The sequence below is a fragment of the Stenotrophomonas maltophilia group sp. msm1 genome, from assembly GCF_032025805.1.
Lineage (GTDB): Bacteria > Pseudomonadota > Gammaproteobacteria > Xanthomonadales > Xanthomonadaceae > Stenotrophomonas > Stenotrophomonas hibiscicola.
The window spans coordinates 1,362,052-1,419,597 of record NZ_JAVSKH010000002.1; the positions used below are offsets into that span (position 1 = coordinate 1,362,052).

The 57,546-nt window shown below is 66.6% G+C and carries 53 protein-coding genes (2 of these 53 cut by a window edge); 42 read left to right on the forward strand and 11 right to left on the reverse strand.

What is annotated here, in order from left to right:
- From lolA to ROV95_RS13980, 3 genes are all read right to left on the reverse strand, one after another.
- Positions 1-528, reverse strand: partial view of an outer membrane lipoprotein chaperone LolA gene (lolA, locus tag ROV95_RS13970; RefSeq protein WP_312544922.1) — the 5' portion only. Its footprint begins 111 nt before the window's first position; only the first 528 of its 639 coding nucleotides appear in the window; the start codon lies at positions 526-528; the stop codon falls past the left edge of the window.
- 111 nt (positions 529-639) lie between these two features.
- Positions 640-2,583 carry a DUF3857 domain-containing protein gene (locus ROV95_RS13975; RefSeq protein WP_312544923.1) on the reverse strand — a complete coding sequence of 648 codons (1,944 nt, stop codon included), beginning with the start codon at positions 2,581-2,583 and terminating at the stop codon, positions 640-642.
- A 39-nt stretch (positions 2,584-2,622) separates the two neighbouring features.
- Positions 2,623-4,983, reverse strand: a complete 2,361-nt coding sequence (locus ROV95_RS13980) for a DNA translocase FtsK 4TM domain-containing protein (protein WP_312544924.1) — start codon at positions 4,981-4,983, stop codon at positions 2,623-2,625.
- A 233-nt stretch (positions 4,984-5,216) separates the two neighbouring features.
- On the opposite strand from ROV95_RS13980, the gene trxB reads away from it, so the two are divergent.
- Both trxB and ROV95_RS13990 read left to right on the forward strand, forming a co-directional pair.
- Positions 5,217-6,188: a thioredoxin-disulfide reductase gene (gene trxB / locus ROV95_RS13985; protein ID WP_019659647.1), complete on the forward strand. Its 972-nt coding sequence runs from the start codon at positions 5,217-5,219 to the stop codon at positions 6,186-6,188.
- A gap of 102 nt (positions 6,189-6,290) precedes the next feature.
- On the forward strand, positions 6,291-7,415 hold the full coding sequence (locus tag ROV95_RS13990) for a GNAT family N-acetyltransferase (protein WP_312544925.1): 1,125 nt from the start codon (positions 6,291-6,293) through the stop codon (positions 7,413-7,415).
- A 123-nt stretch (positions 7,416-7,538) separates the two neighbouring features.
- Here ROV95_RS13990 and ROV95_RS13995 read toward each other — a convergent pair whose 3' ends face one another.
- Positions 7,539-8,807 carry a hypothetical protein gene (locus ROV95_RS13995; protein ID WP_312544927.1) on the reverse strand — a complete coding sequence of 423 codons (1,269 nt, stop codon included), beginning with the start codon at positions 8,805-8,807 and terminating at the stop codon, positions 7,539-7,541.
- A 72-nt stretch (positions 8,808-8,879) separates the two neighbouring features.
- Between ROV95_RS13995 and aat the strand changes: the two genes are divergently transcribed.
- The 4 genes from aat to ROV95_RS14015 all read left to right on the forward strand — a co-directional run bounded on the left by aat (position 8,880) and on the right by ROV95_RS14015 (position 10,875).
- Positions 8,880-9,620, forward strand: a complete 741-nt coding sequence (aat, locus tag ROV95_RS14000; RefSeq protein WP_312545147.1) for a leucyl/phenylalanyl-tRNA--protein transferase — start codon at positions 8,880-8,882, stop codon at positions 9,618-9,620.
- Between the two features lie 86 nt (positions 9,621-9,706).
- The gene (infA, locus tag ROV95_RS14005; protein WP_005409596.1) at positions 9,707-9,925 is read left to right on the forward strand and encodes a translation initiation factor IF-1; all 219 of its coding nucleotides are present in this window, start codon (positions 9,707-9,709) and stop codon (positions 9,923-9,925) included.
- A gap of 171 nt (positions 9,926-10,096) precedes the next feature.
- Positions 10,097-10,369, forward strand: coding sequence for a hypothetical protein (locus ROV95_RS14010; protein ID WP_058980068.1), 273 nt, complete (start codon positions 10,097-10,099; stop codon positions 10,367-10,369).
- Positions 10,370-10,497: 128 nt separating this feature from the next.
- A complete protein-coding gene (locus ROV95_RS14015) occupies positions 10,498-10,875 on the forward strand; it encodes a hypothetical protein (protein ID WP_227844940.1) in 378 nt (125 codons plus the stop codon).
- 68 nt (positions 10,876-10,943) lie between these two features.
- Here ROV95_RS14015 and clpA read toward each other — a convergent pair whose 3' ends face one another.
- Positions 10,944-13,229, reverse strand: a complete 2,286-nt coding sequence (clpA, locus tag ROV95_RS14020; RefSeq protein ID WP_021201776.1) for an ATP-dependent Clp protease ATP-binding subunit ClpA — start codon at positions 13,227-13,229, stop codon at positions 10,944-10,946.
- Positions 13,230-13,367: 138 nt separating this feature from the next.
- Between clpA and ROV95_RS14025 the strand changes: the two genes are divergently transcribed.
- Positions 13,368-14,180, forward strand: a complete 813-nt coding sequence (locus ROV95_RS14025) for an APH(6) family putative aminoglycoside O-phosphotransferase (protein ID WP_312544928.1) — start codon at positions 13,368-13,370, stop codon at positions 14,178-14,180.
- Between the two features lie 100 nt (positions 14,181-14,280).
- Here ROV95_RS14025 and clpS read toward each other — a convergent pair whose 3' ends face one another.
- Complete coding sequence (gene clpS, locus ROV95_RS14030; protein WP_019659637.1) at positions 14,281-14,607, reverse strand: ATP-dependent Clp protease adapter ClpS; 327 nt, start codon at positions 14,605-14,607, stop codon at positions 14,281-14,283.
- 112 nt (positions 14,608-14,719) lie between these two features.
- On the opposite strand from clpS, the gene ROV95_RS14035 reads away from it, so the two are divergent.
- The 8 genes from ROV95_RS14035 (at position 14,720) to ROV95_RS14070 (ending at position 20,879) form a co-directional block, all read left to right on the forward strand.
- On the forward strand, positions 14,720-15,193 hold the full coding sequence (locus tag ROV95_RS14035) for a hypothetical protein (protein ID WP_180877461.1): 474 nt from the start codon (positions 14,720-14,722) through the stop codon (positions 15,191-15,193).
- A gap of 1 nt (position 15,194) precedes the next feature.
- Positions 15,195-15,656: an NUDIX hydrolase gene (locus ROV95_RS14040; protein WP_312544931.1), complete on the forward strand. Its 462-nt coding sequence runs from the start codon at positions 15,195-15,197 to the stop codon at positions 15,654-15,656.
- A complete protein-coding gene (mnmA, locus tag ROV95_RS14045; protein ID WP_312544932.1) occupies positions 15,653-16,795 on the forward strand; it encodes a tRNA 2-thiouridine(34) synthase MnmA in 1,143 nt (380 codons plus the stop codon). The genes ROV95_RS14040 and mnmA overlap by 4 nt, the downstream gene beginning before the upstream one ends.
- Positions 16,792-17,406 (forward strand): high frequency lysogenization protein HflD, encoded by a 615-nt coding sequence (hflD, locus tag ROV95_RS14050; protein WP_021201771.1) that lies wholly within the window; start codon positions 16,792-16,794, stop codon positions 17,404-17,406. The genes mnmA and hflD overlap by 4 nt, the downstream gene beginning before the upstream one ends.
- Before the next feature lie 164 nt (positions 17,407-17,570).
- Positions 17,571-18,761 carry a methyl-accepting chemotaxis protein gene (locus ROV95_RS14055; RefSeq protein ID WP_019659632.1) on the forward strand — a complete coding sequence of 397 codons (1,191 nt, stop codon included), beginning with the start codon at positions 17,571-17,573 and terminating at the stop codon, positions 18,759-18,761.
- A 98-nt stretch (positions 18,762-18,859) separates the two neighbouring features.
- Positions 18,860-19,075, forward strand: a complete 216-nt coding sequence (locus tag ROV95_RS14060) for a hypothetical protein (protein ID WP_111098325.1) — start codon at positions 18,860-18,862, stop codon at positions 19,073-19,075.
- A 67-nt stretch (positions 19,076-19,142) separates the two neighbouring features.
- A complete protein-coding gene (locus tag ROV95_RS14065) occupies positions 19,143-19,649 on the forward strand; it encodes a hypothetical protein (RefSeq protein WP_312544934.1) in 507 nt (168 codons plus the stop codon).
- A gap of 54 nt (positions 19,650-19,703) precedes the next feature.
- Entirely contained in the window at positions 19,704-20,879 is a 1,176-nt protein-coding gene (locus tag ROV95_RS14070; protein ID WP_312544935.1) for a GAD-like domain-containing protein, read from the forward strand.
- 230 nt (positions 20,880-21,109) lie between these two features.
- Here ROV95_RS14070 and ROV95_RS14075 read toward each other — a convergent pair whose 3' ends face one another.
- Positions 21,110-23,869, reverse strand: coding sequence for a GGDEF domain-containing phosphodiesterase (locus ROV95_RS14075; protein WP_111104354.1), 2,760 nt, complete (start codon positions 23,867-23,869; stop codon positions 21,110-21,112).
- A 130-nt stretch (positions 23,870-23,999) separates the two neighbouring features.
- Between ROV95_RS14075 and ROV95_RS14080 the strand changes: the two genes are divergently transcribed.
- Positions 24,000-26,102, forward strand: a complete 2,103-nt coding sequence (locus tag ROV95_RS14080) for a PAS domain-containing sensor histidine kinase (RefSeq protein ID WP_058980052.1) — start codon at positions 24,000-24,002, stop codon at positions 26,100-26,102.
- Between the two features lie 4 nt (positions 26,103-26,106).
- Positions 26,107-27,879: an EAL domain-containing protein gene (locus ROV95_RS14085; protein ID WP_019659626.1), complete on the forward strand. Its 1,773-nt coding sequence runs from the start codon at positions 26,107-26,109 to the stop codon at positions 27,877-27,879.
- A 195-nt stretch (positions 27,880-28,074) separates the two neighbouring features.
- Here the strand turns inward: ROV95_RS14085 and ROV95_RS14090 are convergent, their stop codons facing one another.
- The 4 genes from ROV95_RS14090 to flgA form a co-directional block, all read right to left on the reverse strand.
- On the reverse strand, positions 28,075-29,295 hold the full coding sequence (locus tag ROV95_RS14090) for an ATP-binding protein (RefSeq protein ID WP_019659625.1): 1,221 nt from the start codon (positions 29,293-29,295) through the stop codon (positions 28,075-28,077).
- Positions 29,296-29,384: 89 nt separating this feature from the next.
- Positions 29,385-29,723 (reverse strand): flagella protein, encoded by a 339-nt coding sequence (locus ROV95_RS14095; RefSeq protein ID WP_010485882.1) that lies wholly within the window; start codon positions 29,721-29,723, stop codon positions 29,385-29,387.
- Positions 29,720-30,025, reverse strand: coding sequence for a flagellar biosynthesis anti-sigma factor FlgM (gene flgM, locus ROV95_RS14100; protein ID WP_019659624.1), 306 nt, complete (start codon positions 30,023-30,025; stop codon positions 29,720-29,722). Before flgM ends, ROV95_RS14095 begins: the two co-directional genes overlap by 4 nt.
- Positions 30,026-30,100: 75 nt before the next feature.
- Positions 30,101-30,757, reverse strand: a complete 657-nt coding sequence (flgA, locus tag ROV95_RS14105) for a flagellar basal body P-ring formation chaperone FlgA (protein ID WP_312544939.1) — start codon at positions 30,755-30,757, stop codon at positions 30,101-30,103.
- 260 nt (positions 30,758-31,017) lie between these two features.
- On the opposite strand from flgA, the gene ROV95_RS14110 reads away from it, so the two are divergent.
- The 25 genes from ROV95_RS14110 to fliF form a co-directional block, all read left to right on the forward strand.
- Positions 31,018-31,962, forward strand: coding sequence for a chemotaxis protein (locus ROV95_RS14110; protein WP_019659622.1), 945 nt, complete (start codon positions 31,018-31,020; stop codon positions 31,960-31,962).
- A gap of 158 nt (positions 31,963-32,120) precedes the next feature.
- A complete protein-coding gene (gene flgB, locus ROV95_RS14115) occupies positions 32,121-32,516 on the forward strand; it encodes a flagellar basal body rod protein FlgB (protein WP_005409576.1) in 396 nt (131 codons plus the stop codon).
- 3 nt (positions 32,517-32,519) lie between these two features.
- A complete protein-coding gene (flgC, locus tag ROV95_RS14120) occupies positions 32,520-32,927 on the forward strand; it encodes a flagellar basal body rod protein FlgC (RefSeq protein WP_033835497.1) in 408 nt (135 codons plus the stop codon).
- A gap of 23 nt (positions 32,928-32,950) precedes the next feature.
- A complete protein-coding gene (locus tag ROV95_RS14125; RefSeq protein WP_019659621.1) occupies positions 32,951-33,634 on the forward strand; it encodes a flagellar hook capping FlgD N-terminal domain-containing protein in 684 nt (227 codons plus the stop codon).
- Positions 33,635-33,666: 32 nt separating this feature from the next.
- Positions 33,667-34,890 (forward strand): flagellar hook protein FlgE, encoded by a 1,224-nt coding sequence (gene flgE, locus ROV95_RS14130; RefSeq protein WP_312544943.1) that lies wholly within the window; start codon positions 33,667-33,669, stop codon positions 34,888-34,890.
- 32 nt (positions 34,891-34,922) lie between these two features.
- On the forward strand, positions 34,923-35,672 hold the full coding sequence (locus tag ROV95_RS14135; protein ID WP_019659619.1) for a flagellar basal body rod protein FlgF: 750 nt from the start codon (positions 34,923-34,925) through the stop codon (positions 35,670-35,672).
- A gap of 102 nt (positions 35,673-35,774) precedes the next feature.
- Positions 35,775-36,560: a flagellar basal-body rod protein FlgG gene (flgG, locus tag ROV95_RS14140; protein WP_005416457.1), complete on the forward strand. Its 786-nt coding sequence runs from the start codon at positions 35,775-35,777 to the stop codon at positions 36,558-36,560.
- Positions 36,561-36,582: 22 nt separating this feature from the next.
- The gene (gene flgH, locus ROV95_RS14145; protein WP_312544944.1) at positions 36,583-37,275 is read left to right on the forward strand and encodes a flagellar basal body L-ring protein FlgH; all 693 of its coding nucleotides are present in this window, start codon (positions 36,583-36,585) and stop codon (positions 37,273-37,275) included.
- A gap of 2 nt (positions 37,276-37,277) precedes the next feature.
- Positions 37,278-38,414: a flagellar basal body P-ring protein FlgI gene (locus tag ROV95_RS14150; RefSeq protein ID WP_019659617.1), complete on the forward strand. Its 1,137-nt coding sequence runs from the start codon at positions 37,278-37,280 to the stop codon at positions 38,412-38,414.
- Position 38,415: 1 nt separating this feature from the next.
- Positions 38,416-39,615: a flagellar assembly peptidoglycan hydrolase FlgJ gene (flgJ, locus tag ROV95_RS14155; RefSeq protein ID WP_312544947.1), complete on the forward strand. Its 1,200-nt coding sequence runs from the start codon at positions 38,416-38,418 to the stop codon at positions 39,613-39,615.
- Between the two features lie 8 nt (positions 39,616-39,623).
- Positions 39,624-41,504, forward strand: a complete 1,881-nt coding sequence (gene flgK, locus ROV95_RS14160) for a flagellar hook-associated protein FlgK (protein ID WP_312544948.1) — start codon at positions 39,624-39,626, stop codon at positions 41,502-41,504.
- A complete protein-coding gene (flgL, locus tag ROV95_RS14165; RefSeq protein ID WP_312544949.1) occupies positions 41,501-42,703 on the forward strand; it encodes a flagellar hook-associated protein FlgL in 1,203 nt (400 codons plus the stop codon). Before flgK ends, flgL begins: the two co-directional genes overlap by 4 nt.
- Positions 42,704-43,099: 396 nt before the next feature.
- Complete coding sequence (locus ROV95_RS14170) at positions 43,100-44,317, forward strand: flagellin (protein WP_312544950.1); 1,218 nt, start codon at positions 43,100-43,102, stop codon at positions 44,315-44,317.
- Positions 44,318-44,389: 72 nt separating this feature from the next.
- Positions 44,390-45,631, forward strand: coding sequence for a flagellin (locus ROV95_RS14175; RefSeq protein WP_180877473.1), 1,242 nt, complete (start codon positions 44,390-44,392; stop codon positions 45,629-45,631).
- A gap of 86 nt (positions 45,632-45,717) precedes the next feature.
- Entirely contained in the window at positions 45,718-46,953 is a 1,236-nt protein-coding gene (locus ROV95_RS14180; RefSeq protein ID WP_312544953.1) for a flagellin, read from the forward strand.
- Between the two features lie 441 nt (positions 46,954-47,394).
- Positions 47,395-48,813, forward strand: a complete 1,419-nt coding sequence (fliD, locus tag ROV95_RS14185; RefSeq protein ID WP_111104208.1) for a flagellar filament capping protein FliD — start codon at positions 47,395-47,397, stop codon at positions 48,811-48,813.
- A gap of 127 nt (positions 48,814-48,940) precedes the next feature.
- Positions 48,941-49,357, forward strand: coding sequence for a flagellar export chaperone FliS (fliS, locus tag ROV95_RS14190; protein WP_021201753.1), 417 nt, complete (start codon positions 48,941-48,943; stop codon positions 49,355-49,357).
- Positions 49,354-49,647, forward strand: coding sequence for a hypothetical protein (locus tag ROV95_RS14195; RefSeq protein ID WP_019659610.1), 294 nt, complete (start codon positions 49,354-49,356; stop codon positions 49,645-49,647). Before fliS ends, ROV95_RS14195 begins: the two co-directional genes overlap by 4 nt.
- Positions 49,644-50,222, forward strand: a complete 579-nt coding sequence (locus ROV95_RS14200; protein WP_019659609.1) for a PilZ domain-containing protein — start codon at positions 49,644-49,646, stop codon at positions 50,220-50,222. Before ROV95_RS14195 ends, ROV95_RS14200 begins: the two co-directional genes overlap by 4 nt.
- A 92-nt stretch (positions 50,223-50,314) precedes the next feature.
- Positions 50,315-50,947 carry a response regulator transcription factor gene (locus tag ROV95_RS14205; RefSeq protein ID WP_005413261.1) on the forward strand — a complete coding sequence of 211 codons (633 nt, stop codon included), beginning with the start codon at positions 50,315-50,317 and terminating at the stop codon, positions 50,945-50,947.
- A 438-nt stretch (positions 50,948-51,385) separates the two neighbouring features.
- Positions 51,386-52,795, forward strand: a complete 1,410-nt coding sequence (rpoN, locus tag ROV95_RS14210) for an RNA polymerase factor sigma-54 (protein WP_312544956.1) — start codon at positions 51,386-51,388, stop codon at positions 52,793-52,795.
- Between the two features lie 14 nt (positions 52,796-52,809).
- A complete protein-coding gene (locus tag ROV95_RS14215) occupies positions 52,810-53,187 on the forward strand; it encodes a response regulator transcription factor (protein WP_005409556.1) in 378 nt (125 codons plus the stop codon).
- The gene (locus ROV95_RS14220) at positions 53,184-54,689 is read left to right on the forward strand and encodes a sigma-54 dependent transcriptional regulator (protein WP_088610805.1); all 1,506 of its coding nucleotides are present in this window, start codon (positions 53,184-53,186) and stop codon (positions 54,687-54,689) included. The genes ROV95_RS14215 and ROV95_RS14220 overlap by 4 nt, the downstream gene beginning before the upstream one ends.
- Before the next feature lie 877 nt (positions 54,690-55,566).
- On the forward strand, positions 55,567-55,932 hold the full coding sequence (gene fliE, locus ROV95_RS14225; protein ID WP_005409552.1) for a flagellar hook-basal body complex protein FliE: 366 nt from the start codon (positions 55,567-55,569) through the stop codon (positions 55,930-55,932).
- Positions 55,933-55,945: 13 nt separating this feature from the next.
- Positions 55,946-57,546 carry the 5' portion of a flagellar basal-body MS-ring/collar protein FliF gene (gene fliF, locus ROV95_RS14230; protein ID WP_021203865.1) on the forward strand. The gene runs 46 nt beyond the window's last position, so the window shows 1,601 of its 1,647 coding nt (coding positions 1-1,601); the start codon lies at positions 55,946-55,948; the stop codon falls past the right edge of the window.

The window sequence follows — 57,546 nt, forward strand, 5'->3', positions numbered from 1 at the left end:
AGCGTCGGTGATCTCCATCTTGGCCAGGCCCTGGGCGTTGAAGCCCAGCGCGGCGTACTGGAAGCTGGCTTCGGTCTCGCGCTTTGGCGACAGCGACAGCCACTGCAGGCCGTCGCGCTGCGCGGCCTCTTCGCTGACGTCGTACTGCTGTTCCAGCAGCGCCGGGTTGATCAGCGCGGTCAGCGGGCTGTTCTGTTCTTCCTTGCCCTGCTCGCGCACGGTGGCCTGCTCCAGGTCCGGCTCGTACATCCAGACCTTCTTGCCATCAGCCACGATCAGCTGTTCGTGCGGGCGCACGTACTCCCAGCGGAACAGGCGCGGCGCCGACAGGGCCACGCGGCCGCTGGTCGATTCCTTAACCTTGCCACGGCTGTCAAACACCTGCTGGCTGAACTGGCCATCCAAGCCCTTCAGGCCGCTGGTGAAGGTCTTCAGGTCGTCGCGGGCACCGGCCCAGGCGCTGCCGGCGGCGGCGCAGGCTACGGCCAGGGCGGTGGTGGCAAGAAAACGGCGGAAGCGGAAGTTCATGCGGAAATCCTGTGGGCGCGGGCGCCAGGAAAGGTGGTTGCAAGTGTGCCCGGGAAAAGATGAATGGGCGATCAGGGCGACATTATGCCGCCCTGAACGTGCATCGGCGATTCAGCCGCCCGAGCCGGGCAGCTTGCCGTACAGCACCTGCCCACGGAAGCCGCGCCGCACTTCGCGATACAGCGCGCGGAACGCCGGATAATCCTGCGGCTGGCACAATGCCTCCGGGCCGCGCACCGCATTCTGCTGCAACCGGTGGTGCACGATCACCTCCTGCCCTTCGCGGCTCCAGTCCACGCGGTACTCGCCGGCGGCGTTGGCGAATCGCTGGCTGGCCGGGATGGCGATGATCGGCGCGTTGGCCGGGAACTGCAGGCGATAGGTTTCCTCGCGCAGGCTGGCATTGCAGTAGAACGGCGTCTCGTTGGCCGGCGCAGAAGCGGTGGCGTACAGGCCACGCACCGACTCGCCACCCGGCGGGTCCGGCACGGCCATGCCGCCGGCCACGCTGAAGTCGGCGTAGTCCTCGGCCTGGAACGCCATGCGATAGCCGAAGGGCCGGGTCAGGTCGACCGGCACGCCCTGGATCTGCAGCTGCCCTCGCCCGTCGAAACCGGACGCGGCCATGATCTGCTCCTCGGCGCGCGCACGGTTCTGCGCGTTGAGCTGGGAGAACTGGGCGCGCATGCCGATCTCGGCGTTCTCGCCCAGCTTCGGAATCGTCTCGCCGCGCAGGTTGCCGTTGGCGTCGAAGGTGAAACGCACTTCCATTGAGGTGGCGTTACGCTCCGGCGTGTTGGCCGGGGTGCGCGCCAGCGTGGCGTCACGGGTACGCATCACCGGTGCACCCAGGTCACCCTCTGGCAGCTGACCGAAGCGCGCCCACGCGGTGGTCGAATCCAGGTACAGATCGAATTCGGGAATGTAGGTGATGGCGTGGTTGAAGCGGCCCAGCACCGGAATCTTCGGCAGCGTCGGGCCACCGCCCGCACCGATCAGCACCGGCGAGCTGGCGATGCCCTTGGCCGCCAGCAGCGCCTCCAGGATCGTCACATGGTCCTTGCAGTCGCCGTAGTGGTTGTCGAGGATGCTCTGCGCGCTGTTCGGCTCCAGGCCGCCGTTGCCCAGGTACACCGCCACATAGCGGATGTTCTGCGCGACCCAGCGATACAGCGCATCAGCCTGCTCGCGGCGGTCACTGATGCCGGCGGTGATTTCATCAGCCAGCGCCTGCAGCGCCGGGGTCACCTCGGCCGCCGGGCCCGCCTTGAGCTGGTAGGCGCGCCCCATCTGCGACCAGTCACGATACGTGCTGGCCATGATGTTCGGGCCGAACTCCCAGCCCGCCGCCGACCAGTTCTGCGCCGGCATCGCCTCACGACGCTGGTAGCGCCAGCGCCATTGCGCCTGGCCGTTCTTCACCGTCGGCCGGTCACTGCCCTGCACGCCGCGGCTGTCGACGAACATCGGCAGGTTGGCCGGCGCACTCAGGGTGACCTCGGCGTCCTCGTACTCGGTGAAGACGTTGAAGGTCTCCCACAGGCCGAAATAGCCCGGGAAGTACGGCGTGGCCTGGGTGCGGCGCACCTGGTAGTACAGGCGCGTGCCCGGGGCCAGGTTCGGGAACACGATCACCCGCACCTTGCGGTCGGCATACATCGCCGCCGAGGCGCTGGAGTAGCTCTCCTGCGTGTAGATGCGGTCGGCCGGCACGTCGCGGCGCTGGCCATCGGCGGTGATGGTGTAGGCACCGAGCACTTCCAGCGTCTCCATCTTTTCGCTGTAGCTCAGCCGCACCTGGCTGAACTGCTCGACGGAGGCCTTGGTCTTGAGAAGGACTTCGTAGGTTTCGGTCTGCACATTGCCCGCGTCCGGCCGGACCTGGTAGTCGGCGCGGTAACGGACAATGCTGAAATTATTGCTGGCTTCGGTATCGCCGCTGGTGGAAGGCGGCGCCGTGGCGGGCGCGGAGGTGGCGGTTTCTGCCAGTGCCGGGCCAGCAGCCAGGAAGGCTGCCAGCGCCAGCGCCAGCGCGCTTGGTACGGGGTGAAGCATGCGTCGGTTCCTTGGACGTCGTGGGGGATACGTCGGGTCTTACTTCGGCGGCGGCGGTGCCAGCACCGTGCGGTCGCCGTTGTGCTCGGGCGGGCTGACCACGCCGGCCGCTTCCATGGCCTCGATCAGTCGCGCTGCACGGTTGTAGCCGATCTTCAGCCGGCGCTGCACGCCGGAAATCGAGGCACGGCGGGTCTCGGTGACCACCCGCAGTGCTTCGTCATACAACGGGTCGGACTCGTCGCCGGCCGCACTGGTCTCGGGCAGGCCGGTGGCACCTACGACCACGCCGTCGCCCATCGTCTGCACCTCGTCCAGCACGCCGTCGACATAGTCGGCCGGGCCCATCGCCTTGAGGTGCTCGACCACGCGGTGCACTTCGTCATCGGACACGAACGCACCATGCACGCGCTCGGGCAGCGCGGTGCCCGGCGGCAGGTACAGCATGTCGCCGTGGCCCAGCAGTGTTTCCGCGCCGGACTGGTCGAGGATGGTGCGCGAGTCGATCTTGGAGCTGACCTGGAAGGCGATACGGGTCGGGATGTTGGCCTTGATCAGGCCGGTGATCACGTCCACCGACGGGCGCTGCGTGGCCAGGATCAGGTGGATGCCGGCCGCACGCGCCTTCTGTGCCAGGCGCGCGATCAGCTCTTCCACCTTCTTGCCGACGATCATCATCATGTCGGCGAATTCGTCGATGAAGATGACGATGAACGGCAGCGTCTCCAGCGGGCGCGGCGCCTCGCCCAGCTCGGGGTTCGGCTTGAACAGCGGGTCCATCAGCGGCTGGCCGGCGTCCTGGGCTTCCTTCACCTTCTTGTTGAAGCCGGCCAGGTTGCGCACGCCCACCGCGCTCATCAGCTTGTAGCGGCGCTCCATCTCGGCCACGCACCAGCGCAGGCCGTTGGCGGCCTCCTTCATGTCGGTGACCACCGGCGCCAGCAGGTGCGGGATGCCCTGGTAGACGCTCAGTTCGAGCATCTTCGGGTCGATCATCAGCATCCGCAGGTCTTTCGGCGAGGCCTTGAACAACAGGCTCAGCACCATCGCATTGACCGCCACCGACTTGCCCGAACCGGTGGTACCGGCCACCAGCAGATGCGGCATGCGTGCCAGGTCGGCCACGGTCGGGCGACCGGCGATGTCCTTGCCCAGCGCCAGGGTCAGTACGCTGGCCGACTTGTCATATTCCTTCGAGCGCAGCAGCTCGGACAGGAAGATCATCTCGCGGGTGACGTTGGGGATTTCCAGGCCGATCACCGACTTGCCCGGAATGACATCGACCACGCGCACCGACTTCACCGACAGGCCACGCGCGATGTCCTTGTCCAGCGAACTGATCTGGCTGACCTTGATACCCGGTGCTGGCTCGATCTCGAAGCGGGTGATGACCGGGCCGGGATTGGCGCCGACCACCTGCGCATCGATGCGGAAGTCCTTCAGCTTGAACTCGATCTGCCGCGACAGGGTCTCCAGCGTCTCTTCGTCGTAGCCCTTGGGCTGCGGCTTGGGATCATCCAGCAGCGCCAGCGGCGGCAGGTCCGAGCCATCACCGTTGACGCCGCGGAACATCGGAATCTGGGTATCGCGCTTGGCCCGATCACTCTTCTCGATCACCGGCTCCGGCCGCGGCTCGATCTTCACCGGCTCGCGCTTGGCGCGCACCTCGGCGTCGGCCTTGCGTACTTCCTGGCGTTCCTCGCGCATCACCCGGGTCTGCTTCCACTCGGTGACTTCTTCCTTCTTGCGTTCCAGCAACGGCGCCAGCGACATCACGCCGCGGCCGATCTTCTCCATCACCGTGAACCAGGACAGCCCGGTGGCCAGGGTGATCGAGGCCAGCAGCAGCACCAGCACGAACAGGTTCGCCCCCAGCGCGCCGAAGCCCACCGTGAGCGAATTGCCGACCAGCTTGCCGAGGATGCCGCCGGCACTGGCGACATCGCCACTGAACAGGCGCACATGCAGGAAGCCAGTGCCGGCGATCAGGAAACCGACCAGACCGACCAGGCGCAGCGCCGGATCCAGGTCGTTCTCGCCCTTGCTCTCGCGCTTGAGGCCGAACATGGCGATCCACGCCAGCGCGCCGAGCACCACCGGCAGCAGGAAGGCGATGTAGCCGAACAGCTGCAGCAGCACGTCGGCGATCCAAGCCCCGGCACGGCCACCCAGGTTGTGCACTGGCGCGACGACGCTGCCGGTATGCGACCAGCCCGGATCAGTCGCTGAATAGGTGAAAAGACTGGCCGCCAGATACAGCAGGGCCGGCGCGATGGCGATCAGGCCCAGGTCGCGCCAGAGGCGCTGGCAGCGTGGATTGTCGGTCGTCGCCGCCGCGGCCGTGCGACGTGACGCCTTGCTGTCGTCGGACTTGGAGCGTTCGGGGACCTGCTTCGCCACCTTAGACCATACCTTTGGAATGCGCTGTTAGTGATTGATAATAAATGAGACGGCGTCAGTTTTCAGTTATGCGACGTCCGACAGGGCAATCCGAGGGCCGAAACCACTGCTGGATGACGGCGTTCCGTTCATCGGCTTGAATCGCCCTGCCCCAGCCGCCACTCTATGACCAGCCACGGATGCTGCGCAAACATCGCCAGCGCCTTGTCCCATCTACCTTTTCGCGAGTCTACATGAGCACCAGCCTGCCCTCCCGCCACCAGCGCCTCGTCATCCTCGGTTCCGGACCGGCCGGTTGGACCGCCGCCGTCTACGCCGCCCGTGCCAACCTGAAGCCGGTCGTCATCACCGGCCTGCAGCAGGGTGGCCAGCTGATGACCACCACCGAGGTGGACAACTGGCCGGGTGACGCCCACGGCCTGATGGGCCCGGACCTGATGGCGCGCATGCAGGCGCACGCCGAGCGCTTCGAGACCGAGGTCATCTTCGACCACATCCACACCGCCGACCTGTCGCAGCGCCCGTTCAAGCTGATCGGCGACAGCCACGAGTACACCTGCGATGCGCTGATCATCGCCACCGGCGCGACCGCCAAATACCTGGGCATCCCGACCGAAGAGACCTTCAAGGGCCGCGGTGTGTCCGCCTGCGCCACCTGTGACGGCTTCTTCTACCGCGACCAGGACGTGGTCGTGGTCGGCGGTGGCAACACCGCCGTGGAAGAGGCCCTTTACCTGTCCAACATCGCCCGCAAGGTCTATCTGGTCCACCGCCGCGACACCCTGAAGGCGGAAAAGATCATGCAGGACAAGCTGTTTGCCAAGGTTGCTGCCGGCAAGATCGAGACCGTCTGGCACCACCAGGTGGAGGAAGTGCTGGGCAACGACGCCGGCGTGACCGGCGTGCGCGTGAAGTCGACGCTGGACGGCAGTACCCGTGACATCGACGCCCACGGCTTCTTCGTGGCCATCGGCCACCATCCGAATACCCAGCTGTTCGACGGCCAGCTGGCGATGAACAACGGCTACCTGGAGATCCGCTCGGGCCTGGGCGGCAACGCCACCCAGACCTCGGTGGAAGGCGTATTTGCTGCCGGCGACGTGGCCGACCAGCACTACCGCCAGGCGATCACTTCGGCCGGCTTCGGCTGCATGGCCGCCTTGGACGCCGAGCGCTACCTGGACGCCCAGGGCAAGGCCAGCTGAGAGGCTGACCCGCTCCTGCAGGGTCGAGCCACGCCCGACTCCGGATGATAGGCCGACGCCAGTGCGTCGGCCTTTCTGTTTCATCTGCCCTATCCTTCTCCCATGCCTTCCCCCCGCTTTCTCCACTCCCTGCAGTCCATTGCCGCGACCGACTGGGATGCCCTGCACGACGGCCGCAACCCATTCGTCAGCCACGCCTTCCTATCCGGGCTTGAACAGCACGGTTGCCTGCGCGAGGACTGGGGCTGGCAGGCCCGGCACTTCACGCTCTGGGAAGGCAACACCCTGGTCGGCGCCATTCCGGGCTACCTGAAGACCAACTCTCACGGCGAGTTCGTGTTCGACCATGCGTGGGCCAACGCGTATGCACGGCATGGCCGCGACTACTATCCGAAGTGGCTGGGCGCAGTACCTTACTCGCCGGTCACTGGCCCGCGGTTGTTGGCACGTCACGATTCAGGGCGCGCCGCCCTGCTTTCGGCATTGCGCGAGGCCCTGCCCGCGCTGGAGGTATCCTCGGCCCATATCAACTTCCACACCGCAGTGGACGAGGCCCTGTTCGGCGATGACTGGCTGCTGCGCGAGGACGTGCAGTTCCAGTGGCAGAACCCGGGTGACTGGGCGACATTCGAGCAGTTCCTCGGTGCGATGAACCACAAGCATCGGAAGAACATCCGCCAGGAACGGGCCAAGGTCACCCGCCAGGGCATCAGCTTCCGCGTGGTACACGGCGATGAAGCCGGCCGCGCCGACCTGCAGGCGATGTACCGCTTCTACTTGCAGACCTTCCTCGAGTACGGCAACGCCCCGGCACTGACCGAGGCCTTTCTGCGCCATCTGGCCATTTCATTGGGGCGCGGACTGGTGCTGTTCCTGGCCGAACAGGACGGCGAGCCGATTGCCGGCGCGCTGTGCCTGCGCGGTGGCGACACGCTGTACGGCCGCTACTGGGGTGGCGCTACCCTGCCCGGCCTGCATTTCGAGGCCTGTTACTACCAGGGCATCGAGTACTGCCTGCGCGAAGGCCTGAGCCGTTTCGAGCCCGGCGCTCAGGGCGAGCACAAGCTGGCGCGTGGCTTCCTGCCGACGCTGGTACGCAGCCGGCACTGGGTGGCCGACGCGGATTTCGCAGAAGCACTGCAGGACTGGTGCCGGCAGGAGCGGCGGGATGTGCGGCGGTACCAGCAGGAGCTGCAGGGGCATGGGCCGTTCCGCGCAGAGCCGTAGCGTCGAGCTTGCTCGACTTGCGCGGTGCGGAAAAGCGTGCCAACCAAGGTTGGCACCTACCGGGGCAATGAGGCGTGCCAACCGACGTTGGCATCTATCAGAGCAATAGCGATGGCGCCGTGCTCATGTGCACTGCCAGAAGTGCCCGCTCACCCTGCACTTCGCACACCAGAACGTGTAGAGCATGCCGCCACTGCCCCATAGCAGCGCGCCTCCACCGGTGGTCGGCAGCGTCGAATCCAGCTGCATCACGAAGGGCATCTCCTCACCGCAATCGATGCACGCCGGATACCAGGCACTCTGCACCCAGCTCGGTGCGCCGCCCACGCGCGACAGGTTCTGCCGATGATTGGACTGTCCCCAGTCCTGCTGCCGCCAGCGCGAGGTATCCATGGCGGCCAGGCCGACCTCGGCCTGCATCAGGTCACCGCTGTCGGTCGGCGTCGCCGGCACCTCCAGACGCTGGCTGGGGTGGCAGCTGGGCAGGCCGCTGGCATCGTGGCGATAGAAACGCACGGGCGGATCTTCCCAGCCGCTGCAGTCCAGGCACAGGCCCAGCGTGATCTCACCCGCCGCGCCCGGCTGCAGCGCGGCAGCGTCGGTTCGCAGCAGGCGCTGCAGCGGTGCATGGCAGCTGCCACACAACGATTCCAGCGGCCCTCCCATCTGCCCGGCGTACTGTACCTGCCCGCCATTCCAGGTCGGGTGCAGGCGCCAGATGCGCTTGCGCCAGCTCGGTTCGTCCGCCTGCTGCGCGCGATGCTGCTCGCGGCCGAAGCGGATGTGCAGCGGCCGCTCCCCATGCAGGCGCCGCGGCTGCGGTCCGTCCGCGACGCCGGCCCAGTGCGCCCAGACCTCAGCATCCAGCGCGCCCCAGTCAGCGAGGTAGCCGCGGGCAACGGCATAGCGCTCGGGCTGCGCCGCCAGCAGCAGCGCCCTGGCCCGCGCCATCTCGCGATCGTCGTCGGCCTCAACCAGAATCTGCGCCCACTGCACGGCAATGACGGAGGGCAGGCCCTGCCATACCTGCGAAGCCAGCTGCAGCTCGTCTTCGGTGGCCAGCGCCAGCAAGGCCTCCCGGTCGTCCTGCAGCACCTGCGGCGCCTGGTAGCTGGTGAATTCGATCACGCTGGCCAGCAGTTCGCCGCGCTCGCCATCCCGATAGCGGCGCCAGGCCTCGGCACAGACCGGCACAATCGCTTCATCGCGCAGCAGATCCAGCGCCATGTCGAGAAAGGCCGAGCTGGGTGAACGCCGGGCAAGGGCCAGCAGCATCAGCGCACCGAGCTGGCCGGGCTGTTCAGTGGCCAGCGCCAGCAGCATGCCCTGGCTGTCGTTGCGCGTGCGCGGGATATCGTGCACATCGAGGATGGCGGTGATCGCGTCACTCATGCGTGGGCTCCTTGCCGTTGGACGCTGATGGTGCCAGACATCAGCGATCGCCACGACGAATACAATGACGGCATGACCCGCCAGCTGCCCTGGCGCCTGGCCGATGCGCCGGACGCTCCCTTCCCTCCGGCCGAGACCGCCCTGCGCCAGCCCGATGGCCTGCTCGCGGTGGGCGGCGACCTGCATCCGGTGCGACTGCTCAACGCCTATGCCGGCGGCATCTTCCCGTGGTTCAGCGAGGGCGAGCCAATCCTGTGGTGGTCGCCAGACCCGCGCATGGTGTTCCGCACCGAGGGCGTGCACCTGTCCAGCCGCTTCCGCCGCCAGTTGCGCGGCAGCACGTGGGAGATCACCGCCGACACCGCTTTCAGTCGTGTGATGCGTGCCTGCGCCGCAGCACCGCGACCGGGCCAGGACGGTACGTGGATCAGCCCGGCGATGGTCGAGGCTTATGGCCAGCTGCACGACCTCGGCTTTGCCCATTCCTTCGAGGTCTGGGACCGGCAGACGCTGGTCGGCGGCATCTATGGGGTGGCGATCGGATCGATGTTTTTCGGCGAAAGCATGTTCAGTGGCGCCAGCGGGGGCTCCAAGGTCGCGCTGGCCGCGTTAGCGGCCACGCTTGGCGGCTGGGGCTGGCCGCTGATCGATGCCCAGGTGGAGAATCCACACCTGCTGCGGATGGGCGCCACGCATCTGCCGCGCGCGGCGTTTCTGGATCACGTGCGCCTGGCGGTGCGCGACAAGGGCCGTGAAGGCCCGTGGACGCAGGCGGTGGGACGACTGCCGGCTCGGCGTTTGGCCCGGGGTTAACACAAACTTTGCAAGCTGGGCCGGTCACGCGTAAAATACCGCGCCTTAGGCCCAGCGTGGCCGTTTTCTGAACCGCACAGGACTACATGTCGAAAGACGATTCCATCGAGTTCGAGGGCACCGTCAGCGAGACGCTGCCGAACACCACTTTCCGCGTTCGCCTGGAGAATGGGCACGAGATCATCGCCCATATCTCCGGCCGCATGCGCAAGAACTACATCCGCATCCTTACCGGTGACCGGGTCAAGGTTGAAATGACCCCGTACGACCTGACCAAGGGTCGTATCACCTACCGCATGAAGTAAGCGGTCGGCGCAGTGCGCCACTCCGACAGGGCCGGCCTCGCTGCTGGCCCTTTGTCGTGCGCGGAATAAAGTCAAAGTCTCCGGGGTCGTTCGATTTTCGTCCTTGTCTGAAATCCAGCAGCGCGCGGGAGCCCTAGGCTCTACGCGTTCTTCACACGAGGCCTTGCGTGCATGACTTACCTGATCGTACTTGACCCGCAGTCCGTCACCAGCCGCTGCTACGCCAGCAAGGGCCCGGACGGCACCTGGTTCGGTCAGCCCTGCCTGGTCTGCACCAGCATGGACGCCTCGCATCCCCTGTACCTGGCCGTGCAGCGCGAGATATCGCACATGGGCAGTACGCTCAAGCAGCGCCTGCACATTCCGCACGAGGCGGTCGCCTTTGTCATCGAAGACGGCGGCGACCAGGGCCGGCAACAGGGGTTCCGCTCGATCGCGGCCTGATGCGCCAAAGGTCATCGTGACCGATCTCACCGTGGCGTCGGTCAGCCCTGCTTGCGGCAGATTCGCATTTGCAGCGGCGGCGGCATCCTGGGATCCGATCCAGTCCGGATCGCCGCCCCTGCCCCGCCATGAACCTGTCTTCCCTGCTGGTCCCCCTGGCTTTGTCTGCCATCACCCTGGTGGCGCCGCCCGCCCATGCCGCTGGCACCCCGCCGGCGCAGTGCGTACCACTGACCGGCGAACAGCAGATCGTTCGCGCCGGCGCTGACAGGAACGTCCTGCTTCGCTCCGGTGAAGACCACTACGTGGTGCATTTCCGCAACAGCTGCCCTTCTGCCGTGCTGGCCACCCGCCTCGGCTTCAAGACCGACGGCAAGGAGGCTGACGAGCTGTGCAGCGAGGGCCGAAGCGCACTGGACACCGGTCGCGGCAGCTGCGAGGTCGCGCGCATCGAGCCGATCGATGCCGGGCGGTTCACGCGCGAAGCGCGCCGCCGAAGCCGGTGACAGCAGACAGGACAAGGGCAGCCGAAGCCGCCCTTGTCATTCCCAGTCTTTCACGCCAAGCCTTCAGCTCACTCCACCGTAACCGGCAGCAGCCGCTCCGGTTCGGCCTGGGTCTCGACCACGAGCTCGTCGTCGCGGACATCGATGCTGACCTTGCCGCCGTTGACCAGCTTGCCGAACAGCAGCTCGTCGGCCAGCGGACGCTTGATCTTGTCCTGGATCACGCGGGCCATCGGGCGCGCACCCATCAGCGGGTCGAAGCCGTGGTGGGCCAGCCAGTCGCGGGCGGTCGGGGTGGCCGACAGGCTCACGTGCTTGTCCTGCAGCAACATCTCCAGCTCGATCAGGAACTTGTCGACCACGCGCAGGATGTGCTCGAAGCCCAGCGCCTGGAACTGCACCACCGCATCGAGGCGGTTGCGGAACTCCGGGGTGAAGCTGCGGCGGATGGTCTCCATCGCATCGGTGGCATGGTCCTGCTTGGTGAAGCCGATCGAGCGCCGCGAGGCCTGTGCCGCGCCGGCATTGGTGGTCATCACCAGCACCACGTTCTTGAAGTTGGCTTCACGACCGTTGGTATCGGTCAGCACGCCGCGGTCCATCACCTGCAGCAGGATGTTGAAGATGTCCGGGTGCGCCTTCTCGATCTCGTCCAGCAGCAGCACGCAGTGCGGTGTCTTGACGATCTTCTCGGTCAGCAGGCCGCCCTGGTCGAAGCCGACATAGCCCGGAGGGGCGCCGATCAGGCGGCTGATCGAATGCGGCTCCATGTACTCGGACATGTCGAAGCGGACCAGCTCGATGCCCAGCTGCAGCGCCAGCTGCTTGGTCACCTCGGTCTTGCCGACGCCGGTCGGGCCGGCGAACAGGAAGTTGCCGATCGGCTTCTCCGGGTTGCCCAGGCCCGAGCGGGCCAGCTTGATCGCCGAGGACAGCGTCTCGATCGCCGGATCCTGCCCGAAGATCACCATCTTCAGGTTGCGCTCCAGATGCTGCAGCACGTCCTTGTCGGTGGCGCTGACCTGCTTGGTCGGGATACGCGCCATCTTGGCCACGATCGCTTCCACTTCCTCGACGTCGATCAGCTCCTTGCGCTGGCCTTCCGGCAGCAGGCGCTGGCGGGCACCGGCCTCGTCGATCACGTCGATGGCCTTGTCCGGCAGCAGGCGGTCGCCGATGTGCTTCACCGACAGGTCCACCGCCGCCTGCAGCGCTTCGTCCGAATAGGTCACGCTGTGGTGCAGCTCGTATTTGGACTTCAGGCCCTGCAGGATCTCGTAGGCCTCGCCCACGGTCGGCTCTACGATATCAATCTTCTGGAAGCGGCGGGCCAGCGCCCGGTCCTTCTCGAAGATGCCGCGATATTCCTGGAAGGTGGTCGAGCCGATGCAGCGCAGCTCGCCGGAGGCCAGCGCCGGCTTGATCAGGTTGGACGCATCCATGGTGCCACCCGACGCCGAGCCGGCGCCGATGATGGTGTGGATCTCGTCGATGAACAGCACCGCGTTGGGCACCTTCTTCAGCGCGGTCAACACACCCTTCAGCCGCTTCTCGAAGTCGCCGCGGTACTTGGTGCCGGCCACCAGCGCGCCCAGGTCGAGCGAGTAGATCACCGCGTCGGCCAGCACGTCGGGCACCGAGCCCTCGACGATGCGGCGGGCCAGGCCCTCGGCGATGGCGGTCTTGCCCACGCCAGCCTCGCCCACGTACAGCGGATTGTTCTTGCGGCGCCGGCACAGGACCTGGATGGTGCGCTCGATCTCATCGCCACGACCGACCAGCGGATCGATGCGGCCGGACCGGGCCTGTTCGTTGAGGTTGCTGGCGAATTCGGTCAGGGCATCGCCCTTCGGCTCGCCATCCCCGCCTTCCATGCGGCCCTCACCCTCGGAGGAAGAGGACGGCTGCTCGCCTTCCTCGCCCAGCTTGGCGATGCCGTGGGACAGGTAATTGACCACATCCAGCCGGGTGACATCCTGCTGGTTGAGGTAGTAGACGGCGTGGGAGTCCTTTTCGCCGAAGATGGCGACCAGCACGTTGGCGCCGGTGACCTCCTTCTTGCCCGAGGACTGCACGTGGTACACGGCCCGCTGCAGCACCCGCTGGAAGCCCAGGGTCGGCTGGGTGTCACGGCCGTCATCTTCGGCCAGGCGGGACACCGAGGCCTCGATGGCCTGCTCCAGCTCCTGGCGCAGGCGTTCGGCGTCGGCACCGCAGGCCTTCAGTACGGCCTGGGCGGACGGGTTGTCGAGCAGTGCCAACAGCAGGTGTTCGACCGTCATGAACTCATGCCGGGCCTCACGGGCGCGCTTGTAGCACTGGCCGATGGTGTGTTCGAGGTCTTTGCTGAACATGGATTACTCCGGCGGCAGATGGGAACAATATGCGGCCTGACTACGCGATTTCCATCACCCTAGCGGATTGCTGCGTTCAGATGGCGTTAGCACTGCAGAACGCTTGATCTTCATTCACTCCAGAAGACCTCAACCGGCATGAGCGAACCCTACCTGAGCCGCTGGCGATTGCGGCGTGATGGCCCGGCCATCTGCACGCCCCACGCCCGGCTCTTGCCGGTGCTGACCGCTGCCGGCGCGCCGGCGATGCTGAAGATCAGCAGCGAAGCGGAGGAGCAGAACAGCCACCGCCTGCTGCGCTGGTGGGACGGTGATGGCGCTGCCCGCCTGCTGGCCCACGAGGGGCCGGCGATCCTGATCGAGCGTGCCAGCGGCGACTCGCTGCGGCAACGCTCGATCGCGGGCGACGATGACGCCTGCACCACGATCCTGTGCCAGGTCCTGCAGCGGCTGCACCGGCCACGGAGCGCGCGCCCAGCGGAACTGGTCTGCCTGCGTAGATGGTTCGCCGACCTGCTGCAGCCAAGGGCTGCGCTGCCGCCACTGCTGGAACAGTGCAGATCACTGGCGGAGGGGTTGCTGCAGGAAGAGCGCGAGATCCGGCCGCTGCATGGCGACCTGCACCACGACAACGTGCTCGACTTCGGCGCGCGCGGCTGGCTGGCGATCGACCCGAAGCGGCTGCTGGGCGATCGCGCGTTCGATTACACGACGCTGTTCAGCAACCCGGATCTCTGCGGCCCGGGCATCCATGTGGCCACCCGGCCCGAGCGGTTTGCCGCGCGCGTAGAACAGGTGACCGCGCTGGCCGGCCTCGAGCGCACCCGCCTGCTGCGTTGGGTCGCTGCCAGCGCAGGGCTGTCGGCGGTGTGGTTCCGCGATGATGGCGACCCAGCGGTTGTGGACGAATCGGTCGCGAGGATGGCGTTGCAGGCGCTGGCGGAAGCGTGATCCGGCTGTAGAGCCGAGCCTGCGCTCGGCTGCTCTGCCAGCGATCTGGATACCTGCACGAACAGCAGCCGAGCATGGGCTCGGCTCTACAAAAGGCCGGTCAGGCCTTCTCCATCGTGCACAGCAGCGGATGCTGGTTCATCCGCGAATACTCGTTGACCTGGGCCACCTTGGTCTCGGCCACTTCGCGGGTGAACACCCCGCACACGCCGCGGCCGCGGGTATGGACGTGCAGCATCACCTGCGTGGCCTTGTCCAGGTCCATGTTGAAGAACTGCTGGAGCACGTCCACCACGAAATCCATCGGGGTGTAGTCATCATTGAGCAGCATCACCTGGTAGAACGGCGGCGGCGCCACTTCCGGGCGCGCAGGTTCTACGGCAACGCCGTGCTCGTGCTGGGAATCGGGGGAGGACTCATGGGGCATCCGTCCATTATAGAGGCTCGGAGAAGCCTGCGTCGGCCCGCCGCAGATTGGACGGCACGCACGGCCGCCGTCACAATTGCATCTTCTCTCAACACTGTTTCACAGGATCTTCATGAAAAGGACCCTTCTTACCGCCCTGTTGATCGCCCTGGCTCCTGCCGGCGCCGCCACCGCCGCAACCACCGCCGACAAGTCCGTGGGCCGCCACCTGGACAAGCTGGGCTATACCTATGAAGTCGACGAGGACGGCGACTACCGCATGGTCTTCGACGTCGAGGGTGACCGCACCCAGATGGTCTACGTGCGCTCGGCGGTGGAAGATTTCGGCAGCCACAACATCCGCGAGATCTGGTCGCCGGCGTACAACGCCAAGACCAAGCAGTTCCCGGCGGCCGTGGCCAACCGCCTGCTGGAAGATTCGCAGGACGCCAAGATGGGCGGCTGGGTCAAGCAGGACACCACCGCCATGTTCGTGGTGAAGATCGATGCCGATGCCACCCCGGACCAGCTCAGTGACGCCATCGATGCGGCCATCCGCACCGCCGACGCGATGGAGCTGGAGCTGACCAAGAAGGACGAGTTCTGAGTTGAACGCCACGCCGGACCCGCGCTGGGCACCGCACGCCACCGTCGCCACGGTGGTGGTCGACGGCGGCCGCGTGCTGCTGGTTGAAGAGACCATCGACGGCCGCCAGGTGCTGAACCAGCCTGCCGGCCACCTCGAGCCGGGCGAAAGCCTGGCCGAGGCAGCCCTGCGCGAGACCCGCGAGGAAACCGGCTGGACCGTGCAGCTGACCCATTTCATCGGCTGCTACCAGTGGACTGCCGGCGACGGCACCGCGTTCCTGCGCTTCTGCTACGCCGCGCGCCCGCACTCGCACGACCCGGCGCAGCCGCTGGACACCGGCATCGACCGCGCGCTGTGGCTGACCCCGGCCGAACTGCAGGCCGCCGACGAGCGCCAGCGCAGCCCGCTGGTCTGGCAGGTGGTGGCTGATTACCTGAGTGGCCAGCGCCATCCGCTTTCGCTGGTCCGGGAGGTCGCATGAGCACGCCGCGCGTGATGGTGGGCGTCTCCGGTGGCGTAGACTCTTCCGTCGCGGCCTGGCGCCTGGTACAGCAGGGCGAGGCCGTGGCAGGCCTGTTCATGCAGAACTGGGCCGACGACGGCAGCGGTGACTGCCGCGCTGAGGATGACCGCCGCGATGCGGTCGCCGTATGCGGCCTGCTCGGTATCCCGTTCCACTTCCGGGACTTTTCCAGCGAGTACTGGCAGGGCGTGTTCGAGCACTTCCTGGCCGAATACGCCGCTGGCCGCACGCCGAACCCGGACGTGCTGTGCAACCGCGAGGTGAAGTTCAAGCATTTCCTGGATGCCGCCCGCGAGCTGGGCGCCGAGCGCATCGCCACCGGCCACTACGCGCGGGTGACCCAGCGCGGCCACCAGTGGCTGCTGCTGCGCGGTGCCGACCGCTCCAAGGACCAGAGCTACTTCCTGCACCAGCTGGGCCAGGAGCAGCTGGCAGCGACCCTGTTCCCGATCGGCGACCTGGAAAAGACCGACCTGCGCCGGATTGCGCGCGACGTCGGCCTGCCGACCCACGCCAAGAAGGATTCCACCGGCATCTGCTTCATCGGCGAGCGGGATTTCCGCGAATTCCTCGGCCGCTACCTGCCGGCCAGGCCCGGCCAGATCCTTGACCCGGCCGACGGCAGCGTGATCGCCGAACATCCGGGCGTGTTCTATTTCACCCTGGGCCAGCGCGAGGGCCTGAACATCGGCGGCGTACGCGGCCGCCCGGCCGCACCGTGGTACGTGGTCGGCAAGGATGTGGCCAGCAACGTGCTGTACGTCGACCAGGACCGCGACAGCCCATGGATGCTGTCCGAACGCCTGCGCTCGGAGGCGGCGCATTGGATCGCGGGCTCGCCACCCGCGCGGCGCTTCGAATGCACCGCCCAGACCCGCTACCGACAGCCCGATGAGCCGTGTACGGTCAACGTGCTGGACGATGGCAGCGTGCTGGTCACCTTCGCGCGCCCGCAGCGTGCCGTCACCCCCGGTCAATCGCTGGTGCTGTATGACGGTGATGTGTGCCTGGGTGGCGCGGTGATCGCCGCCACCGATGCGCCGCTGGAACAGCGCCTGCGCACCACCCCCTCCCCTTTTGAGGTATCTGCTGCATGAGTTTCACTGTCGACGACCGCGTCCTGGCCTTGGCCGGCATTGCCCAGGCCCTGCAGCAGGTACGCCGCATCGCCGATACCGGCCATTCCGACGCCGCCGCCGTGCGCACCGCCGTGGACAGCGTGTTCCGTGTCGATGCGTCCTCGCCGCAGGCGGTATTCGGTGACCGCCATGCACTGAAGGCCGGGCTGCGCCTGCTGCACAACTACTTCCGCAACCAGGGCCAGGATCCGATCCTGCCCAAGCTGGCCCTGTCGGTGCTGCAGCTGGAGCGCCGCTTCGTTCAGGATGGCGCCACGGTGAACAAGGTCGCCTCGGGCATCGAGCGCGCCCAGCGCCAGGCCGCCGAGCTGGGCGACAGCGGCCACCCGGATGTGCTGGCCAGCCTGGGCAGCCTGTACGCGGACACCATCAGCCACCTCAAGCCGCGGGTGATGGTGCAGGGCAACCCGCACTACCTGGGCCAGGCTGGCGTGGTGGCCGAGATCCGCGCCCTGCTGCTGGCAGCGGTGCGCTCGGCGGTGCTATGGCGGCAGCTGGGCGGCAGCTACTGGGACTTCCTGTTCGGCCGCAAGGCGATGATCGAGGCGGTGGACCGCCAGCTGGCGTAAGCGCATGGGGTCCGATTCCCTTTTCCATGGAAAAGGGAATCGGACACCGAATCACCGCCAGCGCCGGAAAACCGGCGCATTCAGAATGCACTTCGGGGCACATCGACGTTAAAGAGAAAGGGGGTACGGCCGATACATCCTCCGTGCACCTCCCGAGAACGTCCATGTACTCACGCATTTTCATCCGTCTGGCCGCCCCCCTGGCTCTGACCCTGCTGCTCCCCTTCGCCATCGGTTTCGAATGGCCGGCCGCCCTGCGCTGGGCGATCCTGACCACGATGACGCTGAGCTGGCTCGGCTTTGCGTGGTGGACCACCCGCGCCCAGGCGCACCGTTCCCCGGAACATGCCCGTGTCCTGCGTGAGCAGGACCAGCTGCTGACCGAACTGCGCAACTTCGTCGGCAACGAGATTGAGGGTTCGCGCGGCGAAGTGGAACGCGCCCGTGACCTGATCCGCCAGGCCGTCTCCAGCCTCGGTGGCAGCTTCGATGCGATGAACCGCAAGTCGCGCCAGCAGAGCCAGGCCCTGTCGCGCATCGTCGACCGCGCCGGTGATGAAGGCAATGCCGGCCTCGACGTTGCCCGTTTCGCCCAGCACGCCAGCCACCGCATGGAGCAGCTGGTGGAAGCACTGGAACAGGTCAGCGGCCAGAGCAGCACCACCGTGCAGCACATCGACCAGATGGCGCAGCACCTGGATGGCATCTTCGCGCTGCTGGAAGACGTCAAGTCGATCGCCGACCAGACCAACCTGCTGGCGCTGAACGCGGCCATCGAAGCGGCGCGTGCCGGTGAAGCCGGTCGTGGCTTCGCCGTGGTCGCCGACGAAGTGCGCAACCTGTCCGAGCGCTCGACCACCTTCAACGAGCAGATCCGCAAGCTGGCGCACAGCTCCAAGGACGCCATCGCCAAGGTGCGCGAGACGGTTTCGCACATGGCCTCGCGTGACATGGACCGCTCCCGCGAAGCACGCCAGGAAGCGGCGGCAATGCTCGACAATGTCGCGCAGATCAATGCCTCGCTCGGCGACGGCATGCGTGAAGTGTCCGAGTGCGCCCGTGCGATCGATGGCAGCGTGGCCGAGGCCGTGCGCGCCCTGCAGTTCGAAGACATCGCCACCCAGGCCCTGGGCGGCGTGCACACCCACCTGGACCGCCTGACCGCGATCAACCGTGAAGCGGTGGCGCTGCAGGAACTGCTGCACCGCAATGGCGGCGTGTTCGACGAAGAGATCGCCACCGCCCTGCAGCGCACCGGCAGCCGCCTGCGCGAACTGCGCAGCGAATGGGAACGCCCGCCGCACAAGCCGGTTGCCCAGCAGAGCATGGGCGCCGGCACCGTCGAGCTGTTCTGATCCTGATGTCCGCTGCCCTCGCCGGCAGCCCGCAAGGCCCCGGTTCGTCCGGGGCCTTTGCCTGTAACCCGCCATTGGATGCATCCTGTACGCGCACCATGACCCTGATCCGCGCCCTGCCCGCCCTCACCGACACCGAGCGCCCGCGCAACGCGAGCGTGCGTGAGCAGCTGCAGCAACTGGAAGAGGTCGCCCGCGAGGAGATCCGCGAACTGCAGCAGCTGGCGGACGCGCGCCCCGCCCCGTCGCGGGCGGACGAGGCGCTGCTGGGCCTGGCCTGGGATCTCGGGCTGGATGGGGATGCGCTTAAGTAGATCCACGCCATGCGTGGATGGGCCGTCGCGCATGGCATGATCCACCGGTACCCTTCATGGAAGACCGATGGCCATCGCCCTGATCGCACTTCTGCTGATCGAGACCGTCCTTATGATGGCCTGGGTGGCCGGCTATTTCAGCTGGGGCATCACCCTGTTCAACGAACGCATTGCGGCGTCACCGGCCATGCAGGCCCGCCTCTCGCTGGGAAGCCTGGAACGTGACCTGCCGCAGGACAAGTGGCTGCGACTGGCCTTCCATGCGCTGCCCGATGGCAGCATGGCGTTCCGCGAGAGCTTCGCGCCGAGCTTCGGCCTGCGCTACTTCCCGGTGATGCGCGGTCGCATCGTACTCAACGCGCGACGGCACGAGGTGAGGGTGATCGGACTGTGCAGCTGGTTCGTGGCGATCCTGTCGCTGCTGCTGTTGCCGCTGGTGGCGATGCGCCCGATGGTGGCGCCGATGCTGCTGGTGCTGCCGCTGTTCCTGGCCAGCTACCTGGTCCAGAAGCGGCGCTATGCGGCCACTGTCGAGACGCTGCGCATGCAGTTGAAGGCGGAATTTTCGAGGTAGATCCACGCCATGCGTGGATGATGCCCCGCGACTCACGATTTTCGGATTGTTTGCATGGATCGTGAGCGCTCGGCCCTTCATCGTAAAGGGCCGATTCCGGTTCAGATCAGCCCGATGACCAGCGCCGCCCTCTGCCTTTCACTCGCTTTGCAGCTCCCGGTTGCTTCAGAACCGCTTGCCGTAGATCCCGACTCCCTGCTCGCCCTTCACCAAGCGCTCCAGTCCTTCGGCGAATTTCAACAGCCCTACTCCGCACCTGTAGATGTGACCGATCCTGATGCAGGTGTGACCGATGCAACTGTCGAGATCTCCGCCGGGTGTGTGAAGGATGGTCCACAGGTCTACATCCTGGACGCGGATGTAGACGAGGCACCCGAGCGCTATCTGGTGCTGAACGAGCCCTGGCAAAGCCTTTCGGCGGGAACATTGTTGCTCGTCTCTGGAAACACAGCGGCCAGCATCTCAACTCAGGAGGCGAACAAGGAAGCCACACAGGCCGAGCGAATGCTGACATTCCTGGATTATCTGCCATTCGACGCCGGGAGGAATGCGTTGGTGGAACCAGGCATCGAAGCGCAGGAATCAAGCTTTGAAACCAGGGCGTTCATGGAGAGCTTCAGTGCGAGCTCCCGGGGCGAGGCGCTCTCCGAGGCGACTCTTGCCGCATGGAAGGGCGTGCTGCCCGACCTGCTGCTGGCGCTGTGGCGACGCGACGGGTTCGCACGCTATCGCGACGACAGGCTCATCTTGGTCGATCCGCACCTGTACTCAGGGGTTGTCGCAGCCTTCCTGCAGGGCACTCCGATGGAGGGTGCTGATCGGTTCCATGCCTATGCGGTGACACCTTTCGGCCAGATGTTCTTGTGTGGAGAGAACACCTCCATGCATATCAGCATCGACCCGCACAGCGGACAGGTTTGGGCGGACTCGGATGTAGCAGCCACTGCCGACGCGACTGAACGCAACTGGAAACTGGAGTTCCTGCTGCACGTCCTGGACGCGCCCGATCTCGATGCCACCGACGATGACGAGCAGCCCCTGTACGCACGCGCACTCGATTTACTGGGCCACCTGGCTCCCAACGAGATCTACAGCTTCTCACCCTCGGTTGTTGAAGGTGGCTGGCAGGCAGCCCACCTGGTCAAGCGGGATCGTCTCGCTGAATTGAAGTCACTCGCCAAGCAGACAGCAGCAAGACGGTCCTTGCGGTCTGATGCTGAAGACAGGTAAACCCGCGCCGTTCATTGCTGGTCGCGATCTCTGGCATCGGCGCCGACCAACGGTCGGCACCCACCGTGGCAGGCTCCGGCACTCGCCACTGCAGGTGCTGCAAGTAGAACCACGCCATGCGTGGATGATCGCGAGGTACATGCATCCGTGCCGACCAACGGTCGGCACCCACCAGAGCTGAGCGTACCAGAGTCAGGCCACACCGGGCCGGCATCTGCCAGCGCAGATCGTCAGCGCACCAGCACCACTTCCCCGCTGGCATCGGTGCGCAGCGAAACCGGCTGCGGCTGGCGCAGCCACTGTGCCAGGTCGCGCGGGCTGAGCGGGCGCGAGTACAGGTAACCCTGGATCTCGTCGCAGCCTTGGCGGCGCAGCATGTCTTCTTCCTGGTGCGTTTCCACGCCCTCCGCCACCACCTTCATGCCCAGCGCATGGCCCAGGTGCACGATGGCCTGGGTCACTTCGGCCGTACCGGAGTCGTGCAGCATGCCCTGCACGAAACTGCGGTCGATCTTCAGGCGCCCCACCGGGAAGCGGTTGAGATAATTGAGGTTGGAGAAGCCGGTGCCGAAGTCGTCCACCGCCAACGGTACGCCGTGCCGTTCGAGCACGTCGAAGCAATGGCGCAGGATGTCGGTGTCACGGATCAGCGCCGACTCGGTCAGCTCCAGTTCCAGCCGTTGCGGCGGCCAGCCATGGGCATGGCAGATCTCGATCACGCGTTCGGCGAAGCCACGATCACGCAGCTGCACCGCCGACACATTGACCGCGATGCGATCAAACTGCAGTCCGGCGCGGTCCCAAGCGGTGGCCTGGCGGCAGGCCTCGTTCAGCACCCAGTCGCCGATGCGCACGATCTCGCCGCACTTTTCGGCAATGGGAATGAACTCGGCCGGGCTGCAGTAGCCGATGCCGGGCCGGTGCCACCGCAACAGTGCCTCGATCGCCGGTGGCTCGCCGTGGTGAGCGTGCAGCAACGGCTGGTAGGCCAGGCTGAACTCGTCGCGCTCGATGGCCCCATGCAGGGCATGCTCGACGTCCAGCCGGCGCTGGATGCGGGCCAATGCGTCCTGGCTGTAGTACTGGTAGGTATTGCGCCCGGCTTCCTTGGCCGCGTACATCGCGGCGTCGGCAGCACGCAGCAGGGAATCAAAGTCGGTCTGCGCATCGCCCAGCATCGCGATGCCGACGCTGGCGCCGACCTTCAACGTGGTCTCGCCACGGCGCAGCGGCTCGGCCAGCGAGGCGATCAGCTTGCGCGCCACGTGGCCGGCGTCTTCCGGCTCGGCCAGGTCGCGCAGCACCACAATGAACTCGTCGCCACTGAAGCGGCCGAACAGGTCGTTGTTGCGCAGGTTCTGGTGCAGGCGGGTGGCCGCCGCCTTCAGCAGCGCATCGCCGGTGGCGTGGCCGAAGCTGTCGTTGATGGTCTTGAAGCCATCCAGGTCGATGAACAGCATCGCCAGCGAGGTTCCGCGGTCGCGTGCTTCCTCGATGGCCTCGGCGGTCTGCTCGCCGAGCAGCACACGATTGGGCAGGCCGGTCAGCAGGTCGTAGTGGGCCAGCAGTTCGATGCGTTCGTTGGCTTCGCGCTCGCGGGTGATGTCACGGAACAGGACAACGAACCGCGGCGGCAGGCCGTCACGGCGGTCCAGTTCAATCAGCACCTGCACCCACACGCGCAGGCCGGACTGGCGGTAGAAGCACAGGTCCAGCTGCTCGGGCAGGCCGCCGTTGGCGATACGGGCGAGTGCCGCCTCGAACGCGTTGCGCGAGTCCTCCGTGTACAGCGCCAACGCCTGGTCGAGGGTGATCGGTTCCTTGCGCAGGCCATGGATGCGGTAGCACTCCTCGGTCCATTGCATGCTGCGGGTCTGCACTTCGATCTCGCAGCCGCCGATGCGGCCCAGCGCGGAGACCCGGTTCAGCAGTTCGGTGCGCCAGCGGATCAGCGCATCGGTCTGGTGCTGTTCGGTGATGTTCTGTACCTGGCCGAGCAGGCGCTTGGGTTGCCCGTCCATGTCGAGCAGCGGCTGCATCCACAGGCGCAGGTGCTGCGAAGGCTCATGGCCGCGGGTCAGCTCCAGCTCGAGGTTGGCAGCGCGGCCATCGCGCCATAACCGCCGCCAGGCCGCACGCAACGCACCCCGCGAGCGGGGGTGAAGCTGCTTCAACCAGCGCCGCTGGCCGGGCACGGCGCCCTGCTCCAGCGCCAGCAGCGAGCGCAGTTCCGGCGACCACCAGAAATGGCCGCTGTTGGGATCGAACGACCAGCTGCCCATGCTGGCGATGCGCTGGGCCTCGCTCAGGTGCAGCTGCTGTTCCTGCAGCAGCGATTCGAGCTGCTTCTGCTGCTCGATATCGGTATGCGTGCCGACCATGCGCAGGGGCTGGCCATCGGCGGTGCGCGCGACCACGCGGCCCCGGTCCAGCACCCAGCGCCACTGGCCATCAGCCTGGCGGAAACGGAACTGTGCGCTGTACTGCTCGCTGTGCCCATGCAGGTGCTCGTCGAGCGCTGCGCGCACCAGGGCGATGTCCTCGCTGTGCACCCGAGCCAGCAGCTCGGTGGCGGTCTCGTCGCCCAGCGCCGGCGTCCGCATCACGCGGTCACTGGGGATGTCCCAGTCCCACAGGCTGTGGCCGGCACTGTCCAGCGCCAGCTCCCAGCGCCCTCCCCCGTCCACCGGCACCGGCTCGGGGATGCTCAGGGTGAAGGCCAGCAGGTTGCCGGCGCCGTCGTGCACCGCACGCAGATGGCCGTCGTAGTGGCCGCGCGGGCCGCCCGGCAGCGTGCAGGCCACGATGCCGCCATCGGCGGCCATCAGGCGCAGATCTTCCAGCATCGGCGCATAGGCCGCCACGGTGGCTGGCAGGCCATGCTCGCGCGCGGCCGGATTGGCCGCCAGCGGACGCCCGGTACGGTCGACGATGACCAGCGCCGACGCAAGCGGGTGCTGCAGCAGGCTGGCGATGATCCCTTGGTCCACGCGATCTTGCTCCGGATGACACGCCCGTCAGCGGGGCACGCAGTGGTTAACGGCGCCTGCGGCGGATAATTGAGTGGTCACGGCGCGCTGCGGGGTAAGATGACCAGCGCCCCTGTCACCCGCCTCGTCCATGCCTGCAGAACCGACCGGCAACGCCCCTGTTCCCGACCCGCGGATGGCGCAGGCGCTGAGCCGTGACCGCCGCCGGGTGGTGTTGAGCTACCTGGTGATGGCGCTGGCCTGGATGATCTCTACCGACAGCGTGGTGCAGGCGCTGGTGCCCGATCCGCAGCAGGCGGCACTGTGGCAGGGCCTGAAGGGCTCGTTCTTCGCCCTGGCCAGCGCAGGCCTGCTGTATCTGCTGCTGCGCCCGCTGGCCGAGCACGTGCTGCACACCCACGCGCGCCAACAGGCCTCCGAGCTGCGTCTGCGGCAGATGTTCGAGGGCAATCCCGGCCCGATCCTGGTCTACGACCTGGACACGCTGGCGATCCTCGACGCGAATCCGGCTGCCTGCAGCGCGTTCGGCTGGGAGCGCGGTGACCTTCTGGAGAAGACCATCGACGTGCTGTGGCCGCCCGGCCAGGACCAGGCACTGCAGACCAAGCTGGAGGCGATCCGCGAGGCGCCGCAGGAGCTCTGCATCCTGCGTGCCCAGCTGCAACTGCGTGATGGCTCGCTACGGCAGATGGAGCTGCGGTCCAACGCCATCAGCTATGACGGCCACAACGCCCGCTTGCTGATTGCCATCGACCGCACCGCCGAAGACCTGGCCCAGCTGCGCCGCGACCAGGCGCTGGCCCGGGTCGAGGAAGCCCACGAGCTGGCCCGTATCGGCGCCTGGGAGCTGGACCCGTCCACCGGGCTGGGTCGCTACTCCAACCAGGTCTACCGGCTGCTTGGCCGCCGCCCGCCCGAGGCCCGCCGCTGGCACCGCTTCGACGAACTGCTGGTGCCGGCCGATCCGGCCACTGCCACCCAGACCGAACAGCTGCTGGCCGAACTATGCTCCGGCGAGCCGGTGCAGGTGGACGTGCTGCTGCCCGTCCTGTCGATGGACGGGCGCGCGTTGATGGTGCACCTGCGCGCCGCCAGCGGTATCGATGAAGCTGGCCGTAGCCGCGTGCTGGGCACCCTGCAGGACGTGACCGAGCGCGAGCAGTCGCGTCGCCTGCTGCGCGAGCGCGAGGAACAGTTCCGCGAGCTGGTGCGGGTGCTGCCCGATGGTGTGGTGATCCTCGCCGACGAACACGTGTTGTACGCCAACGCCTGGGCCGCCAGCCTGTTCGGCTATGGCAGCCACACCTTGCTGGGCGAACCGCTTTCGGCACTGGTGGACAGCGCCGATCTGGCCCGCGTGCGCAGCCAGCTGCGTGCGGGCCAGCTGCACCTGGGGCCGGGCCACAGCAGCGTGGTGGCGATGCAGCGCGCAGATGGCCGCAGCTTCCATGCCGGCCTGGCAGTGGGCGAGGTGCGCTATGGCGGCCGCGACTGCAAGCTGCTGATCGTGCGCGATCTCAGTGATTCCGAACGCATCCGCAGCGCACTGGAAACCAGCAACCGCGAACTGCAGGCCATGGCCGGCCGCCTGTTCTCGCTGCAGGAGGATGAGCGCCGCGCGATCTCGCGCGACCTGCACGACGATATCGGCCAGGCGATCACGGCGATCAAGCTGTCTGCCTATGCCGCGCAGGACGAGGACGATCCGCAACGCCGCGGTGAGGACCTGGCACAGATCGTCAGCCTGGCCGATACCACGGTGGCCAAGCTGCGCGACATCTCTACCCTGCTGCGGCCGCCGCAGCTGGACGCACTGGGCCTGGAAGCGGCGCTGAGCTGGCAGGCACGGGTACTGTTCCGTTCCTCGCCGGTGGAGCTGCTGGCCGAGATCGAGCCGCTGCCGCACCGTCCCGACAACAGCATCGAGCAGGCCTGCTTCCGTATTGCCCAGGAAAGCCTGACCAACGTGCTGCGCCACGCCCGTGCCAGCCAGGTACAGCTGCAGCTGCGCGACGTCGGCCAGCGCGGCCTGCACCTGCAGATCCGCGACGACGGCGAGGGTTTCGACCCCGACGGCCCGCGCGGACTGGGCCTGATCGTGATGCGCGAGCGTGCGCAGAGCGTCGGTGGCCATGTACGGATCGAATCCGCGCACGGTGAAGGCACCCTGATCGACGTTCATCTCCCCTACCAGGCAGCCAGCATGGCCGCCGCCGAGTCACCGGACTACTGAGCCTATGTGGAATCCCAACCAGCCCCCGGTCAGCATCGATGATGCGCCTGATCGCCTCGGTGCCGGCAACCCCGAGTTGCAGGTGATGGTCGCCGAGGCGGCCTCGGGCGGTACCGCACTCATGCTGATGCATGTGGACATCGACCACTTCGCCTCTGTCAACGAAAACATGAGCGCCGAGGTAGGTGACCAGGCCCTGGTGCTGGTTGCGCAGCGGTTGCAGTCCTACCTGCGAGGGCGCGGCAAACTGTGGCGCCACGGCAGCGACGAGTTCCTGATCGCGGTGCCACGCACAGCCGAGGTGCCACTGCCGGAGGATTTCGCCGAGGAAATCCGGCAGCAGATGGAACTGCCGCTGTCGGTCCTGCCGTACACGCTGTTCATGACCGGCAAGCTGGGCGTGAGCCTGTGCCCGGAGCATGCCAGCAACGTTTCACGCCTGCTGGACCACGCCGAAGATGCGCTGTATCAGGCCGCCCGCGAGGGCGGCAACGCGGTGCGCATCCACGCCGTGGACACGCCGCCGAGCGCGCACAGCGAGAGCATCATCGCGCGGCAGATCGTCGATGCCATTCCCAACGGCGAACTGAAACTGCGCTACCAGCCGTTGGTCAGCGCCCGCGATGGCCACGTGGTCGGCATGGAAGCGCTGCTGCGCTGGCAGTCACCGACGCTGGGCATGCTGGTGCCGGAGCGCTTCATGCGCACCGCCGAGCGGCTGGGCATCATCGTGCAGATCGGCACCTGGGTGCTGGAAGGTGCACTCAAGCAGGCCCGCCTGTGGCGCGACCAAGGCTTCGACGATTTCACCATCGCGGTGAACGTCTCCACCCTGCAGCTGCTGCGGCCGAACTTCTTCGCCGAAGTGATGGGCCTGATCCAGGCCGCGGGCATACCGGCACAGATGCTGACGCTGGAGATCAACGAAAGCGCGCTGACCAACAACGTCAACTTCGTGCATGAGACGCTGGCCAACCTGCGCAACGAGGGCATCAGCCTGAGCCTGGACAACTTCGGCACCGGTGACTCCAGTCTCAGTGCGCTGGTGCGCTACCCGGTGGACAAGCTGAAGATCGACCGCAGCTTCATCAAGAGCGCGCCGGCCGGCAACCGCGAGGCGGCCATCGCCCGCGCGATCATCGCCATGGGCCATCAGCTGGGCATGACGGTGATCGCCAACGGCGTTGAATCGCAGGCGCAGCTTGGCTTCCTGCGTCGCAACGACTGTGATGTGTTCCAGGGCTACCTGTTCGGCGAACCGATGTCGGCCGATGCCGCAGGCATGACCCTGCGCCGCCGCTACCTGCGCCCGGAAGCTTTCGCCGAGACCCGCCCCGACCGCACGCTGCTCTTGCTGGACGACGAAGAGAACGTGTTGCGATCGCTGGTGCGGCTGTTCCGTCGCGACGGCTACCGCATCCTGGCGGCCGGCAACGTGCGTGATGCGTTCGACCTGCTGGCGATCAACGACGTGCAGGTGATCCTGTCCGACCAGCGCATGAGCGACATGAGCGGCACCGAGTTCCTCGGCCGGGTGAAGATGCTGTACCCGGACACGATCCGGTTGGTGCTGTCCGGCTATACCGATCTGAACACGGTGACCGATGCGATCAACCGCGGCGCGATCTACCGCTTCCTGACCAAGCCATGGAACGACGACGAGCTGCGCAAGCATATCCACCAGGCGTTCCGCACGTACGAGGAACAGCGCCGCAGCAACGCCGGACCGGCGCCGGTGGAGAGCGGAGACGGCGGCGAGGACCGCCCGCTGCGGTAACGATCCAGCCTGGTAGAGCCGGCCGCTGGCCGGCTGCTCTGCATGCCGGGTGCAATGAGGTTGCCGGCCAGCGGCCGGCACTACCCGAGGCGCGACCCAGGCCGGGACAGGCCCTGGTAGAGCCGGCCGCTGGCCGGCTGCTACGTGACGGGGTTAATGAGGTTGCCGGCCAGCGGCCGGCATTACCCGAAGCGGTCAGCGCGGCTGCTTCACCGGCAGCACCACGCGGAAGCGCGAGCCCACGCCCGGGGTGCTGTCCAGGTCGATCCGGCCATGGTGCTTGTTGATGATGCTGTAGGAGATCGACAGGCCCAGGCCCGTGCCACTGCCCACCGGCTTGGTGGTAAAGAACGGATCGAAGATGCGTTGGCGCAGTTCCGGCGAGATGCCACCGCCGGTGTCCTCGAATTCGACCCACACCTGGTCGCCATCGACGCCGGTGCGCACGGTGATCGTGCCGCGCTCGGCGATGGCATGGCCCGCGTTGAGCAGCAGGTTCATGTAGACCTGGTTCAACTCCGATGGCAGGCATTCCACCAGCGGCAGTTGGCCGAACTCGCGTACCAGGGTGACCTTGTACTTGAGCTCGTTCCAGATGATGTTGATGGTCGATTCCAGGCCCGCGTGCAGGTCGACCAGCTTCCACGACTCGTCACGCCCGGAATACGAGAAGTCTTTCAGATCACGCACGATGCGCGTCACCCGTTCGATGCCTTCGCGCGATTCGGCCATCAGCTGCGGCAGGTCGCGGCTGATGAAATCGATGTCCAGGCGGTCACGGATGTCATCGATCTCCGGGATCAGCGCCTTCGGGTCCGGCGCACGCAACGCGCGTTCGTAGGCTTCGATCACGGTGAACAGGCTGCGCAGGTACTCCTGCAGGCTGCCCAGATTTGAGTGCACGTAGCCGATCGGATTATTGATCTCGTGCGCGACGCCGGCAGCAAGCTGGCCGATCGAGGCCATCTTCTCCGATTGCAGCAGTTTCTCCTGGGTGCCGTTGAGCCGCAGGTAGGCCTGGCGCAGCTCGGCGTGGCGCTGCTGCAGTTCTCGCTCGTAGTCTTCCTGTCCTTCGATATGACGGAACAAGGCCAGGAAGTGCCCCTGCCCCACCGGGCCGTGGTGATACAGGTGGGCGATGACCACGCCCTCGCCCAGCGGCAGGCTGCCGTTCCAGTGACCATGCTGGCGCGCGTGTTCCAGTGCATCGGGGGGCAGCAGCTCGCGAAGCCGCTGCGGGGGCGGCAATGCACCATCCTCACCGCTTGCCAACAGGTTCTGCGCGGCTGGATTGGCCAGCGCAACCTGCCCGTCTTCGGTGAACAGCAGCAGCCCTTCGCGCAGGCGCTCAAGCAGGGCCTGCAGTACCGGCTGTGGCGGAAGGGGGGCGGTAACCAGGGCGTTGGCAGCGGACACGGCGACTCGGGGGCATTCGAACAGACGCCCAATATACGCGCTCGTGCAGCGGGCTTCAGCCCGCGTGATGGGGTTGTTCGAGCGCCGCCTCAGGCGACGGCGAGTGGGCGGCGCGCTGTGACGGTGTGCGCCTGCCCCTTGGCATCGTAGGCCGAGGCATCTTCGGTGCGCCCGAGCTGGCGCAGGGCCCAGTTGACCTCGCGGCGCCGGCGCGACAGCAGCACGCCGTTGGCGCGGTTGCGTTCGGCCAGTTCCTGCAGCTGCTCGCCTTCCCCGACCGGCGGCGCGCCTTCCAGCGCACGCAGCGCTTCCAGCTTGGCGCCGGTGGCCCGGATCAGGGCGTGCACGTCGTGCTCGACCAGGGCCTGGCGTTCAACGTCCAGGGCCTGGGCAAGACGCTGCAGCGGCTCGCTCATCGCCGCAGTCATCCGTGCAGCTGCTGGTCCAGCTCGAGCATGCGCGATGCGATCGCGTCCGGATTGATCTTGTAGGTGCCGTTCTGCAGCGCCTCGCGCACGGCGGCCACGCGCTGGGCGTCGATTGCCGGGGCGGTGGTCAGCTCACGCTCGATTGCCTGCAGATTGGTGGCCTCGCCGGTCAGGCGCAGGCTGTCGGCCGCCTCGACCGGGCGTGCCGCCGCATCGGTGCTTACACCGGGCTTGTTGGCCGGGGTCGTCACGCTGCGCAGGGCCTGGGGGACCTGCAGGTTGCCGTCGATTTTCTGGCTCATGGGGTGTCCTGGAGTTGCCGTTCACATGGGATAACGGCCGCAGGGCCGTGATCTTTAGGGATATTCTGCGGTAATTCAACGCGCCACGATTACGTCACCGGCGGCGTCGACCGTGCCCTGCACGATCCGCCGCGAGGACAGGTTCTCGACCGAGACCCGCTCGTTCTCACCCGCGTCACCCATCGCACGGCCTGCAATACGGACCTCGACCGAGCCGCGACGCGAGACCAGCGCCACATTGTCTCCTCGCTTGATGAGACGCTGCACCACCAGATCGTTGCTCGACAGCAGGGTCCCGGCCTGCAACGGACGGCGGGCGATGCGGCCGATCGCTGCGTTGGGATCGGCCAGCACCGCACCGGCAATCCGGGCAGCGTCACGCTGGGCAGTGGTGATATCGGCGGCAGTGAGGGTTTCTCCAGTGCCGATTCCGCGGTTGAGCACCAGTACGGTCTGGTTGCGCCGCACCTTTACCGGCACGAACAGGCGCCAGCCGCCCGCATCCGGACAGCTGACTTCCACCGTGGTGTTGGCGGTGGGCTGCACCTGTAACGCCCCCCCGCACTTCGGCAGGCGCAGCGCATCGGCCACCTGGGCCTCGCCCTCGCTGCCCGCCGGCAGCGTCGACAAGGCCGCCGCGCGGATGCTTGCCACCGGCTGCCAGTCGGCGGCAGCCGCCCACGGCGAGGCCACGGCCAGCGCGATGGCGAATAGAGATGTGACCCGGCACATGGCGCCTCCTGTCGATGGAATCTGGCCCTGGTGCGTGCAAGGGGTGTGCCAGAGCGCCGGGACCCGTTGATCGGATCCGGGATGGGGACGCGACCGGATGGGTAGAGTCGACTGTCAGTCGACTTTCGCGCGAAGCGCGGGGTTTCCCGTGATCGCATCGAAGAGCGGTCGACTGGCAGTCGACTCTACAAACGCGGTGCGGACCGCGCAGGCGGCAGAGCGCCCTCAAGTTTGGCGCCCACCCCGCCGATACAGCAGCCATGTCCCATGACCTGCTCAACCGGATCGACCAGCGAACCCGACTGGCCGGCCACAACCGCCTGGCGCTGCTGCTGTTCCGTCTCGGCGGACGTCAGCTTTTTGGCGTCAATGTCTTCAAGGTGCAGGAAGTCCTGCGGCGCCCGGAGCTGTTCCAGGTGCCCGGGTTGCCCAGCCAGTTTGCCGGCGTGGCCGACGTACGCGGCCGCTCGGTGCCGGTGCTCGACCTGGGCCTGGCCATCGGCCACCCCGAGCGTGAGCCTGACGCGGACACCTCGCCTGGCTACCTGGTCGTCACCGAATTCAACCGTTCGATCCAGGGCTTCCTGGTCAGCGGCGTGGAGCGCATCGTCAACATCGCGGTGGAAGACATCCACCCGCCGCCGGAACTGGGTGCCGAATCGAGCTACCTGACGGCGGTGACCCGCTTCCAGGGTGAGCTGATCCAGGTGATCGACGTTGAAAGCGTGCTGGCCGATATCGCCCAGGTACGCGGTGATGCCGTACTCGATCCAGCAATGGCAATGCCTGCCGATGGCCCGCAGCTGCAGGTGCTGGTGGTGGACGATTCGCGCGTGGCCCGCCAGCAGATCCGCAGCGTGCTGGACCAGCTGGGCGTTGGCGCCACCCTGCTTTCCGATGGCAAGCAGGCGCTGGACCATCTGCTGCAGATCCACGCCTCGGGCGAGAACCCGGCCGAGCGCTATGCCATGGTCATCTCGGACATCGAAATGCCGGCCATGGACGGCTATACGCTGACGACGGAAATCCGGCGCCACCCTGGCCTTGCCGGCCTGTACGTGCTGCTGCATACCTCGCTGTCGGGCGTATTCAACAATGCGATGGTCGAGCGCGTCGGCGCCAATGCCTTCGTCGCCAAGTACTCGCCGCACGAGCTGGCTGACTTCGTGCTGGACCGCCTGCGCAAGGTCGCGATGGCGGCGTAAGGCCGCGTCACGGGTCTCCGCCGGGCATGGCCCCGGGCGCTACCACAACCTCCCCGACCCCTGGGGTAGCGCCGGGCCATGCCCGGCGGACGCGATGTCGCGCGTGCTTTGGCACATCCCTTGCAGCTTCCCGGGCAACGTTCCCGTGGGAGTGCACCGTGCGCAACCTGATTACCGACTATCTGGGCGTCCATGCCCAGGCCATGCCGTTGCGCGAACAGCGGATGAAGCTGATCGCCAGCAACCTCGGCAATGCCGATACTCCCGGCTACAAGGCCCAGGACCTGGACTTCGATGCCGCCCTGCGCCACGCCCAGGGGCAGGATGCCAACGGCCTGATGGCCACCACCCATGAGCAGCACTACGAAATCAGTAGCGGCCTGAACCCGTTCCAGATCGCGCGCGAAGGCGTGCAACCCAGCCTGGACGGCAACACCGTCGATCCCGATGCCGAGCGTGCCGCCTATGGCCGCGCCGCTCTTGAGTACCGCGCCTCGCTCAGCTTCGTCGAGAGCAAGGTGCGTTCCATGCTGACCGCGATCACGGGGCAATAAGCCATGAGCAACCTGCCGATCTTCGATATCGCCGGTTCCGCGCTGCAGGCGCAGTCGGTGCGCATGAGCACCATCGCCTCCAACCTCTCCAACGCCGACACCGTCGCCGGTTCCGCCGACGCCGTGTACAAGCCGCTGGAACCGATCTTCCAGGCTGTCACCAGCAAGAACGATCCGAACATCACCTCGGTGAAGGTGAAGGAGATCACCCAGAGCGATGCGGCGCCGATCAAGCGCTACGAGCCGGGCCACCCGCTGGCAGACGCCGATGGCTACATCTACCAGCCCGACGTCGACCCGGTGGCGCAGATGGTCAACCTGATCTCGACCTCGCGCAACTACCAAGCCGGCGTGGAGATGCTGACCACCGCCAAGGAACTGGCCCTGGCCACCCTGACCATGGGCCGCTGAGGCCCGCAGTACCGGATACCGCCATGACCACCGCCGTCAACAACCAGACCAACCAGGACGTCTATACCGCACTTGGTCTGAACGCCCCGAACAGCAACGCCACCAAGAAGAAGAACACGCTGGACCAGGCCGATTTCCTGCGCCTGATGACCGAGCAGCTGCAGCACCAGGACCCGCTGAAGCCGATGGACAACACCCAGATGGTCGCGCAGATGGCGCAGATGTCCACCGTGCAGGGCATCACCGATCTGAACAAGACGGTGAAGGGCTTCCAGGAGTCGATGGCCAGCGACCAGGTGCTGCGTGGCGCGGCACTGGTCGGCCACCAGGTGCTGGTGCCGTCGGAAAAGCTGGTACTGGAGAAGGAAGGCAGCGTCGAAGGCACGGTGGCCGCGCCCTCGGCCGGCATCATCACCGTGGACATCACCGATGCCAACGGCGCCAAGGTCACCTCGCTGAGCGTGGAAGCCACTGCCGCCGGCGAGACCGCCTTCCAGTGGGACGGCAAGGACGCCAACGGCAAACGCATGGAGCCGGGCAAGTACTCCATCGTCGCCAACCATGTCGATACCGCCGGCAAGAGCACCAAGCTGTCCACCTACGTGCAGGCGCCGGTGGAAAGCGTGACCGTCGGTTCCGACGGCCTGTACCTGAACCTCAAGGGCCTGGGCACGGCCCCGATCGACTACGTGCTCCGCGTCAGCTGAGCCGCACATCCCGCATCAACCAGGAGCATCCCATGGGCTTCAATGTCTCGCTGTCCGGCATCAATGCCGCCAACACCGACCTGAGCGTCACCGCCAACAACGTCGCCAACGTCAACACCACCGGCTTCAAGCAGTCGCGCGCCGAGTTCGCCGATCTGTTCGCCTCCACCAGCTATGGCCTGTCGAAGAACCAGACCGGCTCGGGTGTGCGCGTTTCCAACGTCGCCCAGCAGTTCATCCAGGGCCACAACGAGCAGACCGGGCGCAGCCTGGACATGGCCATTTCCGGTGAGGGCTTCTTCACCATGAACATGAACGGTGCGCGGGTGTATTCGCGTGCCGGCAACTTCCAGACCGATTCGGCGGGCTACGTGGTCAATCCGCAGGGTGCGCGCCTGCAGGTGTTCGCACCGAATGCCGATGGCACCAACTTCGACGCCGGCCGCCTGGTCGACCTGCAGCTGCTGACCACCGACAGCCCGCCGAAGCAGACCAGCGAAGTGAAGGTCGGCTTCACCCTGCCGGCCAACGCCAAGCAGCCGACGGTGGCCACCTTCGACCCGGCCGATTCCAACAGCTACAACCATTCCAGCGGCGGCATCACCGTGTACGACTCGCTGGGCGTGAGCCACATCCAGGTCTCGTACTTCGTCAAGGGAGCCAACCCCAACGAATGGACCGTGCACAACTATGTCGATGGCCAGCCCGCTGGCACCCCGACCGCGGTCACCTTCGACAACAGCGGCAAGCTGACCGCCCCGGCCAACGGCAAGGTCGGCCTCGGCACGTTCACCCCCACCACCGGCGCCGGCCAGCTGAACATGACGCTGGATATCAACGGCTCGACCCAGTACGGCGAGAAGTTCGCGCTGCGCAACACCCAGCAGGACGGTTATGCCGCCGGCAAGCTCAATGAAATCACCGTGTCCGAATCCGGCGTGGTCTACGCCCGCTATTCCAACGGCGACGACAAGCCGCTGGGCCAGGTGGCGCTGACGACCTTCAACAACACGCAGGGCCTGGAATCGAAGGGCAACAACCTGTGGGTCGAGACCTTCGAGTCGGGCACGCCGCGCACCGGCATGCCCGATACCTCCAACCTCGGCAAGATCCAGGCAGGTTCGCTGGAAGCGTCCACCGTCGACCTCACCGAGCAGCTGGTCAACATGATCACCGCGCAGCGCAACTTCCAGGCCAACGCACAGATGATCACCACCCAGGACCAGATCACCCAGACGGTCATCAACATCCGTTGATGACCCGCTGACCCTGTCACGGAACTCCCCGCATGGATAAAGCCCTTTACGTGGCGATGACCGGTGCCCGCGCCTCCCTGCAGGCGCAGGGAACGCTCAGCCACAATCTCGCCAACTCGGACACCCCCGGCTTCAAGGAAGCGCTGGCCAACACCGAAGCCTTCCCGATCCGCGGCCCCGGCTTTGCCTCGCGGGTGGATGCGCTGCACGTCGACGCTGGCTTCAACCGCACGCCCGGCGCGCAGCACATCACCGGCAAACCGCTGGACCTGGCGCTGCAGAGCGGCACCTGGCTGGCGGTGCAGGCCAGCGATGGCAGCGAGGCGTATACGCGCGGCGCGGCCTTGTCGGTCACCCCCAATGGCCAGCTGGTGACCTCCGGCGGCCGCACGGTACTGGATGACAACAACAACCCGATCGCCATTCCGCCCTACCAGGCGATGGAGATCGGTGCCGACGGCACGATCTCGATCATCCCGCAGGGTGAAGGCCCGCAGACCATGGCGCAGATCGGCCGGATCAAGGTGGTGCAGGCACCGGACGAGCGCCTCGAGCGCGGCCTGGATGGCCTGTTCCGCAATACCGACCCGCAACAGCCGTTCGCACCGGCACAGGGCACCGCAGTGCACAGCGGCCAGCTGGAAGGCAGCAATGTCGATGCGGCCGGAGCACTGGTGCAGATGATCCAGCTGCAGCGCCAGTACGAAATGCAGGTGCAGGTGATCAAACACGGCGACGAAAACGCGCGCAGCGCCAACAGCATGCTGCGCCTGGGCAGTTGACGGAATTCCGGCGCCGGCTGATGCCGGCGCTGGCACACCGCTTGCACACCCGCATACAAGGGCCGCACCACGCGGCCGGTTTCACCAGACAGGACATCGAAGATGAACCAGGCATTGTGGATCGCGAAAACCGGACTGGATGCGCAGCAGATGCGCATGTCGGTGGTTTCCAACAACCTCGCCAACACCAACACCACCGGCTTCAAGCAGGACCGTGCCAGCTTCGAGGACCTGCTGTACCAGCAGGTGCGCCAGCCGGGCGGCTCTTCGTCGGCGCAGACGCAGCTGCCGACCGGCCTGCAGCTGGGCACCGGCGTGCGCGTGGTAGCAACCGCCAAGAACTTCGAACAGGGTGGCCAGCAGCAGACCGGTCGCGCCCTGGATGTGATGGTCAACGGCCGCGGCTTCTTCGAAGTGCAGATGCCCGACGGCAGCTCGGCCTACACCCGTGATGGCTCGTTCAAGATCAATCAGGACAGCGAGCTGGTCACCAACAGCGGCTACCCGGTGCAACCGGGCATCCAGATTCCCGAGGGCGCGCAGTCGGTCACCATCGGCAGCGACGGCACCATCAGCGTGAAGATGGCCGACAACGCCGCGTCGGTGGAAGTCGGTGCGCTGACCCTGACCGACTTCGTCAATCCGGCCGGCCTGCAGGCGCGCGGCGAGAACCTGTTCCTGGAAACCACGGCCTCGGGCCCGGCCCAGAACGGTAATCCCGGCCTGAACGGCCTCGGCACCGTGGTGCAGGGGGCGCTGGAAGGCAGCAACGTCAATGTGGTGGAAGAGCTGGTGTCGATGATCGAAACCCAGCGCGCCTACGAAATGAATGCCAAGGCGATCTCCACCACCGACTCGATGCTCGGCTATCTCAACAACAAGATCTGACCGGCCCAACCGGGAAACCGCCATGTCGCCCATTTCCAACTTTGCCCGCACTGCCCTCGCCTGCACCGTGGCCGCCCTGCTCGGTGGCTGCGTGATCGCGGGCGACGTGCGCCCCTACCCGGCGATGGCGCCGATCCAGCCGATCATGCCGCCGCAGGCCGCGCCCACCGCCGGGGCGATCTATGCCGCCGGCCCGACCCTGCAGCTGTATTCAGACCGCCGCGCACGCGATGTCGGCGACCTGCTGACCATCACCCTGCTGGAAAGCACCACCGCGCAGACCAGTGCAAACACCGCCACCAACAAGGAGTCCAACCTGAGCCTGGGCAGCCCGAGCATCTTTGGCGCGCCGGTCACCCTGGGCGGCAAGGACATCCTCGGCGCCAGTGCGGAAGGCAAGCGTGATTTCACCGGCAAGGGCAACAGCGCGCAGAGCAACCGCCTGCAGGGCAGCGTTACGGTCACCGTGATCCAGCGCCTGCCCAACGGCAACCTGGTGGTGCAGGGGCAGAAGAACCTGCGGCTCAACCAGGGCGATGAACTGGTGCAGGTGCAGGGCATCGTGCGCCCTGGCGACATCAGCCAGGACAACACCATTCCCTCCAGCCGCGTAGCCGAGGCCCGCATCGTCTACGGCGGCCGCGGACCGGTCGCGCAGTCCAACGCGATGGGCTGGCTGAGCCGCTTCTTCAATTCCGGCCTGACGCCGTTCTGAGTATGGCCATGAAACTCCTCCCCTCTTCTTCCTGGCAGCGCCGCGTGGCGTCGTTCGTCGCGCTGATGCTGATGGTCGTGGCAGCCCCGGCCAGCGCCGAGCGCATCAAGGACCTGGCCCAGGTCGGCGGCGTGCGTGGCAATGCCCTGGTGGGCTACGGCCTGGTGGTCGGCCTGGATGGCAGCGGCGACCGCACCAGCCAGGCGCCCTTTACCGTGCAGAGCCTGAAGAACCTGCTCGGCGAGCTGGGCGTGAACGTGCCGCCGAACGTCAACCCGCAGCTGAAGAACGTGGCCGCCGTTGCGATCCATGCCGAGCTGCCGCCGTTCGCCAAGCCCGGCCAGCCGATCGACATCACGGTGTCCTCGATCGGCAACGCGGTGTCGCTGCGCGGCGGCTCGCTGCTGATGGCCCCGCTGCGCGGGGCCGACGGGCAGATCTACGCCATCGCCCAGGGCAACCTGATCGTGGGTGGCTTCGGTGCGCAGGGCAAGGATGGTTCCCGTGTCTCGGTGAACGTGCCCAGCGTCGGTCGTATCCCCAACGGCGCCACCGTGGAGCGTGCCCTGCCCGATCCGCTGGCCAACGGCGGCGACATCACCTTGAACCTGCACAACAACGATTTCACCACGGTCTCGCGCATGGTCGCCGCGCTCAACAACGCCTTCGGCGAAGGTGCGGCACGCGCGATCGATGGCGTGACCGTCGCGGTCACCGCGCCGACCGACCCGGGCGCACGCGTCGGCCTGCTGGCGCGCATCGAGAACCTGGAACTGACCCCGGGCAGCGCCCCGGCCAAGGTGGTGGTCAATTCGCGCACCGGCACCGTGGTCATCGGCCAGCAGGTGCGCGTGGGACCCGCGGCGATCTCGCACGGTTCGCTGACCGTGACCATCCAGGAAAACACCAACGTCAGCCAGCCCAATGCCCTGTCCGGCGGTCGCACCGTGGCCAGCCCGCAGTCCACCATCACCGCCACCAACGACGGCAGCCGCATGTTCAAGTTCAGCGGCGGCACCACCCTGGACGAGATCGTGCATGCGGTGAACGCCGTAGGTGCGGCACCGGGCGACCTGATCGCGATCCTGGAAGCCCTGAAGCAGGCCGGCGCATTGAGTGCCGAGCTCGAGGTGATCTGACATGCGCATCAATCCCGCATTCGACCTGCACCCGGCGCAACAGGACGATCCGGCAAGGATCGACAAGGTGGCGCGCCAGCTGGAAGGCCAGTTCGCGCAGATGCTGGTCAAGAGCATGCGTGACGCCAGCTTCGGCGACTCGCTGTTTCCCGGCGAGAACAAGATGTTCCGCGAGATGTACGACCAGAAGATTGCCGAGGCGATGACCCGCGGCAAAGGCCTGGGCCTGTCCAGCATGATCAGCCGGCAGCTGTCCGGCCAGGCCGCCGATGGCCCGGCGCTGGATACCCGCGTGGATCCGGCCAAGGCCAGCCGTGCTTACCAGCTCAATGCACCGGCCAGGCCGGCACCGTCGCTGCCACTGGAAGACGGCAGCCAGGCGGTGCGCCTGCTGCAGCAGATGGCCGCCGGTGCGCAGCACGGTGCGCAGGCGGCAGTGGCGCCGATGGAGCAGGCCCTGGATCTGATCGCCGGGCGCGAGAGCAGCAGCATGCACCGCTCGCTGGGCACCAACGATCCGTACATCGGCAGCCTGCAGGGCGAGGACTGGGCCGCCAACAGCGACCAGTGGTCGGCCACCGCCAGCAACCGCGGCACCGCGATCAGCCCGGCCGATGCGATGGCGACCCGCACCGCTGTCGCCCAGCTCGGCGAGCACACCCCGGAAGGCTTCGTCGCCAGCATCTGGCAGCACGCGCAGCGTGCGGCCAAGGAACTGGGCGTGGATGCCCGCGCCCTGGTCGCCCAGGCGGCGCTGGAAACCGGCTGGGGCAAGCGCCACATCAAGCATGCCGACGGCAGCACTTCGCACAACCTGTTCGGCATCAAGGCCAATGGCTGGAACGGCCAGCGCGCCGTAGCCGGCACCCATGAATATGTCGATGGCGTGCGCCGCAACGAGACCGCCAGCTTCCGCGCCTACAGTTCGCCGGCCGAGAGCTTTGCCGACTACGTGCGCCTGCTGAAGACCAGCCCGCGCTACCAGCAGGCCCTGCAGGCCGGCACCGACGTGCAGGGCTTCGCCCGTGGCCTGCAGCGCGCCGGCTATGCCACCGACCCGCGCTACGCGGCCAAGATCGCCGCGATCGCCGGCGGACCGACCATCGAGCGCGCCGTCAGCGCCGTGGCCGATGCCGGCTCGCGCCTCGGCCAGACCTTCGCCAGCACCGCAACCGCGGCGCTGGGTATCACCCGTCGTTGAGGAACCCCATGTCCAGCGTACTTTCCACCGGTACCGGTGCCCTGCTCGCCTTCCAGCGTGCGTTGGCGACCACCAGCCACAACGTGGCCAACCTCAATACGCCCGGCTACAGCCGGCAGAAGGTCAACTTCGCCACCGGCGATCCGCAGAACTATGGCTACGGCACGGTCGGCAACGGTACCCGCATCACCGACATCCGCCGCACCGCCGACCAGCTGGCCATCTCGCGCCTGCTCGACAGCAGCGGTGAACTGGCGCGCCTGAAACAGCTTTCGGGCATGGCCGACCGGGTCAACGCGCTGTTCTCTGATGCGGCCACGAATGTCTCTGGTGTGTGGTCGAACTTCTTCGACTCGGTCAGTGGCCTGTCCTCCAATGCCTCCGGCACGGCCGATCGCCAGAACATGCTCGATGGCGGCAAGGCCCTGGCCAACCGCTTTGTGCAGCTCAACACCCACCTGAACAACCTCAACAGCGAGGTCAACAACGGCCTGCTGGCCGGTGCCACCGAGGTCAACCGCCTGGCGCAGGAGATCGCGCAGATCAACGGTGCGATCGGCACCAACATCGCCACCGCCGCGCCGGACCTGCTTGATCGCCGCGACCAGCTGATCACCCAGCTGATCGGCTACACCGGCGGCACCGCGGTGATCCAGGACGGCGGCATCATGAATGTCTACACCGCCGGCGGCAACGCGCTGGTGGTGGGCACCACCGCGACCAAGGTCACCACCGTGGCCGACCCGTACCAGCCCGAGCGCCTGCAGCTGGCCCTGGAAACGCAGGGCAACACCATCCGCCTCGACCCGAAGGCAGTAGGCGGCCAGATCGGCGGCCTGATGGAGTTCCGCGACACCGTGCTGACCCCGGCCCAGGCCGAACTGGGCAAGTTGGCTGTCGGCCTGGCCGAGGCCTTCAACCAGGCCCACCACCAGGGCGTGGACATGTATGGCCAGCTCGGAGGCGACTTCTTCAACATCGGCAACCCGCGCGTCACCGCCAACAACGCCAACACCGGCACCGCCAGCCTCAGCGCCACCTATGGCGACCTGGGCAAGCTGGACGCGCAGAACGTGGTGCTGCAGTTCGATGGCAGCAACTGGAAGGCCAGCCGGGCCGACACCGGCGCCAGCGTTCCGCTGGCCGGCACCGGCACCGCCGCCGATCCGCTGGTGATCAACGGCGTCACGCTGGTCGTGGGCGGCACCCCCGCTGCCAACGACCGATTCCTGCTGCAGCCCACCGCAGGCGTCGCCGGCAGCATGGAGATCGCCATCACCGATCCGTCCCGGATTGCAGCCGCTGCCGCGGTAAAGGGCGCCGCCGCGACGGCCAACACGGGCACCGGCAAGCTGAGTGGCGTGACCGTGACCGATTCGAGCAACGCCAACCTGCGCAATCCGGCCGCGATCGTGTTCACCTCGGCCACCACCTACACCATCGATGGTGGCCCGCCGCAGACCTACACGCCCGGCCAGACCATCAGCGCCAATGGCTGGAGCTTCGTGCTGGACGGTGCGCCGAAGGTCGGCGACACCTTCAACATCACCCCGACGCCGGCCGGCTCCTCCGACAACAGCAACGCCTCCAGGCTGGCCAAGGTCGAGAGCGCCAAGGCGTTCAACGCCGGCACGGTGACGCTGAACGGCGCGCTGGGCGGCCTGACCACCCAGGTCGGTGCCGCGGCCCGTTCTGCCGAGTACTCGCTGGACGCCCAGCTGGTGATCAACGACAAGGCGCAGGAAGCGCGCGATGAAGTGTCCGGCGTCAACCTGGACGAGGAGGCCGCCGACATGCTGCGCCTGCAGCAGGCCTACCAGGCAGCCTCGCAGCTGATCTCCACCGCTGACAGCATGTTCCAGACCATCCTGGGAGCCGTCCGCCGATGAGCAGCCGCATCTCCACCAGCATGATGTACAACCAGTCGGTGTCGCTGATGATGGCCAAGCAGGCCAAGCTCAGCCACCTGGAGCAGCAGATCGCCACCGGCAGCAAGATCGTCACCGCCAAGGACGATCCGGTCGGCGCCGGCGCTGCGGTCGGACTGGACCGCAGCCTGGCCGCACTGGACCGCATGAAGCTCAACGCCGGCAACGTGCAGAACCGCCTGGGTGTGCAGGAAAACACCCTGGCACAGGTCAACGATCTGATGGGGCGGGTCAACGACCTGACCATCCAGGCCAGCAACCCCGCGTTGAGCGCGGCCGACAAGAAAACGCTGATCACCGAGCTGAACCAGATCCGCGACGGCCTGCTGTCGCTGGCCAACGCCGAGGACGGCACCGGCCGCTATGTATTCGGCGGCACCAACGATGGTGATCCTCCGTTCGCCAAGATCGACGGCAAGGTGGTCTACCGCGGTGACCAGACCCAGCGCCAGATCGAGGTTGGCCCCGACACCTACGTCCGCGATGCCCTGCCGGGCAGCGAGATCTTCATGCGCATCCCCACCGGCGATGGCTTCGTCGATGGCGGCGCCGCGGCCGGCAACACCGGCAACGGCGTGCTGACCAACATCACCCGCGATGGCAGCGACAGCTGGAACGGCCAGAGCTTCAGCGTCCGCTTCACCGCCGCCAACCAGTACGAAGTGCTGGATGGTGCCGGCAATGTGACCGGCACCGGCACCTACAAGGCCGGTGATGATCTGGAAGTGAACGGCGTACGCCTGCAGATCACCGGTGCGCCTGCCGCAGGCGACAGCTTCAACGTGAAGCCGGCGAGCAGCCGCGACATCTTCGACACCATGGACAAGCTGATCACCGCGCTGGACGCCGACACCGGCACGACCGCGAAGATGAGCGCACAGCAGAACGAACTGCAGAGCGCGCTGCGCGACGTGGCCCGCGCATCGGAACGGATGATCGATTCACGAGCGGCCGGTGGCGCACAGTTGAAGGCGCTGGACAATGCCGCCGACATGCGCGAAGCCAACAGCGTGACGCTGAAAACCACGCTGTCGCAGATGCGCGACCTGGACTACGCCGATGCGCTGAGCCAGTACCAGTTGCAGAGCACCGCGCTGCAGGCGGCACAGACAATCTTCTCGCAGATGCAGTCGATGTCGTTGTTCAACAAGATCGGCTGACAGCTCTCTCACCTCAGCACTGAAAGGCCGCGATGCCCCGCATCGCGGCCTTTTTCGTTACTGCGGCCCGTTGCCGCCGGGCGCGCCGGCCTACCTTCCGCGGATTTTCCGTGATTGCCCATCAAGCCCGGCTGGCCCCCGCCGATACCTTCATCAGCGCTGGCTGGGCTTGCCCAGCCGCCCCTTCCAGGGTCGCCTTCACGCCCCTCCAGGGCTGGCAAACCCCGGGAAAACAGCCTCCGGCAACGAATTACGGCTTCAGCGGAATTCACGGCTAAAGGTTGTTGACAAAGCGCCGTTATTCATTTGGCAACAACGAAGCACACAGCCACACAAAAAAACAGGCGGCGCTTCGTTTCATTCACCAACGGGTTCCATATAAGAGGAGACGACCCCATGGCACAGGTAATCAACACCAATACGATGTCGCTCAACGCTCAGCGCAACCTGAGCACCAGCGGCAACTCGCTGGCCACCACCATCCAGCGCCTCTCGTCCGGCCTGCGCATCAACAGCGCGAAGGACGACGCCGCCGGCCTGGCGATCTCGGAGCGCTTCAGCACCCAGATCCGCGGCCTGGACGTGGCCATCCGCAATGCCAACGACGGCATCTCGCTGGCCCAGGTCGCCGAAGGCTCGCTGAGCGAAGTCGGCAACAACCTGCAGCGCATCCGCGAACTGGCCGTGCAGGCCTCCAATGCCACCAACTCCAGCAGCGACCGCAAGGCCCTGCAGGCCGAAGTGACCCAGCTGGTCAGCGAAATCGATCGCGTCGCCAAGCAGAGCGACTTCAACGGCACCAAGCTGCTGGACGGCTCGTTCACCAGCCAGCTGTTCCAGGTCGGCGCCAATGCAGGCCAGGCCATTGCGATCAACAGCGTGGTGGATGCAAAGGCTGAATCGCTGGGTGCCACCACCTTCGTCGATGCCGGCAGCGCCGCCCTTGCTGACGCAACCGTCGATACCGCGGCCGGCAAGCTGGCCAACATCACGGTTGGTGGCGTCAGCATCGGCGACGTCACGTTCGACTACACCACCCCGCCGGGCGCACCGGCCACCCCGGCCGAGATCGCTGCGGTGCGCAAGGTCAATCAGGACAACGCCACCAAGGCATTGGCTGCCGCCCTGAACGGCAAGATCGGCGAAACCGGCCTGCACGCTGCGCAGTCCACCACCCCCGGCGAAGTCACCCTGACCTCGGTCAAGGCCGACAACACCGTGGCTGGTGTCACCGTGAAAATTGGGCCGACCGCGACCGCAACCGCCCTGAACGCCCCCGCCGCCGGCACCACCGCCTCTCACGTAGCAGATATCAAGATCGACACCGTTGCCGGCGCACAGCAGGCACTGGAAGTTGTCGACAAGGCTCTGGAATCGGTCAACAGCGTGCGCGCCGACCTCGGCGCGATCCAGAACCGCTTCACCTCGGTGGTGGCCAACCTGCAGACCTCCTCGGAGAACCTGTCGGCATCGCGCAGCCGCATCCGCGATACCGATTTCGCCAAGGAAACCGCCGAACTGACCCGCACCCAGATCCTGCAGCAGGCCGGTACGGCCATGCTGGCCCAGGCCAACCAGGTACCGCAGAACGTGCTCAGCCTGTTGCAGCGCTGACATGAGCCGCCCCCGGGGCACGTCGGGGGCGTCTAACCCAACTCACGTGCAACCGCTCAAGGACCTCTCCTCATGGCACAAGTCATCAACACCAACACGATGTCGTTGAATGCTCAGCGTAACCTGAGCACCAGCGGCAGCTCGCTGGCCACCACCATCCAGCGCCTGTCCTCCGGTTCGCGCATCAACAGCGCCAAGGACGACGCCGCTGGCCTGGCGATCTCCGAGCGCTTCGGCACGCAGATCCGCGGTACCGACGTCGCCATCCGCAATGCCAACGACGGCATTTCGCTGGCCCAGGTCGCCGAAGGTTCGCTGACCGAGATCGGCAACAACCTGCAGCGTATCCGTGAACTGGCCGTGCAGTCGTCGAACGCCACCAACTCTGCCAGCGACCGCAAGGCTCTGCAGGCCGAAGTGACCCAGCTGAAGTCGGAAATCGATCGCGTTGCCAAGCAGTCCGAGTTCAATGGCACCAAGCTGCTGGACGGCTCGTTCTCCAGCCAGCTGTTCCAGGTGGGCGCCAACGCTGGTCAGGCCATCGCTATCGACAAGGTGGTTGACGCAAAAGCCGACGCACTCGGAAATGCTGCATTTGACGACCGTACGTTGGCCATCACTGCGACCGGCATTGCCGCGGCCGACAAGGGGAAGACCATCTCCTATGACGGCCTGACCATTGGTGGCGGCGGCTTGGCAGCTGGCATCAAGATTGACAAGGTCGAAGTGACTTCGACGGGCGTTATTGCAGAGGACCAGAAAGCATTGGTTGCTGCCGTCACCACCGCTATCAATGCCAAGATCGGTGAGGCGGGAATCTACGCAGAAGTTGGCGCCAACGCCGGCGAAATCACGCTCACCTCCGTCAAGGAGAGCATCGATTCCTCGGGCAACTTCGCAGGCATGACTGTCAGCGCTGGCACCGGCACGCTTACCGGTGCCGCAGGCACCGTCGCCATCGGCAGCGTTGCGCTTACTGCCGGCCCAGCTAAGGCAGGGAAGATGCTCTCCGATGTCAACATCGATAGCGTCAAGGGAGCTCAACAGGCTCTAGAAGTCGTAGACAAGGCCCTCGGTGCCATCAACAGCACCCGCGCAGACCTGGGCGCGATCCAGAACCGCTTCACCTCGGTCGTCGCCAACCTGCAGACCTCGACGGAAAACCTGTCGGCCTCGCGTAGCCGCATCAAGGATACCGATTTCGCCAAGGAAACCGCCGAACTGACCCGCACCCAGATCCTGCAGCAGGCCGGTACGGCCATGCTGGCCCAGGCCAACCAGGTGCCGCAGGGCGTGCTCAGCCTGCTGCGCTGATCTGCACCTTGATCGACCACTGGGCGGCGGCTGAGCTGCCGCCCGGTTCCTGAAACACGTACCACCTTCGCCAAAGGAAAAGCACCATGGCACAAGTCATCAATACCAACACGATGTCGTTGAACGCTCAGCGCAACCTGAGCACCAGCGGCAGCTCGCTGGCCACCACCATCCAGCGCCTGTCCTCCGGTTCGCGCATCAACAGCGCAAAGGACGACGCCGCCGGTCTGGCGATCTCCGAGCGCTTCGGCACCCAGATCCGCGGTACCGACGTCGCCATCCGCAATGCCAACGACGGCATTTCGCTGGCCCAGGTCGCCGAAGGTTCGCTGTCGGAAATCGGCAACAACCTGCAGCGTATCCGTGAACTGTCGGTGCAGTCGTCGAACGCCACCAACTCGGCCAGCGACCGCAAGGCCCTGCAGGCCGAAGTGACCCAGCTGAAGTCGGAAATCGATCGCGTCGCCAAGCAGTCCGAGTTCAACGGCACCAAGCTGCTGGACGGTTCGTTCTCCAGCCAGCTGTTCCAGGTTGGCGCCAATGCCGGCCAGGCCATCGCCATCGACAAGGTCGTCGATGCCAAGACCAGCTCGCTGGGCGACGCCACCTTTGCCAATGTCTACAAGGGCACCAAGCTGGGCGTCACCCCGGCGCAGCCGGGCCCGCCGCCGGTTCCGGCCGTCGACACCGACAAGGCCACCGCTGACATGAGCATCGACAAGATCACCGTCAAGGTGACCGACGCCGATGGCAAGGCAACCGACGTCACCGTGGGTGCCTTCACGATCAAGGCGGGTGAGTCGATCACCAAGAGCACTGCCGCCGCCATCAACGCCAAGATCGGCGAAACGGGCGTCCAGGCTTCGGTCGATGACGCGACCATCAACCTGACCTCGGTCAAGGCCGGCCAGACCTTCAGCCTGACCTATGCGACCGCTGCCAACGAAGCGGCCGTGGGCCTGACCCAGACCAGCACCGATGGCGGCGAACTGACCGGCGCCACCTCCAGCAAGCTGGACGACGTCGACGTGTCCACCGTTGCCGGTGCACAGCAGGCACTGGAGATCGTCGACAAGGCGCTCAGCTCGATCAACAACACCCGCGCTGACCTGGGTGCGATCCAGAACCGCTTCACCTCGGTCGTCGCCAACCTGCAGACCTCGACGGAGAACCTGTCGGCTTCGCGTAGCCGCATCAAGGACACCGACTTCGCGAAGGAAACCGCCGAGCTGACCCGCACCCAGATCCTGCAGCAGGCCGGTACGGCCATGCTGGCCCAGGCCAACCAGGTGCCGCAGGGCGTGCTCAGCCTGCTGCGCTGATCCACGGCAAGAAGGCGCCGCTACCGTCGAAGTGAATCGACGGTAGCGGCAACCTGGAAGCCATGGTGCTCGAAGGCGCGGGCCATGCCCGGCCCGGGAAACCTCCCGAACCGGCTCGGCATCGCCCGCTCCTGCGGACCTCTCTTTCAGCGCTGTACCTTTGACTGTACGTACCGGGCGGCTTCGTCTCCCCCCGATTGTCAGTAGCCTGATCCCTCCCCTGCATTGGGGGAGGGCTTTTTGCAGACCCCCGGCAGCCTGCGGTGAATGTCCCCGCACCCTGCCCCAGCCCTCCTGCAATCTGCGTGCCAGAACCTGCGCCAGACCATTGGCACGGCGCATGCATCAACGAAGTCCTCAAGACCCAGCGGCGCAGGCCGCTATTTTCGTTGACGACGGGCCGCCGCACGACGGCCAGGCCCGGATACCAGGAGAAACGACGTGGCAGACTTTGGATACGGTGGCATTGGCTCGGGGCTGGACATTTCCAGCATCGTCAACCAGCTGGTCGCAGCTGACCGCAAGCCCGCCGACAATGCGCTGAACCTGCAGCAGTCCAAGGCCAAGATGCAGCTGTCGTCGATCGGCACCGTTACGGCGGCCTTCGACAAGCTGAAGACCGCGCTGACGGCCCTCAAGGCCACGACGGCCTTCGATACCCGCACCGTCACCGCCACCGGCAAGGCCGGTCCGAACAATGCAGATGATGTGCTGACGGCGTCGGTCGCGTTGTACGACGTGGGCACGACCAAGGCAGCGGCCTCCAACGGCACGCACCAGGTGGAGGTGAAATCCCTCGCCACGGCACACAAGCTGATCGCCGATACCTCGGTGCCCAAGACCGACACCTTCGGTGCCGGAACCTTGACGCTGACCGTTGGCGTGGGCGACAAGGCCAAGACCATGAACGTGACGGTGGAGGACGGCGACACGCTGACCACCATCCGCAACAAGATCGATGCCGCCGGGCGCAAGGAAGGCGTGCAGGCCACGCTTATCAGCTCGGGCGACAACCAGTATCTGTCGATCGCCCAGGAAAAGACCGGTGCCGCCAACGCGATCAAGCTGGAGTATGCCGGCAGCGACCCGAAGCTGGGTGCACTGGTAGGCAGCCTGAAAGAAAACACGGCCGCTGCGGACGCCGAACTGACCATCGACGGCGTCAAAGTGGTCAGTGCCAGCAATACGGTGACCGATGCGGTACCGGGCCTGACCCTGAACCTGAAGGTTCCCGGCAAGAGTACCGTGGTGATCAGCACCGACACGGCCGCCGCGACCAAGGTCATGCAGGAATTCGTGACCGCCTACAACGCGGCGATCGCGGCGATCAACACGGAGACCAAATACGACGCCAAGACCAAGGAAGCCGCCACCCTGACGGGTGACGCGCAGATGCGCGGCGCCTCCAGCCAGCTGCGTTCGATGATGTCGAGCGTGTTGAAGGAGCTCTCGGCCGACGGCCTGGATCCGAAGGTGCTGGGCCTGCAGACCCGCGGTTATCCCAACGCCGACGGCAGCCTCGTTCTCGATACCACCAAGTTTGCCGCCGCACTGGCCAGCCAGCCTGAGAAGATCCGCTCGGCCATCACCGGCGACACCGGCGGTGCTGGCACCCTGTACACCATGGTCGACGGCTATGTCAGCACCACCGTCGGCAAGGAAGGGGCGTTCGTCGCCCGCACCAAGGGCCTGAACACCACGCTGGACAACATCGACAAGCGCCGCAAGGACCTCGACACGCGCATGAAGAACGTCGAGGAACGCTACAAGAAGCAGTTCCTGGCGCTCGACAGCCTGATGGGCAAGCTGCAGCAGAGCAACACCGCACTGCAGCAGCAGCTGGCACAGCTGAACCGCTAAGGACGGCGTGCAACGCTCAAGTTTGGCGTGGTTCGCACCGATAACGGACGCAACAGCAATCAACGCCGCACCGCCGGCCACGGTCCCCACGACCACCCGACGGCACCCAGCGCAAGGAGAATCACGAATGTACGGTTCCAGCCGTCAATATGCCGAGCAGTACCGCCAGGTAGGAGTGACCAGTGCGGTTGCCGACGCCGATCCGCACAAGCTGGTGGCGATGCTGCTGGCGGGCGCGCTGGAGCGCGTACGCCGTGCCCAGGCCAGTCTTGAGCGTGGCGACCAGGCCGGAAAGGGCAAGGCGATCGGCGAAGTCTGCGCGATTGTCGGCCACCTCAACGGCTCGCTGGATCACGAAGCCGGCGGCGAGATCGCCGGCAATCTGTCGGCACTGTACGACTACGTGTTGCAGCGCCTGACCGAGGCCAACCTGCACAACGACCGTGCCGCGCTGGATGAATCGCTTCAACTGCTGGGCGAGATCGACAGCGCCTGGAATGCGATCCCGCAGGAACAGCGCCGGCCGGCCGCGGTGGCGCCATGAGCCTGCACGAACTGCACGCCCAGCTGGATGCCTTCGAGAAGGCCCTGGGCGAAGAGTCCCTCGACCAGGCCGACAGCCTGCTCGACGGCCACGACAGCACGCTGCATGCGCTGCTCAGCCAGCCGCTGGCCGCCACCGACCACGCACCGCTGGCTGCGCTGTTCGAACGCCAGCAGAATCTGCTCGGCCTGCTGCGCCAGCGCCGCGATGCGGTGGCAGCACTGATGAATGACGGCCAGCGTTCCCTTCGCGCAGCGCATGCCTACCTGCAGGCAGAATCGCTGGCATGACCCAATTGCCGACCACGTCGCTGCACCACCCGGCTGAAAGCGAGCTGTTCGACGAGACGCTCAGCTGCGAGCTGGCCCTGCCGGCCGAGTTCCAGGCAGGCAGCGCGGCCGGTCGCACCAGCAGCGCCGAAGGCCTGCTGCGCAGCCTGGCGCTGGTTGAAGACAGCCGCGTTGACGAACATGACGACCGCAATGAGGCCAGCCTGCAGTTGCAGCGGCTGGAGGCCAAGCTGGATCTGGCGATGGTGCTGCTCGGCCGGCTGGTACGCCAGCAGGGCCAGGAACTGACCCTGCGCCCCGTGCGCTGGTCGCGCCGCGGCATCCGCCTGCAGCTGGGCCCACGCAGTGGCGCCAGTCCCGGCCAGGCCGGCGTGGTGCGCCTGCAGCCCAGCGATTGGCTGCCCGACCATATCGACCTGCCGGTGGAAGTGATCGCCGAAGCGGCGGACGGTGGCGGCGGTCACTACCTGTGGCTGCGTTTCCAGCGTCTTGGCGATGGCCTTGAGATGGCAATGGAGCGGCACTTGTTCCGCCTGCACCGCCGCCAGGTGGCCGAGGCGCGCCGCGCCCGCTGAAACCTGCCACCATCACGCTTTGCGGGCAAGCCTTGGCGCGCCCGTTCAGCTAAGTTAAGGTGGACTCCCCTACACGGATCTGTTGCGTGCCTGTGCGAGTTCTCATCGTCGACGATCACACCCTCGTCCGCGCCGGCCTGGCGCGGCTGCTGCAGGGGTTTGCCGACGTGCAGCTTGTTGCCGAGGCCAGCAACGCCGAGCAGGCACTGCAGCTGGCCCTGCAGCACGCACCGGATGTGGTGCTGATGGACCTCTCGCTGCCGGGCCGCACCGGCCTGGAAGCACTCAGCGACATCCGCCTGCGCGCGCCCGGTACCCGGGTGGTGATGATGACCATGCACGACGATGCCGCTCACGTGCGCGATGCGCTGGATCGGGGCGCGGTCGGGTTCGTGGTCAAGGATGCAGCACCGCAGGAGTTGGAACTGGCGCTGCGCGCCGCGCACGCCGGCCAGGTGTTCCTGAGCCCGCAGATCTCCGCCAAGATGCTGGCACCGATGCTGGGCCGCGAGAAGCCCACCGGCATCGCCGCGCTGTCGCCGCGCCAGCGCGAGATCCTGCGCCGCATCGGCAAGGGTGAGAGCAACAAGGAAATCGCCGCCGACCTCGGCATCAGCGTCAAGACGGTGGAGACCCACCGCGCGCGCATGATGGAATCGCTCGGCTGCCGCCGCGCCAACGATCTGCTGCTGCTGGCCGCGCGCCACCAGCACGAGCTGGAGTAAGCGCGAGCCTCGGCGGCGCGAAACGATGGCTGGGTAGAGTGGGCTGTTGGTAGAGTCGACTGCCAGTCGACTTGCGCGCGGAGCGCGGGACTTTTCCTTGGCCTGATCGGAGAGCAGTCGACTGACAGTCGACTCTACCGGTGATCGTCTCTATCGACAGCCGACGCAGCCAACCCGCACCCAGCGACGAATTCCCGTCACCCTGACACTCCCCGACAGGAATCCGTACACGGCGCAGCCCGATCAATCCGGCCTTTGCACCGGAAATCAGCAACTTAGCAGCGATCATCGTCAACAATCCGCGTCGATGTAGGGAATGCCCCTACACCCTGTCAGGACATTCACCAAGCCCCTCAGGAACCCCCTGATTCCGCCCCCGCCGGATCAAAAGCAAGATGCGTTCCACAAGGCGCCGGGGAGCGGCGCCGGGGAACCACGATGAAGGCTGCACTCTCGACCCAGCTGGGCCAACAACTTCACCTCACCCCGCAGTTGCTGCAGTCGATCCGGCTGCTGCAACTCGACGGCCTGCACCTGGAACAGGAAATCCAGCGCCTGCAGGACTCCAACCCGCTGCTCGAAATCGAAGAGGCCGAAGCGCCTGCCGCCGAAGCCACCGAGGCCAGCGCGACCACGCTGGAAACCGCCGCGTTCGACGAGTTGCCCGAGTCTTCGATGTGGGACGTGGTCGGCGCCAGCTGGCAGGACGGCGACGACGATCGCATGGCGCGCATCGCCGCCGGCGAATCGACCGACCCGCAATTGCGCGTGCTGCAGCGCCTGTCGCTGGACATGGATGACCGCGAACTGGCGGTGGCCGCGTTCTGGCTCGACCACTGCGATGAGGCCGGCTACCTGCAGGCGCCGCTGGCACAGCTGCAGCTGCTGGCCAGCGCCCAGTTCGACATCGCCGCCGCTGGCGTGGAAACCATCCGCCAGCAGCTGCTGCACGGCGAGCCCGCAGGCATGGCCGCACAGGACCTGCGCGAAGGCCTGCAGGCGCAGCTGCGCAGCCTGCACGGCGTGGTGCCGGCCCGCCATCTGGCTGCGCGCATCCTGGACGGCGCGCTCGATGCACTGGCTGCCCACGACTACCCCGCCCTCGCCCGCCAGCACGACGCCGAGATCGACGACGTGCGCGAGGCGGTGCGCCTGATCCTGTCGCTGCAGCCGCGCCCCGGCGACAGCCTGCTGCCGGAACGCAATGCCGTTGTGGTTCCGGACGTCGTCGCCTGGCACGCCGACGGGCAGTGGAAGGTCGCCCTGAACCCGGCCACCAGCCGCCGCGTGTCGATCAACAGCCAGTACGAACAGGTGCTGGCCGAAACCAGCGACGCCGCCCCGGCGCTGCGCGAGATGCTGCAGGAGGCGCGTTGGTTCAGCCGTGGCCTGTCGATGCGCTACGACACCCTGCTGCGTACGGCGCGGGTGATCGTCGAGCGCCAGGCCGCCTTCCTGGTGCGGGGCGAAGAGGCCATGGCGCCGTTGACCCTGAAGGAAGTGGCCGAGGAAATCGGCATGCATGAGTCCACCGTCTCGCGCATCACCACCGGCAAGTTCCTGCAGACCCCGCGCGGCACCTTCGAGCTGAAGCACTTCTTCGCCGTGCGCCTGGAGGGCGCCAGCGTCTCCGGCCAGGCGGTGAAGGCCATGGTCCGCCGCCTGATCGACGCCGAACCGGCCGGCCGCCCGCTGGCCGACGAGGCCATTGCCGGCCTGCTGTCGCGCCAGGGGGTGAACATTGCCCGCCGAACCGTCGCAAAATACCGAGAACAACTGGATATCGCCCCGGCCCGGGAACGGCGCCGGCTCAGCGCCAGGCAACCCCAGCTGGCCCGGGTGGGCTGAAAAGGATGTTGGACATGAACAAGCTCACGGTCCTGCTGGTCGATGACCACGAGGGCTTCATCAACGCGGCGATGCGCCATTTCCGCAAGATCGACTGGCTGCAGATCGTCGGCAGCGCCGGCAACGGCCTGGAAGCGATCGAGCGCTCGGAAACGCTGCGCCCGCAGGTGGTGCTGATGGATCTGGCCATGCCGGAAATGGGGGGGCTGCAGGCCACCCGCCTGATCAAGTCGCAGGACGATGCGCCGTACATCGTGATCGCCAGCCACTTCGACGACGCCGAGCACCGCGAACACGCGCTGCGCGCCGGCGCCGACAACTTTGTCAGCAAGCTGTCCTACATCCAGGAAGTCATGCCGATCCTGGAAGGCCTCAGGGAGGAACAGTCGTGAGCGAATCGCGCATCCTGGTGCTGGACAACGACGCCGTGCGCGCGGAGCGCACCGTTGCCCTGCTGGAATTCATGGACTTCAACCCGCGCTGGGTGTCCGACGCAGCCGACTTCGACCTGGGCCGACAGCGCCAGAACGACTGGATGGCGGTGATCGTCGGCAGCCTGGACGACAGCCCCGCCAGCACCGCGCTGTATCACTGGCTTGGCGGCAGCAGCCTGCCGCCGCCGGTACTGCTGGCCGACGGTGATGCCGCTGCGTTCGCGCAGCAGCATGGCCTGCACGAAGCCAACATCTGGCCGCTGGAAACCCCGCTGCGCCACGCGCAGATGGAAGCGCTGCTGCGCCGCGCCAGCCTCAAGCGCCTGGATGCCGAGCACCAGGCCGGTGCCGCGCAGGAGCAGGGACCGACCGGCAACGGCCCGGCGGTCACCGCGCTGCGCACCATGATCGAACAGGTGGCCGCATTCGACACCACCGTGCTGGTGCTGGGCGAATCCGGCACCGGCAAGGAAGTGGTGTCGCGCGCCATCCACCAGCGTTCGCCGCGCCGTGATGGCCCGTTCGTGGCGATCAATTGCGGCGCCATTCCGCCTGACCTGCTGGAAAGCGAGCTGTTCGGCCACGAAAAGGGTGCCTTCACTGGCGCACTGACCGCGCGCAAGGGCCGTTTCGAAATGGCCGAAGGCGGCACCCTGCTGCTCGACGAGATCGGCGACATGAGCCTGCCGATGCAGGTGAAGCTGCTGCGCGTGCTGCAGGAACGCAGCTTCGAGCGCGTCGGTGGCAACCAGACCATCCGCTGCAACGTGCGCGTGGTGGCCGCGACCCACCGCGACCTGGAGACCCGCATCGCCGAGGGCAAGTTCCGCGAGGATCTGTTCTACCGCCTCAACGTGTTCCCGATCGAAGTGCCCGCGTTGCGCGAGCGCCGTGAGGACCTGCCGGCGCTGGTGGAAACCATCGCCGCGCAGCTGGCCCGCACCGGCCGTGGCGAAGTGCGCTTCACTCCCGAAGCGCTGCAGGCGCTGTCCAGCTACGAATGGCCGGGCAACGTGCGCGAGCTGACCAACCTGGTCGAGCGCCTGGCGGTGCTGCATCCGGGCGGTTCAGTACGCGTGCAGGACCTGCCGGCCCGCTACCGTGGCGATGCCGCACTGGCAGCGGTGGCTGCACCGGCACCGGCAGCTACGGTTGCCAACGAAGAACGACTGGACCTGCGCAGCTTCTCGTTCCACACGCCCGGCAGCGGCAACCAGCCGGCGCTGGAGCACGGCATCGCCGTCAATCGCCCGGCGGCACCGGCCGCCCTGCCCGACGAAGGCATGGACCTGCGCAACCACATGGCCAACATCGAACTGGGCCTGATCAACGAAGCACTGGAACGCACCCAGGGCGTGGTCGCCCACGCCGCCCAGCTGCTCGGCCTGCGCCGCACCACCCTGGTGGAAAAGCTGCGCAAGTACGGCATCGAACGCGAGCAGGCCGAACTGGCCGGCTGAAGCGCGCTACCAGCATGAAGGGAGCACGAACGCCTGGGCTTGCCCAGGCGTTGGTGTTTTGGCGCCGCTGCACGACGTCAGTAGATCCACACCATGTGTGGATAGAGACCGTGGCCGCGCGCTGACAACGCCGCGCATTTGCACAAGTTCCTACAGACAACGTTGCCGCGTTCCGGAGGATGGAGTGAGACTCCCAACGAGGCTCCACCATGCATCGCCTCACCCTGCTCGCCGCCCTGCTCTGCCCCGGCATTGCCGCCGCCACCGGCTGCACCCTGCCCAATCCAGATGACTGAAAGCTACCCAGCCGGTCCCGCCCACTACACCCTCCTGCTGACCTGCCAGACAGACCGCCAGGGCCCTTTCATCTACACCCGGCACGACGGCCCCATCGCCCCGCGCCAGCGCCAGAATTCCGGCCGATGGACCCTGCAGCCCTAGGCCAGAAAACCGACGCCGGTTAAATGGCGCCACGACCGGAGTCAGAGCCGGTTGCGTTACAACGGGATCCGACCCCGTGCCGACCAACGGTCGGCACCCACCACCATCAGAAGCACCATCAGCAGCAGGTTCCAACAGATCGCGGCCAACTGTCGAAGGCGGGGTGGGTCCGGTTGCGGGGGCGTGAGCGCCATGGATGGCGCGACCGAGCCTACAGGGACGTATTCACGGCGTCCCCCGCAACCGGACCCACCCCGCCCCCCCACGGATAGCCCGATTTTGACGTTGATGTTGACGTCGCGTCGGCGGGTGCAGGGCGCAGCCCTGCCACCAAACACCCCCCACCCTCATTTCACTGAATCGAAAACCGGTTTCGGCACGGCACTTGCACTGGCTCCAGCAGACAACCCCATCCCTGTTTCTGGAACCGTTGCAGATGTCCCACTCCGTCACTTCGATCCTTTCGCAGATCCGCTCCTATCAGACCCAGATGGGGCAGCCGGCGCTCAACCCGCTGGGCGAAACGCCGCGCAGCAACGCCCTGCCGGGCACGGTGCTCGATGCACCGCAGGCCCAGCCGGCCAGCTTCACCGAAACCCTGCGTGGTGCGATTGCCGGCGTCAACGATGCGCAACAGAAGTCCGGCGCCCTCGCCAAGGCCTTCGAAATGGGCGACCCCAGCGCCGACCTGGCCAAGGTGATGGTCGCCTCGCAGCAGTCCCAGATCGCCTTCCGCGCCACCGTGGAAGTTCGCAACCGTCTCGTCCAGGCTTACCAGGACGTGATGAACATGCCGCTGTAAGGAATAGAGACGCATGGCACTGACGCTCTCCAAGGACAGCCTGAACGCCGAAAAGGCCGGGCAATGGTTCGACCGCCTGCAGAGTCTGCAGATCACCCGTCGGCTGGGCCTGATGGCGATGATCGCGGTGGCGGTGGCGGCAGGCCTGTCCGTGTTCTTCTGGTCGCAGAAGCCGGGCATGGTCCCGCTGTACACCGGCCTGGACCAGAAGGCGACCGCTGAAGCGACCGACCTGCTGCGCGCCGCACAGATTCCGTTCGCACTCGACCCGGCCACGGGTGGCATCACCGTGCCGGAAAAGAACCTGCACGACGCGCGCCTGAAGCTGGCCGGCTCCGGCTTGACCGACAGCGGCAAGCTCGGCTTCGAGCTGATGGAGCGCGACCCGGGCTTCGGCGTCAGCCAGTTCGTGGAAAGCGCGCGCTACCAGCATGCGCTGGAAACCGAGCTGTCGCGCACCATCAACACGCTGCGCCCGGTGCGCGATTCGCGCGTGCACCTGGCCATTCCCAAGCCCAGCGCCTTCACCCGCCAGCGTGACGTGGCCAGCGCCTCGGTGACCCTGGAACTGCGTGGCGGCCAGCAGCTGGAACGCAGCCAGGTGGACGCCATCGTGCACATGGTCGCGGCCAGCATCCCGGATCTCGCCCCGGAACGGGTGACCGTGGTTGACCAGAGCGGGCGCATGCTCAGCGTCAGCGACCCGAACAGTGAGGCGGCGGTCAACGCTGCCCAGTTCGAACAGGTGCGCCGCCAGGAAACCTCGTTCAACCAGCGCATCCGCGAGCTGCTGGAACCGATGACCGGCCCCGGCCGGGTCAACCCGGAAGTGAGCGTGGACATGGATTTCTCGGTGACCGAGGAAGCCCGTGAGCTCTACAACGGTGAACCGCAGAAGCTGCGCAGCGAGCAGATGAGCGAGAACACCACCAGCACCCCGGGCCCGCAGGGCGTGCCGGGTGCCACCAGCAACAGTCCGCCGGGCCAGCAGGCCACGCCGGCCACCGCGCAGGCCCCGACCGAAAGCAGCAAGAACGCCACCCGCAACTACGAGCTGGACCGCACCCTGCAGCACACCCGCCAGCCGGCCGGCCGCATCAAGCGCGTGTCGGTGGCGGTACTGGTGGACAACGTGCCGCGCGCCGGTGCCAACGGCAAGGTCAGCCCGCAGCCGCTGTCGGCCGCGGAACTGACCCGCGTCGAGGCGCTGGTGAAGCAGGCCGTCGGCTTCAACGCCGAGCGTGGCGACACCGTGTCGGTGATGAATGCCCCGTTCGTGCGTGACACCACGCCGGTCGAAGGGCCGGCCTGGTGGGAACTGCCATGGGTGCACGATGCCGGCCGCATGCTGCTCGGCGCGGTGGTGGTGCTGGCGTTGTTGTTCGGCGTACTGCGCCCGGCGCTGCGCGCGATCACCGGCCAGAACAGGAAGGACGACCCGCAGGCACTGGAGCCGCACACCGCGGACGTGCAGCTGGTGGATGACGATGGCATGCCGCTGCCGGCGCTGGGCGCCGACCGGGCGAGCCTGGCCGGGCCGGAGGCCCTGGCCCTGCCGGTGGATTCATATGAGGAACGACTGCGGATGGCGCGTGAAGCCGTAAAGACCGACTC

Bases quoted from the DNA above. Each gene is read 5' to 3' on its own strand.
- ROV95_RS14170 (WP_312544950.1), top strand. From the start codon at position 43,100: ATGGCACAGGTAATCAACACCAATACGATGTCGCTCAACGCTCAGCGC.
- ROV95_RS14150 (WP_019659617.1), top strand. From the start codon at position 37,278: ATGGCCATGAAACTCCTCCCCTCTTCTTCCTGGCAGCGCCGCGTGGCG.
- ROV95_RS14215 (WP_005409556.1), top strand. From the start codon at position 52,810: ATGAACAAGCTCACGGTCCTGCTGGTCGATGACCACGAGGGCTTCATC.
- ROV95_RS14025 (WP_312544928.1), top strand. From the start codon at position 13,368: ATGAGCGAACCCTACCTGAGCCGCTGGCGATTGCGGCGTGATGGCCCG.
- clpS (WP_019659637.1), bottom strand. From the start codon at position 14,607: ATGCCCCATGAGTCCTCCCCCGATTCCCAGCACGAGCACGGCGTTGCC.
- ROV95_RS14200 (WP_019659609.1), top strand. From the start codon at position 49,644: ATGACCCAATTGCCGACCACGTCGCTGCACCACCCGGCTGAAAGCGAG.
- mnmA (WP_312544932.1), top strand. From the start codon at position 15,653: ATGAGCACGCCGCGCGTGATGGTGGGCGTCTCCGGTGGCGTAGACTCT.
- ROV95_RS14070 (WP_312544935.1), top strand. From the start codon at position 19,704: ATGGATCGTGAGCGCTCGGCCCTTCATCGTAAAGGGCCGATTCCGGTT.
- flgE (WP_312544943.1), top strand. From the start codon at position 33,667: ATGGGCTTCAATGTCTCGCTGTCCGGCATCAATGCCGCCAACACCGAC.
- ROV95_RS14080 (WP_058980052.1), top strand. From the start codon at position 24,000: ATGCCTGCAGAACCGACCGGCAACGCCCCTGTTCCCGACCCGCGGATG.
- rpoN (WP_312544956.1), top strand. From the start codon at position 51,386: ATGAAGGCTGCACTCTCGACCCAGCTGGGCCAACAACTTCACCTCACC.
- ROV95_RS14085 (WP_019659626.1), top strand. From the start codon at position 26,107: ATGTGGAATCCCAACCAGCCCCCGGTCAGCATCGATGATGCGCCTGAT.
- ROV95_RS14095 (WP_010485882.1), bottom strand. From the start codon at position 29,723: ATGACTGCGGCGATGAGCGAGCCGCTGCAGCGTCTTGCCCAGGCCCTG.
- fliE (WP_005409552.1), top strand. From the start codon at position 55,567: ATGTCCCACTCCGTCACTTCGATCCTTTCGCAGATCCGCTCCTATCAG.
- flgC (WP_033835497.1), top strand. From the start codon at position 32,520: ATGAGCAACCTGCCGATCTTCGATATCGCCGGTTCCGCGCTGCAGGCG.
- ROV95_RS14060 (WP_111098325.1), top strand. From the start codon at position 18,860: ATGACCCTGATCCGCGCCCTGCCCGCCCTCACCGACACCGAGCGCCCG.
- ROV95_RS14035 (WP_180877461.1), top strand. From the start codon at position 14,720: ATGAAAAGGACCCTTCTTACCGCCCTGTTGATCGCCCTGGCTCCTGCC.
- ROV95_RS14180 (WP_312544953.1), top strand. From the start codon at position 45,718: ATGGCACAAGTCATCAATACCAACACGATGTCGTTGAACGCTCAGCGC.
- flgM (WP_019659624.1), bottom strand. From the start codon at position 30,025: ATGAGCCAGAAAATCGACGGCAACCTGCAGGTCCCCCAGGCCCTGCGC.
- ROV95_RS14055 (WP_019659632.1), top strand. From the start codon at position 17,571: ATGTACTCACGCATTTTCATCCGTCTGGCCGCCCCCCTGGCTCTGACC.
- flgK (WP_312544948.1), top strand. From the start codon at position 39,624: ATGTCCAGCGTACTTTCCACCGGTACCGGTGCCCTGCTCGCCTTCCAG.
- ROV95_RS14065 (WP_312544934.1), top strand. From the start codon at position 19,143: ATGGCCATCGCCCTGATCGCACTTCTGCTGATCGAGACCGTCCTTATG.
- ROV95_RS14195 (WP_019659610.1), top strand. From the start codon at position 49,354: ATGAGCCTGCACGAACTGCACGCCCAGCTGGATGCCTTCGAGAAGGCC.
- clpA (WP_021201776.1), bottom strand. From the start codon at position 13,229: ATGTTCAGCAAAGACCTCGAACACACCATCGGCCAGTGCTACAAGCGC.
- flgH (WP_312544944.1), top strand. From the start codon at position 36,583: ATGTCGCCCATTTCCAACTTTGCCCGCACTGCCCTCGCCTGCACCGTG.
- aat (WP_312545147.1), top strand. From the start codon at position 8,880: ATGACCCGCCAGCTGCCCTGGCGCCTGGCCGATGCGCCGGACGCTCCC.
- ROV95_RS13990 (WP_312544925.1), top strand. From the start codon at position 6,291: ATGCCTTCCCCCCGCTTTCTCCACTCCCTGCAGTCCATTGCCGCGACC.
- flgJ (WP_312544947.1), top strand. From the start codon at position 38,416: ATGCGCATCAATCCCGCATTCGACCTGCACCCGGCGCAACAGGACGAT.
- ROV95_RS14125 (WP_019659621.1), top strand. From the start codon at position 32,951: ATGACCACCGCCGTCAACAACCAGACCAACCAGGACGTCTATACCGCA.
- ROV95_RS13995 (WP_312544927.1), bottom strand. From the start codon at position 8,807: ATGAGTGACGCGATCACCGCCATCCTCGATGTGCACGATATCCCGCGC.
- ROV95_RS14015 (WP_227844940.1), top strand. From the start codon at position 10,498: ATGAACCTGTCTTCCCTGCTGGTCCCCCTGGCTTTGTCTGCCATCACC.
- ROV95_RS14175 (WP_180877473.1), top strand. From the start codon at position 44,390: ATGGCACAAGTCATCAACACCAACACGATGTCGTTGAATGCTCAGCGT.
- ROV95_RS14010 (WP_058980068.1), top strand. From the start codon at position 10,097: ATGACTTACCTGATCGTACTTGACCCGCAGTCCGTCACCAGCCGCTGC.
- trxB (WP_019659647.1), top strand. From the start codon at position 5,217: ATGAGCACCAGCCTGCCCTCCCGCCACCAGCGCCTCGTCATCCTCGGT.
- fliS (WP_021201753.1), top strand. From the start codon at position 48,941: ATGTACGGTTCCAGCCGTCAATATGCCGAGCAGTACCGCCAGGTAGGA.
- hflD (WP_021201771.1), top strand. From the start codon at position 16,792: ATGAGTTTCACTGTCGACGACCGCGTCCTGGCCTTGGCCGGCATTGCC.
- ROV95_RS13975 (WP_312544923.1), bottom strand. From the start codon at position 2,583: ATGCTTCACCCCGTACCAAGCGCGCTGGCGCTGGCGCTGGCAGCCTTC.
- flgL (WP_312544949.1), top strand. From the start codon at position 41,501: ATGAGCAGCCGCATCTCCACCAGCATGATGTACAACCAGTCGGTGTCG.
- infA (WP_005409596.1), top strand. From the start codon at position 9,707: ATGTCGAAAGACGATTCCATCGAGTTCGAGGGCACCGTCAGCGAGACG.
- ROV95_RS14135 (WP_019659619.1), top strand. From the start codon at position 34,923: ATGGATAAAGCCCTTTACGTGGCGATGACCGGTGCCCGCGCCTCCCTG.
- flgG (WP_005416457.1), top strand. From the start codon at position 35,775: ATGAACCAGGCATTGTGGATCGCGAAAACCGGACTGGATGCGCAGCAG.
- ROV95_RS14110 (WP_019659622.1), top strand. From the start codon at position 31,018: ATGTCCCATGACCTGCTCAACCGGATCGACCAGCGAACCCGACTGGCC.
- flgA (WP_312544939.1), bottom strand. From the start codon at position 30,757: ATGTGCCGGGTCACATCTCTATTCGCCATCGCGCTGGCCGTGGCCTCG.